Source organism: Hymenobacter actinosclerus (assembly GCF_900111515.1).
In the GTDB taxonomy this organism is placed as follows: domain Bacteria; phylum Bacteroidota; class Bacteroidia; order Cytophagales; family Hymenobacteraceae; genus Hymenobacter; species Hymenobacter actinosclerus.
In genome coordinates, this window is record NZ_FOHS01000001.1 from 819,866 (window position 1) to 877,293 (window position 57,428).

General features: G+C 62.1%; 50 protein-coding genes (2 of these 50 running past the window's edge). 26 read left to right on the forward strand and 24 right to left on the reverse strand.

The features are described from left to right. The 3 genes from BMY67_RS03550 to BMY67_RS03560 all read right to left on the reverse strand — a co-directional run. Positions 1–462 carry the 5' portion of a TIGR01777 family oxidoreductase gene (locus BMY67_RS03550; protein ID WP_092768322.1) on the reverse strand. Its footprint begins 453 nt before the window's first position, so only the first 462 of its 915 coding nucleotides appear in the window; its start codon is at positions 460–462; the stop codon falls past the left edge of the window. 325 nt (positions 463–787) lie between these two features. Beyond that, the gene (gene folE / locus BMY67_RS03555; RefSeq protein ID WP_245744861.1) at positions 788–1,465 is read right to left on the reverse strand and encodes a GTP cyclohydrolase I FolE; all 678 of its coding nucleotides are present in this window, start codon (positions 1,463–1,465) and stop codon (positions 788–790) included. Next, positions 1,458–1,865 carry a 6-pyruvoyl trahydropterin synthase family protein gene (locus BMY67_RS03560; RefSeq protein ID WP_092768324.1) on the reverse strand — a complete coding sequence of 136 codons (408 nt, stop codon included), beginning with the start codon at positions 1,863–1,865 and terminating at the stop codon, positions 1,458–1,460. Before BMY67_RS03560 ends, folE begins: the two co-directional genes overlap by 8 nt. A 238-nt stretch (positions 1,866–2,103) precedes the next feature. Between BMY67_RS03560 and BMY67_RS03565 the strand changes: the two genes are divergently transcribed. Continuing rightward, positions 2,104–2,814, forward strand: a complete 711-nt coding sequence (locus tag BMY67_RS03565) for a hypothetical protein (RefSeq protein WP_092768326.1) — start codon at positions 2,104–2,106, stop codon at positions 2,812–2,814. Between the two features lie 128 nt (positions 2,815–2,942). Here BMY67_RS03565 and BMY67_RS03570 read toward each other — a convergent pair whose 3' ends face one another. Continuing rightward, complete coding sequence (locus BMY67_RS03570; protein WP_092768328.1) at positions 2,943–3,527, reverse strand: inorganic diphosphatase; 585 nt, start codon at positions 3,525–3,527, stop codon at positions 2,943–2,945. A 158-nt stretch (positions 3,528–3,685) separates the two neighbouring features. On the opposite strand from BMY67_RS03570, the gene BMY67_RS03575 reads away from it, so the two are divergent. After that, on the forward strand, positions 3,686–4,111 hold the full coding sequence (locus BMY67_RS03575) for a hypothetical protein (RefSeq protein ID WP_092768330.1): 426 nt from the start codon (positions 3,686–3,688) through the stop codon (positions 4,109–4,111). A gap of 112 nt (positions 4,112–4,223) precedes the next feature. Here BMY67_RS03575 and rplS read toward each other — a convergent pair whose 3' ends face one another. The 8 genes from rplS to BMY67_RS03615 all read right to left on the reverse strand — a co-directional run bounded on the left by rplS (position 4,224) and on the right by BMY67_RS03615 (position 12,815). Beyond that, the gene (rplS, locus tag BMY67_RS03580) at positions 4,224–4,604 is read right to left on the reverse strand and encodes a 50S ribosomal protein L19 (RefSeq protein WP_092768332.1); all 381 of its coding nucleotides are present in this window, start codon (positions 4,602–4,604) and stop codon (positions 4,224–4,226) included. Positions 4,605–4,741: 137 nt separating this feature from the next. Beyond that, positions 4,742–5,416: a tRNA (guanosine(37)-N1)-methyltransferase TrmD gene (gene trmD / locus BMY67_RS03585; RefSeq protein ID WP_092768334.1), complete on the reverse strand. Its 675-nt coding sequence runs from the start codon at positions 5,414–5,416 to the stop codon at positions 4,742–4,744. A gap of 13 nt (positions 5,417–5,429) precedes the next feature. Continuing rightward, positions 5,430–6,017: a ribosome maturation factor RimM gene (rimM, locus tag BMY67_RS03590; RefSeq protein WP_092768336.1), complete on the reverse strand. Its 588-nt coding sequence runs from the start codon at positions 6,015–6,017 to the stop codon at positions 5,430–5,432. A gap of 96 nt (positions 6,018–6,113) precedes the next feature. Continuing rightward, the gene (locus tag BMY67_RS03595; RefSeq protein ID WP_092768338.1) at positions 6,114–6,689 is read right to left on the reverse strand and encodes a 30S ribosomal protein S16; all 576 of its coding nucleotides are present in this window, start codon (positions 6,687–6,689) and stop codon (positions 6,114–6,116) included. 265 nt (positions 6,690–6,954) lie between these two features. Then, positions 6,955–7,710: an acyl-CoA desaturase gene (locus tag BMY67_RS03600; RefSeq protein ID WP_092768340.1), complete on the reverse strand. Its 756-nt coding sequence runs from the start codon at positions 7,708–7,710 to the stop codon at positions 6,955–6,957. A 362-nt stretch (positions 7,711–8,072) separates the two neighbouring features. Continuing rightward, positions 8,073–8,780 (reverse strand): RluA family pseudouridine synthase, encoded by a 708-nt coding sequence (locus BMY67_RS03605; RefSeq protein ID WP_092768342.1) that lies wholly within the window; start codon positions 8,778–8,780, stop codon positions 8,073–8,075. 114 nt (positions 8,781–8,894) lie between these two features. Beyond that, positions 8,895–9,710, reverse strand: a complete 816-nt coding sequence (gene panB, locus BMY67_RS03610; protein WP_092768344.1) for a 3-methyl-2-oxobutanoate hydroxymethyltransferase — start codon at positions 9,708–9,710, stop codon at positions 8,895–8,897. 204 nt (positions 9,711–9,914) lie between these two features. Further along, complete coding sequence (locus BMY67_RS03615) at positions 9,915–12,815, reverse strand: putative LPS assembly protein LptD (RefSeq protein ID WP_092768346.1); 2,901 nt, start codon at positions 12,813–12,815, stop codon at positions 9,915–9,917. A gap of 136 nt (positions 12,816–12,951) precedes the next feature. Between BMY67_RS03615 and BMY67_RS03620 the strand changes: the two genes are divergently transcribed. The 10 genes from BMY67_RS03620 (at position 12,952) to BMY67_RS03665 (ending at position 22,986) form a co-directional block, all read left to right on the forward strand. Continuing rightward, on the forward strand, positions 12,952–13,764 hold the full coding sequence (locus tag BMY67_RS03620; RefSeq protein ID WP_394333349.1) for an N-acetylmuramoyl-L-alanine amidase family protein: 813 nt from the start codon (positions 12,952–12,954) through the stop codon (positions 13,762–13,764). A 61-nt stretch (positions 13,765–13,825) separates the two neighbouring features. Further along, the gene (locus BMY67_RS03625; protein ID WP_092768348.1) at positions 13,826–14,830 is read left to right on the forward strand and encodes an MlaD family protein; all 1,005 of its coding nucleotides are present in this window, start codon (positions 13,826–13,828) and stop codon (positions 14,828–14,830) included. 304 nt (positions 14,831–15,134) lie between these two features. After that, positions 15,135–16,763 (forward strand): acyl-CoA carboxylase subunit beta, encoded by a 1,629-nt coding sequence (locus tag BMY67_RS03630; RefSeq protein ID WP_092768350.1) that lies wholly within the window; start codon positions 15,135–15,137, stop codon positions 16,761–16,763. A 471-nt stretch (positions 16,764–17,234) separates the two neighbouring features. Then, positions 17,235–17,804, forward strand: coding sequence for an ATPase (locus tag BMY67_RS03635; protein ID WP_092768352.1), 570 nt, complete (start codon positions 17,235–17,237; stop codon positions 17,802–17,804). Beyond that, on the forward strand, positions 17,801–17,983 hold the full coding sequence (locus tag BMY67_RS19255) for a hypothetical protein (protein WP_092768354.1): 183 nt from the start codon (positions 17,801–17,803) through the stop codon (positions 17,981–17,983). Before BMY67_RS03635 ends, BMY67_RS19255 begins: the two co-directional genes overlap by 4 nt. 122 nt (positions 17,984–18,105) lie before the next feature. Next, complete coding sequence (locus BMY67_RS03645) at positions 18,106–18,387, forward strand: type II toxin-antitoxin system RelE/ParE family toxin (protein WP_092768356.1); 282 nt, start codon at positions 18,106–18,108, stop codon at positions 18,385–18,387. Positions 18,388–18,398: 11 nt separating this feature from the next. Further along, the gene (locus BMY67_RS03650) at positions 18,399–18,695 is read left to right on the forward strand and encodes a HigA family addiction module antitoxin (protein ID WP_092768358.1); all 297 of its coding nucleotides are present in this window, start codon (positions 18,399–18,401) and stop codon (positions 18,693–18,695) included. A 155-nt stretch (positions 18,696–18,850) separates the two neighbouring features. After that, positions 18,851–20,026 (forward strand): hypothetical protein, encoded by a 1,176-nt coding sequence (locus tag BMY67_RS03655; protein ID WP_092768360.1) that lies wholly within the window; start codon positions 18,851–18,853, stop codon positions 20,024–20,026. 39 nt (positions 20,027–20,065) lie between these two features. After that, the gene (gene poxB, locus BMY67_RS03660) at positions 20,066–21,874 is read left to right on the forward strand and encodes a ubiquinone-dependent pyruvate dehydrogenase (protein ID WP_245744863.1); all 1,809 of its coding nucleotides are present in this window, start codon (positions 20,066–20,068) and stop codon (positions 21,872–21,874) included. A gap of 245 nt (positions 21,875–22,119) precedes the next feature. After that, positions 22,120–22,986 (forward strand): transglutaminase-like domain-containing protein, encoded by an 867-nt coding sequence (locus tag BMY67_RS03665; RefSeq protein WP_092768364.1) that lies wholly within the window; start codon positions 22,120–22,122, stop codon positions 22,984–22,986. Positions 22,987–23,065: 79 nt separating this feature from the next. Here BMY67_RS03665 and BMY67_RS03670 read toward each other — a convergent pair whose 3' ends face one another. After that, positions 23,066–23,668, reverse strand: coding sequence for a redoxin family protein (locus BMY67_RS03670; RefSeq protein WP_092768366.1), 603 nt, complete (start codon positions 23,666–23,668; stop codon positions 23,066–23,068). A 128-nt stretch (positions 23,669–23,796) separates the two neighbouring features. Beyond that, on the reverse strand, positions 23,797–24,450 hold the full coding sequence (locus BMY67_RS03675; protein ID WP_092768368.1) for a 4'-phosphopantetheinyl transferase superfamily protein: 654 nt from the start codon (positions 24,448–24,450) through the stop codon (positions 23,797–23,799). Between the two features lie 182 nt (positions 24,451–24,632). On the opposite strand from BMY67_RS03675, the gene BMY67_RS03680 reads away from it, so the two are divergent. From BMY67_RS03680 to BMY67_RS03715, 8 genes are all read left to right on the forward strand, one after another. Beyond that, positions 24,633–25,550 (forward strand): WD40 repeat domain-containing protein, encoded by a 918-nt coding sequence (locus BMY67_RS03680; RefSeq protein WP_092768370.1) that lies wholly within the window; start codon positions 24,633–24,635, stop codon positions 25,548–25,550. Positions 25,551–25,768: 218 nt separating this feature from the next. Further along, the gene (locus BMY67_RS03685; protein ID WP_092768372.1) at positions 25,769–26,863 is read left to right on the forward strand and encodes a DivIVA domain-containing protein; all 1,095 of its coding nucleotides are present in this window, start codon (positions 25,769–25,771) and stop codon (positions 26,861–26,863) included. A gap of 198 nt (positions 26,864–27,061) precedes the next feature. After that, complete coding sequence (gene folB / locus BMY67_RS03690) at positions 27,062–27,421, forward strand: dihydroneopterin aldolase (RefSeq protein ID WP_092768374.1); 360 nt, start codon at positions 27,062–27,064, stop codon at positions 27,419–27,421. Positions 27,422–27,627: 206 nt separating this feature from the next. Further along, the gene (locus BMY67_RS03695) at positions 27,628–30,135 is read left to right on the forward strand and encodes a TonB-dependent receptor (RefSeq protein WP_143069683.1); all 2,508 of its coding nucleotides are present in this window, start codon (positions 27,628–27,630) and stop codon (positions 30,133–30,135) included. Positions 30,136–30,344: 209 nt separating this feature from the next. Beyond that, entirely contained in the window at positions 30,345–30,764 is a 420-nt protein-coding gene (locus BMY67_RS03700) for a BlaI/MecI/CopY family transcriptional regulator (protein ID WP_092768378.1), read from the forward strand. Beyond that, positions 30,761–33,355 carry a M56 family metallopeptidase gene (locus BMY67_RS03705; RefSeq protein ID WP_092768380.1) on the forward strand — a complete coding sequence of 865 codons (2,595 nt, stop codon included), beginning with the start codon at positions 30,761–30,763 and terminating at the stop codon, positions 33,353–33,355. Before BMY67_RS03700 ends, BMY67_RS03705 begins: the two co-directional genes overlap by 4 nt. A gap of 244 nt (positions 33,356–33,599) precedes the next feature. Then, entirely contained in the window at positions 33,600–36,188 is a 2,589-nt protein-coding gene (locus BMY67_RS03710; protein ID WP_177189671.1) for a DUF5916 domain-containing protein, read from the forward strand. A 163-nt stretch (positions 36,189–36,351) separates the two neighbouring features. Further along, on the forward strand, positions 36,352–37,809 hold the full coding sequence (locus BMY67_RS03715) for an alpha/beta hydrolase-fold protein (RefSeq protein WP_177189672.1): 1,458 nt from the start codon (positions 36,352–36,354) through the stop codon (positions 37,807–37,809). A gap of 55 nt (positions 37,810–37,864) precedes the next feature. On the opposite strand, the gene meaB is transcribed toward BMY67_RS03715, so the two are convergent. Beyond that, on the reverse strand, positions 37,865–38,842 hold the full coding sequence (gene meaB, locus BMY67_RS03720) for a methylmalonyl Co-A mutase-associated GTPase MeaB (protein ID WP_092768386.1): 978 nt from the start codon (positions 38,840–38,842) through the stop codon (positions 37,865–37,867). 135 nt (positions 38,843–38,977) lie between these two features. On the opposite strand from meaB, the gene BMY67_RS03725 reads away from it, so the two are divergent. Continuing rightward, positions 38,978–40,375 (forward strand): DUF5723 family protein, encoded by a 1,398-nt coding sequence (locus BMY67_RS03725; RefSeq protein WP_092768388.1) that lies wholly within the window; start codon positions 38,978–38,980, stop codon positions 40,373–40,375. A gap of 144 nt (positions 40,376–40,519) precedes the next feature. Here BMY67_RS03725 and BMY67_RS03730 read toward each other — a convergent pair whose 3' ends face one another. From BMY67_RS03730 to BMY67_RS03745, 4 genes are all read right to left on the reverse strand, one after another. Continuing rightward, the gene (locus tag BMY67_RS03730; RefSeq protein ID WP_245744867.1) at positions 40,520–41,614 is read right to left on the reverse strand and encodes a TolB family protein; all 1,095 of its coding nucleotides are present in this window, start codon (positions 41,612–41,614) and stop codon (positions 40,520–40,522) included. A 196-nt stretch (positions 41,615–41,810) separates the two neighbouring features. Continuing rightward, complete coding sequence (locus tag BMY67_RS03735) at positions 41,811–45,104, reverse strand: M12 family metallo-peptidase (protein WP_092768392.1); 3,294 nt, start codon at positions 45,102–45,104, stop codon at positions 41,811–41,813. Between the two features lie 283 nt (positions 45,105–45,387). Next, positions 45,388–45,966, reverse strand: a complete 579-nt coding sequence (locus BMY67_RS03740; protein ID WP_092768394.1) for an NUDIX hydrolase — start codon at positions 45,964–45,966, stop codon at positions 45,388–45,390. 36 nt (positions 45,967–46,002) lie between these two features. Further along, positions 46,003–46,761, reverse strand: coding sequence for a L,D-transpeptidase family protein (locus BMY67_RS03745; RefSeq protein WP_092768397.1), 759 nt, complete (start codon positions 46,759–46,761; stop codon positions 46,003–46,005). A 223-nt stretch (positions 46,762–46,984) separates the two neighbouring features. On the opposite strand from BMY67_RS03745, the gene BMY67_RS03750 reads away from it, so the two are divergent. The 5 genes from BMY67_RS03750 to BMY67_RS03770 all read left to right on the forward strand — a co-directional run bounded on the left by BMY67_RS03750 (position 46,985) and on the right by BMY67_RS03770 (position 51,364). Further along, positions 46,985–47,425 (forward strand): DUF4174 domain-containing protein, encoded by a 441-nt coding sequence (locus BMY67_RS03750; RefSeq protein ID WP_218144590.1) that lies wholly within the window; start codon positions 46,985–46,987, stop codon positions 47,423–47,425. 97 nt (positions 47,426–47,522) lie between these two features. After that, a complete protein-coding gene (locus tag BMY67_RS03755) occupies positions 47,523–48,185 on the forward strand; it encodes a DUF2461 domain-containing protein (protein WP_092768399.1) in 663 nt (220 codons plus the stop codon). Between the two features lie 234 nt (positions 48,186–48,419). Then, positions 48,420–49,571: an NAD(P)/FAD-dependent oxidoreductase gene (locus BMY67_RS03760; protein WP_177189673.1), complete on the forward strand. Its 1,152-nt coding sequence runs from the start codon at positions 48,420–48,422 to the stop codon at positions 49,569–49,571. Positions 49,572–49,916: 345 nt separating this feature from the next. After that, entirely contained in the window at positions 49,917–50,687 is a 771-nt protein-coding gene (locus BMY67_RS03765; protein WP_092768403.1) for a CPBP family intramembrane glutamic endopeptidase, read from the forward strand. Positions 50,688–50,878: 191 nt separating this feature from the next. After that, positions 50,879–51,364, forward strand: a complete 486-nt coding sequence (locus tag BMY67_RS03770; RefSeq protein ID WP_092768405.1) for an ankyrin repeat domain-containing protein — start codon at positions 50,879–50,881, stop codon at positions 51,362–51,364. Positions 51,365–51,459: 95 nt separating this feature from the next. Here BMY67_RS03770 and BMY67_RS03775 read toward each other — a convergent pair whose 3' ends face one another. The 5 genes in view from BMY67_RS03775 to BMY67_RS03790 are tightly spaced (at most 58 nt apart) and all read right to left on the reverse strand, a layout consistent with a single transcriptional unit that may run on beyond the window. Further along, positions 51,460–51,891, reverse strand: coding sequence for a hypothetical protein (locus BMY67_RS03775; RefSeq protein WP_092768406.1), 432 nt, complete (start codon positions 51,889–51,891; stop codon positions 51,460–51,462). 10 nt (positions 51,892–51,901) lie between these two features. Further along, positions 51,902–53,290, reverse strand: a complete 1,389-nt coding sequence (locus BMY67_RS03780) for a Fic family protein (protein WP_092768408.1) — start codon at positions 53,288–53,290, stop codon at positions 51,902–51,904. 27 nt (positions 53,291–53,317) lie between these two features. Further along, positions 53,318–55,450 (reverse strand): methylmalonyl-CoA mutase, encoded by a 2,133-nt coding sequence (gene scpA / locus BMY67_RS03785; protein WP_092768410.1) that lies wholly within the window; start codon positions 55,448–55,450, stop codon positions 53,318–53,320. A gap of 24 nt (positions 55,451–55,474) precedes the next feature. Next, entirely contained in the window at positions 55,475–55,954 is a 480-nt protein-coding gene (locus tag BMY67_RS18775; protein ID WP_143069684.1) for a hypothetical protein, read from the reverse strand. Between the two features lie 58 nt (positions 55,955–56,012). After that, a protein-coding gene (locus BMY67_RS03790) for a methylmalonyl-CoA mutase family protein (RefSeq protein ID WP_092768412.1) crosses the window boundary here: on the reverse strand, positions 56,013–57,428 show its 3' portion. It continues 375 nt past the right edge of the window; only the last 1,416 of its 1,791 coding nucleotides appear in the window; the start codon falls outside the window, past its right edge — the gene reads right to left on this strand; the stop codon is at positions 56,013–56,015.

Here is a 57,428-nt window from a genome sequence, read left to right on the forward strand (position 1 = left end):
CTCCACGTACTCGGCCGCTTCTTCCCACTGCCGGCACACGACAGCCAGAAAGTCGTCGGTGGCCGGCGGCGTTTCGGCCGTCAGCAGCTTGTCGCCCTGGTCGCCATAAATGCCAATGGCCGAGGCCGATACGAAGCCGCGCACGTGGTGGCCGCCCTTACGTAGCTCCTGGGCCAGCAGCTGCGTGCCCGCCACCCGGCTCGACAGAATCTGCTGCTTGCGCTCGGCCGTCCACTTGCCATCCGACACGCTGCTGCCGGCCAGGTTCACAATAAAGTCGGCGTAGGGCACGGCCGCCGGGTCGATGGTGCCGGCCAGCGGGTCCCAGCGGAAGCTGAAGTAGCGGTTGTCGCCGGGCGTGCGGCTGAGCAGCGCCACCTCGTAGCCGCCGTCAATCAGCATTTCGGCCAGCCGCGTGCCAATCATGCCGGTGCCCCCCGTAATCAGAACCTTACGCGACATATTTCTTGGGCTGTTAGCTGACAGCTATTAGCTGTTAGCTCATGTTCTTGAATAAAAGATGCAATTCGGCCCGCAAGCTACTACGGACTTTCCGTACCATCAGCTAACAGCTAACAGCTAACAGCTAACAGCTAACAGCTAACAGCTAACAGCTAACAGCTAACAGCTAACAGAACTGACAGGCTAATTTGGTGTACAGAACGTCATTCAGAGCGGAGCGAAGAATCTCGCTCGAACAGACGTTGGACGAATTCAGGCGAGATTCTTCGCTGCGCTCTGAATGACGTTCCGCATACCAATTTATCTTGTCAATTCAGCTAACAGCTCACTTGCCAATCAGGCGCAGGAACTCCTGGCGCAGGGTGGCGTCTTGGCCGAAGGCGCCGCCGTACTCGGCCGTGAGGGTGCTGCTGCTCGTGTCGTTCACGCCGCGGCTCATCACGCACAGGTGGTCGGCCTCGATGAGTACGGCCACGTCGTCGGTGCCCAGGCTGCGCTTGAGCTCCTCGGCAATCTGGCGCGTGAGGCGCTCCTGCACCTGGGGCCGGCGGGCGAAATACTGCACCACCCGGTTGAGCTTGCTCAGGCCCACCACGTGCTCTCCGGGCAGATAGGCCACGTGCGCCTTGCCGATAATGGGCACGAAATGGTGCTCGCAGCACGAAAACAGCGTGATGTCGCGCTCCACCAGCATCTGCTGGTACTGGTAGCGGTTCTCGAACAGGCGCACCTCGGGGTGGTAGGCCGGGTTGAGGCCCCGGAACCACTCCTGCACGTACATCTTGGCCACCCGCCGGGGCGTACCGGCCAGGCTGTCGTCGGTCAGGTCGAGGCCCAGCACCTGCATTATCTCGCGGAAATGGCCCGCAATGGCCTCAATCTTGGCTTCCTCACTTTGCTCGAAGGCATCGGGGCGCAGGGGGGTGCGCAGGTCGGGCGGAAGTTGGGCGTCGGCGGCGGCGGCAGGGCTGCCGGCCACGGCCGACAGGGGCAGGTTATCCATGGTATTCTACAAAATTGCGCTCCGTCTCGTACAGCGTGACCGACAAAGCCAGGTTATCGGCCAAATGAGGCCGTAGCCGGTTCCAGCTCACTACCGCAATATTTTCGGCCGTGGGATTGAGGTGCTGGAAATCGGCCACATCCAGGTTCAGATTCCGATGGTCAAAGGTATCGAGAATCTCGCGTTTGATGAGGTCGCTCAGCTTCTTCATGTCGTACACGTAGCCGGTTTCCGGGTCGATTTCCCCCGTCAGGCGCACAATGAGCTGGTAGTTGTGGCCGTGGTAATTGGCATTGTTGCACTTGTCGAACACCTCCTGGTTGCGCTCGTCGGACCAGGCGGGATTGTGCAGGCGGTGAGCGGCATTGAAGTGCTCCTGGCGGCAGATGGTTATGGGCATAGTGAGCAGGCAACCTCTCCCGCGGCCCTTTTGTTCAGGCCCCCCAGCCCGGAAATGAGTTTATCATATAAGTAAGTTAATATATAAAGTTTCCCCTAAAAGTCTAGTTTCCCGAAAAAAAACAATCGGTAGTGTAGCAACATGCAGGTAGGGTGGTTAAATTTGGTCAGTCGGAAAGCTATTATCCGGCCGTACCCCTGTTGCGCAAGCTTTTCTTTTTCAATCAATTGTTCTCCTTATGAAACGAAGCATACTTTTTCCGCTGCTGCTGGTGCTGGTATCGTCGGTAACCGGCTTCGCACAGAGTGCCCAGGTTGACGAAACCGAAATGGCCATTAAAGGTATTCCCCGCAAAGGCCAGCGGGTTTCCATGCAGCTCGACAGCAAAAGGGTAGAGGAATCGTGGAAGAAACAGCTCGACGAGCAGTTTGGCAACAAAGTGAAGTCCGATAAGGGCATCTACACGATGGATCAGGTCGTGATTGATGCTATTTCCAAAACACCGTTGCGCGTTATCAGCAAGGTCGATGCCGTGCCCACGGGTACCACCATCTGGTGGTCGATTGACCTGGGCAACGCCTACCTGAGCAAGGACGCTACGCCCGTGCAGTGGAAATCGGCCGAGGGTTACCTGAAGGATTTCTCCCTGAAGCTCTACCGCGAAGACATGGCCGTGCAGGTTATGGCCGCCGAAAAGTCGCTGCAGCAGGCGCAGGACCAGCACCTGGCCGTTATCAACAAAGCCGATGCCTACAAGAAGGACATCGACAGAAACAAGCAGAAGAAAATTGAGATTCAGCAGCAGCTGGCCCAGAACGCGGCCGAGTTGCAGCAGCTCAACAACCAGGTTGATATGAACCTCAAGGAGCAGGAAGGTGCCCGCGCCGACATCGTGAACATGCGCGTTGCGTTGGAAGCCGTAAAAGACCGTCTCAGCAAAATCCAGTAGGCCACTGGGCCCGGCAGCCGCTATGGTGGCACCCGGCAGACCAGTTAAACAGTAGCAAGCGCCCCGTCGGTACTACCGGCGGGGCGCTTTTTTAGGCTTCAACAGCTGCTGTAAGCTTACGGCCGCCGTTACTGCATCCACTGCCGGACCAGCTGGCTGGCGGCCTTCTCGTCCTTCCAGCCCACGATGCGGGTATTGGGCGCGCGATTGCGAAACCAGAGCTCCAGGAACGGCCGCACGCCGGGGTAGGCCTGCCTGAGGCTGGTCCAATCGGTGGCCTGGGGCAGGATGCGCTGGCTGGGCCGGGCCGGCACAACTACCACCAGCGGGCGAAGCAGGCCGTTTATATCGAGCGTGAGCAGGGCGATGGGTAGTACTTCGAGCACGGTGCCGGCGGGCTGGCTTTCGGCCAGCAGCAGGGCCGGCAGCGGCTGTCCCGGCTGGCCCTGGGCCGCCTCGGGCGGGCGGGTGCCGGGCACGAAGCCCAGGTTGCCGGGCGCCGGCAGAAACTCAACAATAGCTGCCAGCCCCGCCAGCCGCCGCGGCTCAAACGCATCGGTGGCAGGATTGTAGCGCTGCTCGTGGTTGGTGCCGGCCGGCGTTTCGACTACCACCTGCAGCAACTTGCGCTCGGCCGAAAAAGTGGGCAAATCGGCGTAGCGCGGGCCGCAGCCGGCCAGCAGCAGACAGAAAAGGTAGAGGCGTTGGCGCATGGCATAAAAGAAACCAGCTACTACCCGATCAATGGGAGGCAGCCTAGCGAAAGTAGCGTATCGGTTCCGAAAGTACTTATAACCTTTAGCGAAAGGGCCGCGTTTGCCAAGAACACACTCTCCAACCGGCTGCTCTGGCGGCCTCAATTACCTTTCGCATGGCCTTCCATAAGATTCCAAAAGACGATACCCAGCACCAGGTTCACCTCGATGGCGCTATTAACCTGCTCGGCAACAACCTACAGGACGAAGCTGAGCGTGCCGGCCTCGACAACCACTTCCAGCGCTGGATTGAAGACCTCAAGGACGTCGATAACCCCCAGCTGCACCAGATTGTAGTGGACCTACAGGACCTGAAAGCCCACTTCGGCGGTGGCGCCGTCAATGAGGAAACCGTTACCCGCCTGCTGTCCCGTTTGGGCGCCAACACGGTAGCGGCTGCCGTATTTGCCGAAAACCCCAATACGGCCGAGCGCGTCACCAAACTTGGTGAAGCCCTGAGCGCCGCTGCTCAGCAGCTTGGTGGCAGCAACGAAAACACACCTGCCCAGGACCTGAAGAAGGACTCGGCCCAGAACAAGTAAGGTTCCATGTCATCCTGAGCCCGGCTTAGCATGGCAATGTGAATCGTTAGAACAGAAAAAGCCGGCTTTCCGCAAGGGAAGCCGGCTTTTTCTGTGCTGGAAGCAGCGCTACTTACGCGGCCACTACTTTGGGGGCGTTCAAACGACGCTCCTTGATACGAGCTGCTTTGCCCGATAGGCCACGCAGGTAGTACAAACGGGCGCGACGCACCTTACCACGACGGATAACTTCGATCTTCTCGATGTTGGGCGAGAGCAGCGGGAAAATCCGCTCGGTACCAATCTGGTTCGAGATTTTACGCACGGTGAAGGTTTCGCCGTTGGTGCTGGTGTTCTTGCGCTGAAGCACAACGCCCTGGAACTGCTGCACGCGCTCCTTGTTGCCCTCGCGGATTTTCACGTGGACGTTGATGGTGTCGCCGGCGGCAAAACGGGGGAAGCTGGCGCGGCGCTCCTGGGACTCTTGCTCAATAAAATCGAGTAGTACGCTCATGGCTGAAAAAACTGTAAAGGACGGTCGCGCCGCCCCGGGGTTTCTGGTAAAGAGGCGCAAATATAGCGCTCTGTTTTTAGATTGTGAAATGGTGAGGTGGTGAAACGCTGACAGTTGCCGACGCTTTCCTTCACTCACTATTCCAATAAGTCGGGCCGGCGCTGTTGGGTGCGGGCCAAAGCTTGTTCGTGGCGCCAGACGTCGATTTTCGGAGTGTTGCCCGAAAGCAGAATCTCTGGTACCGGTTGGCCCCGCCATTCGGCGGGCCGGGTGTAAATGGGCGGCGAGAGCAGGTTATCCTGAAACGAGTCGCTCAGGGCCGATTCTTCGTTGCCCAGCACGCCGGGCAACAGCCGCACCACGGCATCAACCAACACCGCCGCGCCCAGCTCACCCCCGCTCAGTACGTAGTCGCCTACGCTGATTTCGTGGGTGATATAGGCCTGCCGAATCCGCTCATCGACGCCCTTGTAATGCCCGCACAGCAACAACAGGTTGCCACTGAGCGACAGACGGTTGACCAGCGGCTGGCGCAGGGTTTCGCCGTCGGGCGTGAGGTAGATGATGGCATCGTACGGGCGTTCGGCCAGCAGTTCGTCGAAACAAGCGGCAATCGGCTCCACGCGCAGCACCATGCCCGCCCCGCCCCCAAACACGTAATCGTCAATCTGGCCGTGCTTGTTGATGGCGTAGCGGCGCAAATCGTGCAGATGAACTTCGGCCAGCCCTTTTTCCTGGGCGCGCTTCACAATGGAATGCGCAAAGGGGCTGACCAGCAAATCCGGCTGGCACGTGACGATGTCAATCCGCATAAGGGCTGAACGGTTACGCGGCCGGCTCGTCGTCGTCTGATTCCTGCTCGTCGTTGGGCGAGGAAGGGCTCAGGTACACGTCGAGCAAACCGTCGGGCAGCTTCACCAGCAGGCGGCGGGCCGCCTGGTCGGCGCGCAGCACCAGCTCATCCACCACCGGAATCAGGACTTCCTGGCCCTGGTAGCGCATGCCCAGCACGTCCTGCCGGGGCAGTTCGTAGAAGGCCTCCACCGTGCCCAGCTCGCCCAGCACCTCATCCACCACCGTGTAGCCAACCACATCGTGGAAGTAAAACTGGTCGTCGGAAAGGGTGGGCAGCTCGGCCAGCGGGCGCCACAGCTTGGCGTTGCGCAGGGGCTCGGCGTCCTCAATCCGGTCGATGCCTTTCAGCTTGAACAAGACCTTGTTGTCGGTCTGGGGCTGAAATTTCTCGACTTCGTGAGCGACCAGCTTGCCGGGCGCGGCGGCCATTTCCAGCCAGACCGTTTGCAGCTTGCGGTAGTCGTTGAGGTCGTCCACGTCGAAGAAGGCCACCACAAACCCTTTCAGGCCGTGGGGCTTCCCGAGGGAGCCCAGCTGGTAGCAGTCGTCGATTTTCATGCGGATGGGGTGGAGCTTGGTGCGGCATGAATTGCGCAGTTGGAAAGCTGAAGGACCGTTACAGCGTCTTCGCTTTCCAACTGCTCAACTCCCAAACTATTCGGCGGCGGCTTCGGTGGTTTCCTCGGCTGGAGCAGCCGCTTCGGTGGTTTCGCCTTCGGCTTCAGCCGTAGCCTCCTCGGCTACGGGAGCCGGGGCGTTGGCGGCATCGATGGCGGCCTGCTTGGCGCGCTGAGCTTCCGAACGGGCTTCCTTCACCTTGGTTTCGGCGGCCAGACGCTGCTGACGAGCCTCATCCTTGGCGGTGCCCAGGGTGGTGCGCTTGCCTTCGATTTTGGCGTCCTTGTCTTCTTTCCAGGCCGTGTAGCGCTCATCGGCAGTTTCCTGCGAAATAGCGCCTTTGATAACACCCAGCTGCAGGTGCTTGCGGTAGAGCACGCCGCGGTACGAGAGCATGGCCCGTACGGTATCGGTGGGCTGGGCACCTTTCATGATCCAGTCGAACGCCTTGTCGCCATCGAAGTTGATGGTCGCGGGGTTGGTCTGGGGGTTATAGGTACCGATTTTCTCGATGAAGCGACCGTCACGCGGGGCGCGCGAGTCAGCAATAACGATGTCGAACATTGCGGCCTTCTTGCGGCCGCGGCGGGCGAGGCGGATTTTAACTGCCATAAACCGGTGGGGTTAAGCGACGCATCCCGTGCGTCTGGTTGAAAATGAGGTGCAAAGGTAATCACTGATTTATCGGATTACGTTGATTACGCTGATTAATTTAGCCGGAGTTGGCTTGCGGCCAAACCCAAGCCAATAAAAAAGGGTCTCTCCATGCGGAGAAACCCTTTTCACTACAATTCAGTAGCCAGCTAACAGCTAACAGCTAACAGCTAACAGCTAACAGCTAACAGCTAACAGCTAACAGCTAACAGCTAACAGCTAACTAAGCGGCCATCTGCACGTCTTCCTGCCACTTGCGCTTGATCTTCACCACTTTCACCTTGTCCAGCGCCCAGATGAAGGCGTAGGTGGGGTCGAGCTCCCACTTCTTCACGCCGAAGTTGACGCGCATGGGCAGCTTGTGGTGGTTGTTCTGGAACAGCTCGCCGAAGGCCAAAAAGTCGAAGGGCAGCGTGTTCTTGGAATGGTCGTGGTTGTCGAAGTTCTGGTAGCCGTACTTGTGGCCGCCCCAGTTCACGATGGCACCATGGATCGGGCCCATCAGAAAGTGCAGCGGCAACAGCAGGAACTGCCACCAGGCGGTAGCGAAGTTCACGTAGAACAGCACGTACATTGTGCCCCAGGCCAGGCGCGAATACCACTTGTCGCCCAGGTTCTCGATGAGGTCCCACTCGGGGTAGTCGCCCTCGAACCGCTCGGCGGCGGCGTAGTCGCGGTTAAGTACGGCGTTGTAGATGTTCTTGGTCTTCCACATCATCGTGAAAGCGTTCGACGAGTACAACGGCGAGTGCGGGTCCAGCTCGGTGTCGGAGTAGGCGTGGTGCATGCGGTGCAGCAGCGCGTAGGCCCGCGGCGACAAGAACGAGGAACCCTGGCAGATGTAGGTGAACAGGAAGAAGAACTTCTCCCAGAACTTGTTCATCGTAAACATCTTGTGCGCCGCGTAGCGGTGCAGGTAGAACGTTTGGGTGAACAGCGACAGGTAGTAGTGCGCGATGAAGAAAACGAGTATTGCCATGAAGAGGGCAGAAAAAGTGAGGGAGTCGGGGGGAGGGGCCGCCGGAGCGTACAGGCAGCAAAGCGCGGAAATGCTATATAAGTTCAGCAACCGTGGTGCAAAACTACGGCCACCCCTGCCCCCAGTGCAATTTCCCTGCCCAAAAGGCCATAATGTTGTTGGGAGCCGGTAGGGTTGGGAACCGAATACGTCGGAAAACCAGAACGTCATTCAGAGCGGAGCGAAGAATCTCGCGTGCCATGGTAACCCTTACGTCAGGAATTACTGTGGCACGCGAGATTATTCGCTTAGCTCAGAATGACGTTCCTTCAGCTAACAGCTAACAGCTAACAGCTAACAGCTAACAGCTAAACAGCTCAAAATTAATAATACGCCTCCGCCGCCTGCCAATGCGCTATGTCGGGCAACGGAGCCAAGATGCGCATGTCCTCTTTGGTAACGGGGTGCTTGAACTGCAACTCGCGGGCGTGCAGGGCGATGCTCACGTCGGGCAGCGGAGCCAGGAAACCGTACTTCACGTCGCCGACGATGGGCGTGCCCAGGCCGGTGCTCAGCTGCACCCGAATCTGGTGGGGGCGGCCCGTGATGGGGTTCACCTGCACCAGAAAGCGGTTGCCGGCCTCGCCCAGTACCCGGTAGTCGAGGTCCGACTTCTGGCCCTGCCCGTGGCGCTCCGAATACGCCTTCGTGACGTTGCGGATGGGGTCTTTCACCAGCCAGTGCGTGAGGTGGCCTTCGATGGGGGCGGGGCACTTGCCGGTAAGCGCCCAGTAGGTTTTGCTGATTTTGTTGTCGCGGAACAGCTCGTTCATGCGGCTCAGGGCCTTGCTGGTTTTGGCCAGCACCACCACGCCGCTCACGGGCCTATCGAGCCGGTGCACCACGCCGATGAAGGCCGCGCCGGGCTTCTTGTACTTGAAGCGCAGGTACTCCTCGGCCTTGTTGGACAGCGGCTCGTCGCCGGTGGCGTCGCCCTGCACGAGCAGGCCGGCGGGCTTGTTGATGATGAGCAGATGGTTGTCTTCGAACAGAATTTCCTTCTGCTCCGACCACAGGTTGGGACGGTTCACTTCGTGTTAATTATGAATTATGAGTTATGAATTGTGAATTCCGGCCAGGCGGGCAGCTACCAGCGTAGGGGCATCATTCAATTCATAATTCATAATTCAGCATTCATAATTCAACTAGTAGGCTTCGTCGGCGGTGGGGAAGTCGCGGGACTTTACGTCCTGGATGTAGCGCTGCACGGCGTCGTGCATGGCATCGCCGAGGTCGGCGTAGCGGCGCAAAAAGCGGGGCTTGAACTCCTTGGTGATGCCCAGCATATCGTGCACCACCAGCACCTGCCCATCCACGTCGGGGCCGGCGCCGATGCCGATGACGGGGATGGTAAGCTGCTCGGCTACGCGCTTGGCCAAGCCCGAGGGAATCTTCTCCAGCACCAGCGCGAAGCAGCCGATTTCCTGCAGCAGCAGCGCATCCTCGATGAGCTTCTGGGCCTCCACTTCCTCCTTGGCCCGCACCGAGTACGTGCCAAATTTATAAATACTTTGCGGAGTAAGCCCCAGATGGCCCATCACCGGAATGCCGGCCGTCAGAATGCGCGTGATGCTGTCCTTGATTTCGGCGCCGCCTTCGAGCTTGATACCGTGCCCGCCCGATTCCTTCATGATGCGGATGGCCGAGCGCAGCGCCTCCGACGAGTTGCCCTGGTAGGAGCCAAACGGCATATCGACCACCACGAAGGCGCGCTTCACGGCCCGCACCACGCTTTGGGCGTGGTAAATCATCTGGTCGAGGGTGATGGGCAACGTGGTTTCGTGGCCGGCCATCACGTTGGAGGCCGAGTCGCCGACGAGCAGCACGTCGATGCCGGCGCCGTCCAGAATCTGGGCCATCGAGAAGTCGTAGGCCGTGAGCATGGAGATTTTCTCGCCGCGCTCCTTCATGGCCAGCAGCTGGTGCGTGGTCACGAGTTTCACTTCCTTGTGTTGCGACATGGGGTAGGGCTTAGGAACTTAGAGGTTAGGTCTCAGACTTCGGTGGTTTAGCCCAGTCCTGTCGGGCGCGGGGCTTTCACTCACCACACCAGCACAGGTTCAGAATACTATGATTCAGCCCAAGCCTATGGATGACACAAAGCTGCGGCTTTTTTACAAAATCCGCGGTACCAAAGCCTAAGTCGCTGATTCCGGTGCCCTGTTTTACAGATTATTCAGGAAGGTGCGGTTGCGGCTCAGCTTGAGGCTTTGCAGCAGCGCCGACTTGGCGGCAATGGTCACGAAATAGCCACGGGCCGGGCCGAAGGGCGTCCAGGTGCCGTTGATTTGCCAGCAGTGCAGGTCCTTGGTCAGGTCGAGGCGGGTGTAGGCGGGCGTACGGTTGACGAAGTCGTAGTTGGTACCGAAGCCGAAGCGCAACGACTCCGTCAGCTTCACTGAACCGTTGAGGTTGAGCGAGGCGGCCGTGTAGGGCCCTTTGCGCACCCGTCCGGGCCGCGACGGCAAGGGACCCTGGTTGGTATAGGTGAGAGCAAACGCGGTATTCAGCTCCCAGGGAATCTCGAAGTTTACGTAATCCTCGTAGGGGTTGACGGGCGTAACAGCGCCAAGTTGCGGATCGTTGACGGGGGCCACGTCGCGCTTGATGGCCGACTTGCGGTTGCCCTGGCTGGGGTTGAACTGGTAGGCCAGGTTCATACTGGCCCCCGTCAGGCGCGCCAGCCGCACCTTCGACTGCTGCCACAGGTACTTGTCGCGCAGGCGCCCCAGCGAATCCTGCTGATAGGGGCTGAGCTGCCCGTTGATGTAGACCGTGAGCTTACGGGCTACTTCGGTATTGAACGAGACCGAAAGGGGGTCGAGGTTGAAGCCTCCCACTCGCTCAAAATCGTAGCCGCCCGAAAACGTGAGGTCCCGAATCAGGGCTACTTTAGTGAAGGGCGTCGTGCCGGTGGTGTCGTCGGAGTTGCGCACCTTCATTTCCACCGAGTTCTGCAGCTGGAACGAAAGCCGGTTGTTGGAGCTGTTGAGCGGGACGCCGTAAATGAAGTTGTTAAACTTCGGAAACGGCACGCCGTCTCCGTAAAGCGGGTTGGCAGAGTACAGCTGGCCGGTGGCGGGGTCGCGCAGGCCATCGAGCTGCAGGGTTTGGAACGCCTGCGCGCCCGGCAGGCTTTTGGGCGCGTAGCTGTAGCCGATGCTGGGTGTAACCTTGTGGCGCAGGGCCTGAATCTTGCGGTTGCCCTTACGAATGATGGTGCCGTAGAACGACGTGTTCAGGTTGAGGTTGGCCGAGCCCGTGGGCAGGCGGTTAAAGCTAACCACCGTATCGATGGCTACGGCCCGGGCCACGGAGTTGTATTTGTAGTCGAGATTCTTGAAATACCAGACCTCGTTGTAGGTGATGCCAGGGCTGATGTTGAGGTGGTTGAAGACGGTATAGCTGCCCAGCGTGATGTTGAAGTCGTGCTTCATGCCCGTCTGGGAGGTGCGCAGCAGCTGGCTTAGGTTGCCGAGCTTGATGGGCGTAATGTAAGGCTCGCGCGAGCCACCCACCAGCGGAATCGTGCCGTTGTTGAGCAGCCGGGCCGGTACATTGTTGGTGAGGCTGTTTCTGAACGTGAGGTTGTAGGAAAATGCCAGCTGCTCGTAGGCCTTGCGGGGGCGCAGCTTCAGAATATCATATACATATTGCCGGGCCACGCCCACACTCAGGTCGGGCAGGCTGGCCGTCATCGTGCCCAGCCGGGTGTCCTGGGTCTGGCTGAGTTGCAGCGAGTAGTTGATGGGCAGGTTGCGCAGCTGTTTGGAGTAGCTGATATTCGACTGGAAGGCCGCGCTCAGGTAGTTGCGCGTGTTGAACGTGGCACTGCGCTGGTACGAGCCATCGGCCGTTTGCAGGTTGACGCTGGCCGAAAACCGGCCGCCGCCCGGCCGGGGCACCGGCGTATGTCGCCAGCTAAGGGCAAACGAATTGGCCGATTTAGGCGGTTTATAAGCCGGGTTGGTGTTGGCGTCGGTGCTATTGAAAATCCGTTCAATAGGATTGTTATTAAAGCTGAACGTGAACAGGCCGTCGTACTTGTAGCGCGTGATGTACTGCATCTCGGCCGTGCCCCGCCAGCCCCCTAACCGGTCGCTGTTGCCGGCGTAAATGTCGCCCGTCAGGCGTACGCCAATATGGTCGTTGGCGGCCCAGTAGTAGCCGCCGTTGCGCAGGAAAAAGCCCCGGTCGGCGGCCTGCCCGAAAGTCGGGATGATGAGGCCCGAAGCCCGCTTGTTGGTTTTGGGCGTGGGGAAGTAGCCGAACAAAAAGCCCAGCGGCGTCGGAATATCGCCAATCACGAGGTTGAACGGCCCGGTGATGACCTGCTCGCCGGGGATGAGCTTCATCCTGGAAGCGTTGATGTAGAAGTGCGGGTGCTCGAGGTTGCAGGTGGTGTAGCTACCGTGCAGGCCGTTGATGTCGCCGTTGGGCTGGCGCTTGATTTTCTCGGCGTGGATGTAGCCTTCGCCCTGCTTGGTTACCACATCGGTAATGCGGCCGCGCTTGCTTTTGATGTTGTAGTCGATGCGGCCGGCCTGGTAGGTTTCGGCGCCCTGCGTGAACAGCGGCCGGTCCTGCACCTTGCCCGTCGAGTCGGCCGCGCCCTCAGCCGTTACCAGGTTGCGCTCATAATCGACCGTAATCAGGGCCGCTTTCAGGTTTACGTCGCCGTAGGTTACGTCGGCCTTGTCGTAGAGGATGGCGCGCTTGTTCTGCACCTCAAACCGGATGGAGTCCTGGGCCTTGTAGACCACGGTGGTTTCCACGGCGCCCTTGCGGCCGGTGGCCACGCCCAGCGAGTCGGGGGTGCCGCCCACCTGCAGGCCGGTAGTATCGGTGCGCACGCGGCCGTCGGGCTTGGGCGGGTTTACAATGGTGGGCAGCGGGCGCACATCGCCCGGCGCGTTGGTAGCGGGCGATACCCGGGTGCCGGGCGGGGGCGTAGGGTGGGGCACCTGCTGGGCCGGCAGCGGCTTCTGCCGGGTGGGTGCCGGCGTCTGCTGCGCCCGGGCCGGCACCGTCAGCAACCCCAGGCTCAGCAGCAGCGTAAGCACCACAACCGGCGCTGGCAGGTGCCCTAATAAGCGTGTTAAGAGATGAAACACAGGCGCGAATGGGGCCACGTAGTTATTTATCGTTTATTTTGTGGCGGTTTGCAAAGGTAGCCGGTAGCTACCTCAACTAACGAACTCCGTGCGGAATATTGTCGCTCTGGGCACGGCGGCCCTCCTTCTTTTCGCCGAATTCACGTCTCCCTTCACCCCGGCCCCGCGGTCGGCGGCTCCGGTGCCCGTGCGCTACAAGCTGCGCACCGTGGTGCTCGATGCGGGCCATGGTGGCAAAGACCGCGGCTGCGCCGGCGTTTCGGCCCGCGAAGCCGATGTGGCCCTGAAGCTGGTGCTGGCCCTGGGCAAGGAAATTGAGGGCAATATGCCCGATGTGAAAGTGGTGTACACCCGCAAAACCGACGTGTTCGTGGAGCTGGCCGACCGCGCCAACATCGCCAATAAGCACAACGCCGACCTGTTCATCTCCATCCACTGCAATGCCAGCGGCTCCTCGGCCCACGGCACCGAAGTTTGGACCATGGGCCCGCACAAAACCGACGCCAACTTGGCCGTGGCCAAGCGCGAAAACTCGGTTATTCTGCAAGAAGACAACTACAAGGAGCAGTACAACGGCTTCGATCCTACCTCGCCCCAGAGCCACATCCTGTTCAGCTTGTTCCAGAGCGCCTACATGGTCAACAGCCTGCGCTTTGCCCAGAAGGTCGACCGGCAGTTCCGCACCACGCTTAAGCGGCCCTCGCGGGGCGTGAAGCAGGCGGGTTTTCTGGTGCTCTGGAAATCGGCCATGCCCTCGGTGCTGATTGAGTCGGGCTTTCTGACCAACCGGCAGGAGGAGATCTATCTGAACGATAAAACCAATCAGGCGTATATGGCCTCGGGCATCTACCAGGCTTTCCGCGAATACAAGCAGGAGCTGGAAACCGGCTCGGGCGACTAAGCTGCCCGTGCAACTGCGGGCCCGCTTGCTGACTCTCTCCTCCATATAACTGTGACCTCCCGTGTCCAAAGAAATAAAAGTGGCCCTGCTGGGTATTGTGGCCGTAGGGCTGCTTATTTTTGGCTTCAACTTCCTGAAAGGCAGTAATATCCTGTCGTCGGACCGTACCTATTTTGCCAAATACGACAACGTGGACGGGCTGGCCATCGGCAACCCCGTGATTCTGAACGGCGTGAAGGTGGGCCAGGTAAAGCAAATGGAACTGCTGCCCGACGAGGCCAACCGCGTAAAAGTGGCCGTGGAACTCCAGAAGGGCATTGTGGTGGGCGACTCGACGGTGGCCAGCCTGAGCGGCTCGTTGCTGGGCTCGAAAACCATTACGCTGTTTCTGGGCCGCAACTCCAAGGTGTTTGATGGCGGCGAGGAGCTGAAGTCGTACACCGTGGCCAGCCTCACCGACGCCTTCCAGGCCAAGGCCCTGCCAGTGCTCGGCACCGTCGACTCGACGCTGACCAAGGTGAATGCCTTTTTGAGCAAGGATGCCCGCCTGAGCCTGCAGGCCACGCTGCTCAACAGCCAGGCCGCCACCGAGGGCCTCAAAAACCTGCTGCTGCTCAACCAGCGCAACATCAACCAGATTACCACCAACATGGCTACGCTGACAGCCGATTTGAACAAGACCAGCAAGAAGTTCGACCGCATTGCGTCCAACTTCGCGCAGCTCAGCGACTCGCTCAAGGACGCTCCCGTGGGCCCCGCCATGCGCAAGCTCAACAACACCATGACCGAGGCCCAGAGTGCCATCACCACTCTCAACCGCTCGCTCACCGATCAGCAGGGCTCGCTCGGCAAGCTGCTCAGCGACAGTACGCTCTACCGCAACCTCAACGCCACCGCGGCCAGCTCCAACGCACTGATTACCGACCTGCAGGCCAACCCCAAAAAATACGTGCATTTCTCGGTGTTCGGTGGTGGCAAGAAATCGAAGAAGGAAGTGGAAACCACCGTGACCAAGCCCAACGGCACGGTTATCGAAACCGAAGTGGAAACCAAAACCGTGAAGTAGCCCGGCCGGCTTCCGCCAATCTGCTTACCTTTGAAATCCGCCCCACCCAGGCGGATTTCTTTGGTTTTAAAGCGGTCTGAACTGAGTAGTAAGAACGGTCATGCTGAGCGAAGCGAAGCGGAGTCGAAGCATCTCTACCGCAATGCTAATTCTGTCAACTGGTTTACTTTGGCAACGCCAGCACGCGAGATGCTTCGACTACGCTCCGCTTCGCTCAGCATGACACGGTTCTTTTAGTCAGTTCAGCCAAACATCACCCAACTCACCACCCCATCCCACCCATCCCATTCCCACCCACCTTCCAATGGACCTCGAATTCAACAAGAACGAAGACAGCCTCAAGCAACTCATTTTTCAACTCAACCAGCGGTACAAGCGCGTGGCGCTGGGCGGCGGCGAGAAAAGCATGGCCAAGCACAAAGCCAAAGGCAAGCTCACGGCCCGCGAGCGAATTGAGTACCTGCTTGACAAGGATGCCGACACCGTGGAAATCGGGGCCTTTGCCGGCGACGGGATGTACGAGGCCGAAGGGGGCTGCCCCGGTGGTGGCGTGGTGGTGATGATTGGCTGGGTGCAGGGCCGGCAGTGCGTGGTGGTGGCCAACGACGCCACCGTGAAGGCGGGCGCCTGGTTTCCGATTACGGCCAAAAAGAACCTGCGGGCCCAGGAAATCAGCATCGAAAACAAGCTGCCCATCATCTACCTCGTCGATTCGGCGGGCGTGTACCTGCCCATGCAGGACGAGATTTTCCCCGACAAGGAGCACTTCGGCCGCATCTTCCGCAACAACGCCGTGATGAGCAGCATGGGCATCGTGCAGATGGCCGCCATTATGGGCCCCTGCGTGGCCGGCGGCGCCTACCTGCCCATCATGTCCGATGAGGCCATGATTGTGGACGGCACCGGCTCGGTATTCCTGGCCGGCTCCTACCTGGTGAAATCGGCCATCGGCGAGAGCATCGACAACGAAACCCTGGGCGGCGCCTCCACGCACTCCGAAATTTCGGGCGTCACGGATTACAAGTTTGAAAACGACGAGCAGTGCCTCGACCACCTGCGCAACATCTTCGATAAACTTGGCGGTCAGGCCACGGCCGGCTTCTCGCGCAAGGAGCCCGCGCTGCCCAAGGAAAACCTCGAGGAAATCCTGGGTTTGCTGCCCGCCGACCGCGCCAAGCCCTACGACATGATGGACATCATCAACCGGCTGGTCGATAACTCGGAGTTCGAGCCCTACAAGGACCTCTACGGCCAGACCCTGCTCTGCGGGCTGGCCCGCATTGATGGCTGGGCCGTGGGCATCGTGGCCAACCAGCGCAAAATCGTGAAAACCAAGAAGGGCGCCATGCAGATGGGCGGCGTCATCTACTCCGACTCGGCCGACAAGGCCGCGCGGTTCATCATGAACTGCAACCAGAAGAAGATTCCGCTGCTGTTCCTGCACGACGTGTCGGGCTTCATGGTGGGCTCGCAGAGTGAGCAGGGCGGCATCATCAAGGACGGGGCGAAGATGGTGAATGCCATGGCCAACTCGGTGGTGCCCAAGTTCTCGGTAATCGTGGGCAACAGCTACGGCGCCGGCAACTACGCCATGTGCGGCAAGGCCTACGACCCCCGCCTGATAGTGGCCTGGCCCACGGCCCAACTGGCCGTAATGAGCGGGGCGGCGGCGGCCAACACGCTGCTCCAGATTCAGGTGGCCTCGCTCAAGGCCAAAGGCCAGGAAATCACGCCCGAAGCCGAGAAGGAGCTGCTCGACACCATCAAGGCCCGCTACGAGGAGCAACTCTCGCCCTACTACGCCGCGGCCCGCCTCTGGGTCGACGCCATCATCGACCCCCGCGAAACCCGCACGGTTATTTCCCAGGGCATCAGCATGGCGAATCATGCGCCGATTGAGAAGGCGTATAATGTGGGCGTGATTCAGGTGTGAGGTTGAACGGCGGTAGCCTAAACCTCAAAACATTAAATGCTTTCCTATATGAAGATATTATGCCTTGGAATAGGATTCGGTTATATATTTTACATGTGCAACGGCTTTTTAATATTGACACCAAGAAAAAAGCCATATAATGCATTGTTTGACACGAAAACGTATTTAGCACATTTGGGTCTTGCTACTGTATTGGCTGCCCTCGGTTTTTGGTATTTCCCCAATGCCAGTTTGCAGACAACTTCGTGCTTTGTGCCGATAGTATTTCTGATTACCTTTCTTATTGTTGACAAGTTTGTTAAGCTGATAACCGGGCGGCATCTAATTATTGCTGACCGCTGGGATAGGAAGTCTACTAACTATAAGTGGTACGTTGATGGATTATTAAGCATTTTATTAATAAGTCTTTCACTGTGCTCACCATTTGTATTAGCAGGCTGCCTTCAGCCTAGGATTTAGTAAATATTAATTTTGAAAAATCTCTACATTCTGGCAGGCTGCAACGGTGCGGGCAAAACCACGACCGCCTATGCGCTGCTGCCGAATCTGCTGGGTTGTCGGGAGTTCGTGAATGCGGATGAAATTGCACGAGGTCTTTCGCCGTTTCAGCCCGAAACCGTGAGTGTGCAGGCCGGTCGGCTGATGCTCACGCGGCTGCGGGAGTTACTGGCGGCTGGCGAAACTTTCGCGCTGGAAACCACGCTGGCCACGCGGCACTACCTGGGCTTTATCCAAGAGGCCCGGCAGCGGGGCTACGTGGTGCATCTGTTGTTTTTCTGGCTGAGCTCCGTGGAGGCCGCCGTCGAACGGGTCCGGGTGCGGGTGCTGGAAGGCGGCCACAACATCCCGGAGGAAGTAATCCGACGGCGCTATGAGTTGGGGCTGCAGTATTTCTTTGGCCGCTATCAGAACGCTGTTGACAGCTGGACGTTTGTAGATAATACCAAGGGAAATCCAAAGAAAATAGCGGAATTCAATTCCGGACAACTTGTTACCTTAGACCCGGTAACATGGCAACTCCTAACAACCCGATACGCATGAATACGTCAGAGCAACCTACAGCTATGAGTCAGCGCATTCAGGAGGGCTTGGATGCAGCTTATGAAAATATGCTGGCCTTTAAACGCTACAAGAAAACGCCGGTCGTGATTGTGCGGGAAGGTAAAGTCGTAGAAGTATCACCGGACGAACTGCCATCCTCAAGGTCGAAAGCAGCCTGATTGCCTCATGGCTATTTAATTTACCCGGCCCGCCAGCTCCACCCGGAGCGGCGGGCCGCTGGCGTTTTGGCAGAATAAGAACGAATTGCTAACTTTAGGCGTTAGTAACGCAAGGCGAAAGTATGATTGTATCTTTTGGCTCGAAAGACACGGAGCGAATCTGGCTGGGTGAGCGGGTGGCAAAACTGCCGATAGAAGTGCAAACTGTTGGCCGTCGGAAACTGCGGATGCTGAATAACTCGCAAAGCCTGGCCGATTTGCGCATTCCGCCCGCCAACCGCCTCGAAAAGCTGGCAGGCAAGCTGAAGGAGTTCTACAGCATCCGCATCAACGACCAGTGGCGTATCATCTTTCAATGGCAGGACGGGCAAGCCGCCCAGGTAGAAATTCTGGATTATCATTAAGTATCAACCATATGGAAAAGCTACCCAACATCCACCCCGGCGAGGTGTTGCAGGCCGAATTTCTGGTGCCGCTGGGTGTCACGGCGTACCGGCTGGCGCGGGCCATTGGCATCCCGCAAACCCGCGTATCAGAAATCGTGCGGGGCAACCGGCGCATCACGGCCGACACGGCGTTGCGCCTGAGTCGCTTCTTCGGTACCACCCCGCAATTCTGGCTGGGTCTGCAAAACGACTTCGATCTGGAAGCCGAGCAGGAAGCCAAAGGCGCCGAACTGGCACGCATCGAAGCCTTTGCCCAGGCAGCCTAACCATTGCCGGGCGTTGTTTCTGCCGGCCCGCCAGCTCTACTCGTAGCGGCGGGCCGCAGGCGAGCCACCAGAATGCGGGGCTGTTGCGAGGGGGGCAGAGTCCCAAAAATCAAAAACGGCTGTAATTTGCTCGCCTTCCTCAATTCCTTTTTCTCATGGCCAAGAAAACCCCAGCGGCCCAGCCAGCCCTCGTGCATATTCCCACCGTGGGCAAGGGCACCGACTCGCTTTCCAAGGAGCAAAAGGCTTTCAACCGGCTCACCAAGCGCATTGGTAAGCTCGAAACGGAGGTAACCGAGTTTCGGGCCGCCGCCGACAAGCTGCGCCAGCGGGTGCAGAACGAGTACCGGCCCCTGCAAACCCAGCACCACGACCAGCGGGCCGCTATGGTACGGGCCCTGGGCCACGCCTACGAACACCAGAAGCTCACCAAAACCGAGCGCAAGAAAATAGTGGACCTAGTGGTGGACAAATGCGCCGACCTGCTCGACAGGGGCTACGACGACTTGGCCCCCATTTTCGACCTGCTCGACCCACCGCCCACGCCCGAAGAAGCAGCGGCCTTCGAGGCCGAAGAGGCCGACCTGGAAACTCAGACGGCCGAAATGATGAAGGAGATGTACCGCCAGCAGTTCGGCATCGAGTTCGAGGAAGGGGTGGACGTGAGTACGCCCGCCAAGTTCCAGGCCTACGTGGCCCAGCAGATGGCCGCTCAGCAGGAAGCCTATAATCAGCAGGAAGCCGAAGCGGAGGAACGCCGCGCCAAGCGCAAAAAGAGCCCCAAGCAGCAGGCCGCCGCCGACAAGAAAAAGGCTGAGGAGCAGAACATCACCCAGGCCGTGCGCACACTCTACATGGACCTGGTAAAGCACCTGCACCCCGACCGGGAGCCCGACGAGGCCGAGAAAATCCGCAAAACCGAGCTGCTGGCCCGCGTAACTACCGCCTACAAGGCCAACGAGCTGCTCACGCTGCTGCGCTTGCAACTGGAGCTCAACCGCATCGACCAGGCCCACCTCGAAAACCTGGCCGAAGACCAGCTGCGCTATTTCAACAAGCTGCTGCGCGAGCAGGTCCGGGAGCTGGACCAGCAACTGTTCGATGAGCAGATGGGGCTGCAAAGCTTCACTGGCAAGCCCTACTACTACACCTCCAGCCCCGCATCTATGGAGCTGGATTTCCTGCAAATGAAGGCCAGTCTGGAGCAGCGTATTCGGCAGTTGGAGGCCGAGGTAACCGCCTTTGGCCACGACCCCAAGGCCCTCAAGGCGTTCCTCAGGGACTACAAAATTCCCAAGGCCGGCTCGGCCCCCCGGTTCATTCAACTCTAGAAACTGGCCGGGGCGAAACGCTCGTCTGCCCGGGCAGCTATGGTTTCCGGTACTGGCCTCTGGCATATCCTGGCCCGCCGCCGGCCCGTAGAGGTAGGTGAACCTTCAGGAAGCAAGACGATGGGCAAGAAATCAGTAGCAGAAATTTTGGTGGATACCTTGCAGGCGGCCGGCGTGAAGCGGGTGTACGGCCTGGTCGGCGACTCGCTCAACGGCATCACCGACGTCATCCGGCAGCGCGACGATATCGAGTGGGTGCACGTGCGCAACGAGGAAGTGGCGGCCTTCGCGGCCGGGGCCGAGGCCCACCTCACGGGCGACCTGGTGGTGTGCGCCGGCTCCTGCGGACCAGGCAACACCCACCTCATCAACGGCCTCTACGACTGCCACCGCAGCCGCGTGCCGGTGCTGGCCATTGCCTCCCAGATTCCGAGCTTCGAGCTGGGCACCCAGTATTTCCAGGAAACCCACCCCGAGCGGCTGTTTCAGGAATGCAGCCACTACTGCCAGCTGATTGGCAGCGCCAACCAGGCCGTGCGCACCATCGAAATAGCCATCCAGACGGCCCTCACCAAGCGCGGCGTGGCCGTGATTGTGCTGCCCGGCGACGTGAGCTACGAGGAAACCGAAGCCCCCGAACCCCGGCTGCCGGTGCTGCACCGCCGGAGCGCCCTGGTGCCCGACATGGCCGACATCCGGGCCGCCGCCGACCTGCTCAACACCGCCGACCGGGTAACGATTATGGCCGGCGCGGGCTGCGCCGAGGCCCACGCCGAGCTGCTGGCGGCCGCCGAGGCCCTGGGCGCGCCGGTGGTGCACGCGTTGCGCGGCAAGGAGTTCGTGGAGCCCAACAACCCCTACGACGTGGGTCTGAGCGGGCTGCTGGGCTTCACCTCGGCCTATAAGGCGCTCATGGACACCGACGCGCTGCTCATGCTCGGCACCGACTTTCCGTACCAGCAGTTTTTGCCCCAGGAGGCCCGCACGGTGCAGGTGGATGTGCGGGGCGAAAACATCGGCCGCCGCACCCGCGTGGAAGTGGGCCTGGTGGGCGACGTCGGGGCCACGCTGCGCGCGCTGCTGCCGCTGCTCAACCACAAGCGCGACCGGGACCACCTTACGAAGGCCCAGGAAAACTACCGTGAGGCCCGCCAGGACCTCGATGAACTGGCCACCGGCAAGCCCGGCGACACCAGCATGCACCCCCAGTACGTGGCCCGCCTGCTGAACGAGCACGCCGCTGAGGATGCCATTTTCACCTGCGACGTGGGCACGCCTACCATCTGGGCCGCCCGCTATCTGCAAATGAACGGGCAGCGCCGGCTGCTGGGCTCCTTCAACCACGGCAGCATGGCCAACGCCGTGCCCCAGGCCATCGGCGCCCAGCTCACCTACCCCGGCCGCCAGGTAATTGCCATGGCCGGCGACGGAGGCTTTGCCATGCTGCTGGGCGAGCTGCTCACACTCAAGCAGCTCAACGTGCCCGTGAAAGTGGTGGTGTTCAACAACCACAGCCTGGCCTTCGTGGAGCTGGAAATGAAGGCCGCCGGCCTGCTCGAATTCGGCACCGGGCTGGAAAACCCCAACTTCGGGGCCCTGGCCGAAGCCGCCGGCGTGCGCGGCATCCGCGTAACCGACCCCGCCGGTTTGCCCGCCGCCATTGCCGAAATGCTGGCCCACCCCGGCCCGGTTATCCTCGATGCCGTGGTGAAGCGCTCGGAGCTGTCGATGCCGCCCACCATCGAGGCCGCCCAGGTGAAAGGCTTCAGCCTCTACGCCCTCAAAGCCATCATGAGCGGCCGGGGCGACGAAATTTTGGAGTTGGCCAAAACGAATCTGCTACGCTGAACTGGTAGCGCGAAAATCTGTTTCGCGACGAGCGAAGCGAGTTCCTACGCGTAAGCTGACGTTGCAAACGCGTAGGAACTCGCTTCGCTCGTCGCGAAACAGATTTTCGCGCTACAGCTATTGTCAACCGAACAATCTTCCCTGACCAAGCTGTTACCTATCGGCAACCTGCGCCGGCAAAACCGCGTCGGTTGTCTGTATTCGCTTTCTTTGCCCGTTCCAGCTGCCGCCCGCTCTTTCCTTCCATGACCAACCGCGAAATCAAAGCCCTCATTTCTCTGCTCGACGACCCGGAAGTTGCCCCCCAGGTGGAGGACAAAATCCAGACGCTGGGCGAAACCATCATTCCGTTTCTGGAGGAAAGCTGGGAAGAAAGCCTCGACCCGCGCCAGCAGCAACGCCTCGAAGACCTGATTCATCACCTACAATTCGAGGGCCTGCAACAGCGCTTCCGGGTGTGGCGCGAATCGGGGGCCGAAAACCTGCTGGAGGGCATGTGGCTACTGAATTCCTACCAGTACCCCGATGCCGACTTCCAGAGCCTCAACCGCGCCATCGAACAGCTGCGCTTTGAAGTCTGGACGCTGCTGCAACCCGAAATGCACCCCGCCGACCAGGTGCAGACGCTCAACCACGTGTTTTTCCGGGCGCATAAGTTCGCGGCCAACACCCAGAACTTCCACTCGCCGGCCAACTCCATGCTGCACCGGGTGCTGGAAACCAAGCGGGGCAATCCGCTCACGCTCTGCGTAATTTACCTGTTGGTGGCCCAGCGCCTCAAGCTGCCGGTGTTCGGCGTGAACCTGCCCAACCTGTTCGTGCTCACCTACCAGCTGGAGCCGCCCCTGGAGCCCTTCTACATCAACTGCTACAACCGCGGCCTGGTACTCTCGCGCACCGACATCGAGCACTACGTGCAGCAGCTCAACCTCACGCCCAACGACATCTTCTTCGAGCCCTGCAGCCACCTCGACATCGTGCGCCGCGCCCTGCGCAACCTGCAGGTCAGCTTCGAGAAACTGCAGGAACCCGCCAAAGCCGTGGAAGTGGGCCAGCTGCTGGCCCTGCTCACCGACGACCCGCAACTCTCCGACGCTGACCCCAACGAGTAAGGAGCAAAGCTTCAAACGGCCACGGCCGGCCTGCGCACTGGCGCAGGCCGGCCGTGGCCGTTTGAAGGGAAACAGCTAGTTAAAACCGCTTGATCAGGCAGCCGGCGGCACGTTTGTCGGCTACGCCGGCGGCGCGGCCGGCCAGCAGGTTGTCGAGCACCTGGGCCACGTACTTTTCCTTCACGTAGTTTTCCACCTGCGGATTATCGTCGATGGCGCCCTTGTAGCGCACCGCAAAACCACCGCCAACGGGCTGCAGCACGATAACCTCGGGCGTTTTGGTGGCACCGAGCAGTGTGCTCACGGCCTGGCCCTCGTCGGTGAGCAGCGCGAGGGTACCGCCGCCGGAAGCCTTCACTTTCACCTTCTCGGTGGCATCAGTGGCGGCCTCCACGTTGATGGGCGTATCGATGAAGAGGAACTGTACGCCCTTGCCGCTGTAATCGGCGTTCAGGGCAGCCAGGCGGTTCTGGTAAAGTGTGGAGAAGGGGCAGACCTGGCTCACGAACACCACCACTATGGCCTTGCTGCCGGCGTAGCTTTTCAGGCTGACTTCGGTGTTATCCTGCTTGAGGTTGAAATCAGCCACCGAGCGGCTGCCCTGGGCGCGGGCCGACGTAACGGCGAAGACACCGAACAGCAGCGCGGCGGCGGCAAGCAGGGAAATGCGGCGGAAAGACATAGGACAGTTGGTGAGGTAATGGGCAGTGGGATGGTGAGCGTACGTTCGGGGCCTCTGGGGGCAGTAAGGTGAAAGATGAGCAAGTTGCGCCAGTGCAGCGTCAGCTCCCTGTTTCGCTACTCGCTGTTTTATCTTTCCTCTACGCAATACGTGAGCACATACTCGGGGGTGGGCTGAAAATAATGAATCTGGTGTTGGCGGCGGGAGTTTTCAAGTAGCAGGTGTCCCGTCAACACACCGGCCTCCCGTCGCTCAAACGGATTGAGCAGTAGCTGCTCTTTGAACACCAGCCCCCGGCGACTATGCAGCTTATAAAGCGTTTCCTTGGCACTCCAGTACAGGCAGTGCTTGGTGGCATCGTCGCCGGCGTCGGCCTGTTCGGTTTCCGATAGAAACCGCCGGGCCAGCCGTTGGGCTTTGGGGCGGATCAGTTCAATATCTGTGCCAACGGCCTCGCTGCCCCTTGCTACCAGCGCCGCCACCCACTCGCCCGAGTGCGACAACGACACGCCCAAGGCCGGCAAACCGGCAAAATAGGGCCGGCCGTTGGTGTCGTTTTCGAGCGGCGTGGGCGCGTCGGTCAGCTCGCGCAACAGCTGCTGGGCCAGCACGCGGGCCGCCAGCCATTGCCGGGCCCGCAACTCGTCGCGGCCCTCGGGGAAACGGGCCAGGTAGTGCGCCGGGGTGGGCAGCTGCTCCCAGAGCGCAGCCGCCGGCTCCGTCAGGTGCCACAGCCCCAGCAGGGCCGTGGCGGAAACAGGAGACAGGGAGTGCAGCGGCATAGATGGTGATTCGGTGGTTTGGTGGGCAAAGATACTCTCATCCTGAGCGGAGCGAAGGACCTGCTTGATGGTAGCACCACCGCAGCAACGACTGGTTCCTGCTTTACAAGCTCCTTCGCTCCGCTCAGGATGAGAGTATCTTTGCCCACCAAATCACCAAATCACCAAATCACCAAACCGCCGTGCGCCCGACTGTTCAGAAACTCGCCGCCCTCACCGGCCACCGCGACTGCGTGTATGCCCTCACTGGTACGGTGGGGGAGGACGTGGTGTATTCTTCCGGGGCCGATGGGTTGGTGGTGGCCTGGAATGCGGCCGCGCCCGAGCAGGACGGCGAGCTGGTGGCCAAGGTGGAAAACTCGGTGTACGCGCTGTGCCGGCTGCCGGAGCGCGACTTGCTGGTGCTGGGCCACAACTTTCAGGGCGTGCAGGTGATTGATTTAGCCGATAAGAAGCTGGCCTTCGCCACCGCCCTGCCGCCGGTGGCCATCTTCGATATCTGCTACTCTGAACCCCGGCAGCGCCTGTATGTGGCCCTGGCCGACGGCACGCTGGCCGTTTTAAATACCACCGATTTCCGGCTCGAAACCCTGCAGCGCGTTTCCGACAAAAGCCTACGCTGCCTGGCCCTGCACGAGGGCCGCAACGAGCTGGCCGTGGGCGGCTCCGACTGGCAGCTGCGCATCCTCGACGCCGATTCGCTGGCCGTGAAGCACACCATCAGCGAGGCCACCAACTCGGTATTCACCTGCGCCTACTCGCCCGATGGCGCCCACCTGCTGGCCGCCGGCCGCGACGCCCACCTGCGCACCTATGATGTGGCCGCCAGCTACGCGCCGCTGCGCACCGTGGTAGCCCACATGTTCACCATCAACCACCTCATCTTCTCGCCCGATGCCCGCCTGCTGGCCACCTGCAGCATGGACAAGAGCATCAAGCTCTGGGATGCCGCCACCGGCCAGCTGCTGCGCGTGGTAGATAAGGCCCGTAACGCCGGCCACGGCACCTCCGTGAACAAGTTATTTTGGCCGGGGAGCCAGAATAGGCTAGTTTCGTGTAGCGACGACCGTAGTCTGGCGGTCTGGCAGGTGGGTTTTTAGGGAGGAGCTAGGAGTTAGAAGCTAGGAGCTGGAATTAATAGTCTGGCTGATTGAAATAGGGGCCAGTTGAGAGGCCTCCGACCTGCTTTCTGACTTTGCCATTAACTTCATTTGCCTTCTGCTTCTATCTGCTGACTTCTCACTCCTAGCTCCTCAAAATAGCTGCCTCACTGCTCACCCGCTTCTATCTCCTGGCTTCTAACTCCTAGCTCCTCAGAATGAAAATCACCGCCCTCGATATCCGGCAGCAAACCTTTGGAAAAGCCCTTCGCGGCCTGGATAAGGACGAAGTGCAGGCCTTTTTGCAAACCGTTTCGCAGCAGTGGGAGCGGATGGGCGACGAAAACCGGGAGCTGCGCCTCAAGCTGGAGCACGCCACCCAGGACGTGAGCAAGATGCGCGAGGTGGAAACCAGCCTCTACCGCACCCTCAAAACGGCCGAAGACACCGGCAAGAGCATTGCCGAGCAGGCCCAGCGCGACGCTGAGCTGCGCATCCGTGAAGCCCAGTTGCAGGCCGAGGAGCTGCTGGCCGCCGCCCGCCAGAAGGCCCGCGCCGTGGTGGAGGATGCCTACCAGCAGGCCGAGCGCACGGTGGCCGATATGAAAAAGGAGGCCAATGCCCTGGGCCAGGAGTGCCAGCGGCTCGAAAACCTGCTCGACGGCCTCACCCGCGACCTGCACCACCTCGCCTCCGATGCGCTGGATAAAGTGGAAAAAGCCCGCGCCCGGCCCAAAAGCGGCGCGGCGGCCATCCTTTCGCGGGCCGCCAGCGTAAAGGTGAGCCGGCCCCCTGCGGCCGATGAACCTTCTACGCCTGACGCCTCACCTGCCATGCACGTTTCCACTGCCGCCACCGCCTCGGCCGCCGCTATTGCGGCCCCGGCCGCGGCCCGCCTCGACTCATCGGCCACCGCGCCGGCCGAAAGCCGCGCTGCCCAGCCCGCCACCACCGGCTACAACCCCAAGCCCGGCCAGCAGCCCGACCCAAGCCAGGAGCCCGAGCGCCCCACCGGCCCCAGCAACCCCGACCAGCAGCCCGGCCCCGAAATCGAGCGGCCCGGCGCGCCGGCCGAAAACCCCGGCATCTCGCCCGCACCCCACATCGACCCGCCCGGCCCTATGCGCGTGCCCGACCCCGCGCCGCCGCGCGTAGAGCCCCCGGCCCCCGACATCCGGCCAGTAGGTCCTAGCCAGCCCGAAATTCCGCAGCCCGCGCCGCCCATGCACCCCGGCCAGCCGGGCATGGCGGCCGCGGCCCCGGCTGCCGCCCCGGCCGCGCTGGGCGAACGGTCGTTCTTCGACGACATTTAAGCGCTGATTTTCGCTGCTCAGGTTGATTCCGCTGATTTCTGACGTGATTCGGCCTGATTGCTTTTCAAACGACGAAGCCTGCCTTTTGGGGCGGGCTTCGTTGTGTTAGCACCGCGAGACTTCCCGCAGCAACTCACGCATTCACCGAGTCACTCACTCGCTCAAACTCACCACCTCACTATTTCACCACCTCACCTTATGGGCCAGATTGCACTTGAAGGCATGGAGTTTTTCGCCTTCCACGGATATTATGATGAGGAGCAGAAAATCGGCAATAAGTATGGCATCGACCTGTTCATCGACACCGACCTGCACGCGGCCGGCGCCTCCGACCAGCTGCGCGAAACCGTGAACTACGAGGTGCTCTATCGGGTGGTGACGGAGGAAATGCAGGCGCCGGCCCGCCTGCTCGAACACCTCGGCCACCGCGTGCTCGACCGGGTGCTGGCCGAGTTTCCCTACGTGAACGGCGTGCGCGTCAGCGTTTCGAAGTTCAACCCGCCGCTGGGCGGCATCTGCCACCGGGCCCGCGTTACGCTGGAGCGCCGCCGGGAATAGGGTATAAGGGCACGGATATATAGGTGTGGTATAGTTTATTGCCGCCAGAATCGTTAGCTGAGCGCTTGCGCCGGCATTATGGTGCCCGGGCTATGCCGGTGGCAGCCGCCTGGCAGGGCCATATTTTTTTGTGATGCCAGGCAACCCCGGTTCGGGGTACGGCCTCTAGGCTTCATCTTTTCGTTTCTTTATTTCGGGTTTTGATTATGCGTTACTTCTATGTGTGGGGATTGACGGGGCTGCTGAGTGGTCTGGTTTCCGCCGCGGCCCACGCCCAACAGGCTCCGGCAACTGCTGCCGGCGTGGCCGGGCCCGGCCGCCTCACGGGCGCGGTGCTCGACTCGCTCAAGGGCCAGCCGGTGCCCTACGCCACGGTGGTGCTGCTGCCCCCCGATGCCACTGACAGCAAGCCCGTAACCGGCGCGGCCACCGACGAGCAGGGCCGCTTCGTGCTCGATAAGCTGACGCCCGGTGCCTACCGCCTGCAGGCCAGCTTTGTGGGCTACGCGACCCGCACGCGGCCCGTAACCGTGGCGGCCGGCACCACCGAGGCGGGCAGCTTCCGGCTGCCGGCCGCCGGCACCACGCTGGGCGAAGTAGTGGTAACGGCCACCAAACCGGTGGTGGAAGTGCGCCCCGACCGCCTCGTGTACAACGCCGACCAGGACCTAAGCAACGCCGGCGGCACGGCCGCCGACGTGCTGCGCAAGGCCCCGCTGCTGGCCGTAGATGGCGACGGTAACGTGAAAATGCGCGGTTCAGGCAATTTCCGGGTGCTTATCAACAACAAGCCCTCGCCCACGCTGGCCAAAAACCTGGCCGAGGCCCTCAAAAGCATTCCGGCCGAGCAAATTCAGAGTGTGGAGCTGATTACGACCCCACCCGCCAAGTACGACGGCGAGGGTACGGCCGGCATCATCAACATCGTGCTTAAAAAAGGCGTGCAGCAGAAAGCCAATGGCCGGGTGAGTGCCAGTACCGGCAACCGCAACACCAGCCTCAACTCCTCGCTCAACTTCCGCACCGGCAAGCTGGGCTTCACCTCCTCATTGGGCGGCGGACTGTGGTACAACCCTGGCTGGAGCAACCGCGAGCGAACGAGCTTCGACGAAAGCGGCACGGCCACCAGCCTGCTGGAGCAGAACAGCGACGTGCAGAACAACGGTGGCTGGTACTACGGCTCGGTGGGCCTCGATTTCGACCCCGCCGAATATCACAGCTTCTCGCTAGCCGGCTCGCTCAACGGCTGGGGCGGCACTTCCGACCAACTGCTCTACAGCCGGACCACGCCGCTGGTAGGGGCGTTGGGCGAGCAGTTATTCGTGCGCGACAACAGCAACCGTTTCTCGGGCCTCAACACCGAGCTTACAGGCACCTACACCCGCACCTTCGCGCAGAAGGGCCGCGAGTGGAGCGTGCTGGGCCAGTACGCGGGCAACCCCAGCACCAGCGGCTACGATTTCGAGCAGTATGCCGGCCATTTGGGGCCGCTGAATCCGGGGCAGACCAGCTACCGCGAGCGAAGCCGCGGCCGCCAGCCCGGCTCCGAAAGCACCATCCAGACCGATTTTGTGCAGCCGCTGGGCAAGAAGGAGCAGAAGCTTGAAACCGGCCTCAAGGCCATCTGGCGCACTACCGGCTCGGTGGTGAGCGTGGACAGCCTGCGGCGCGGCACCGGCGAGGCCATCCGGCTGCCGGCCCGCGGCACCGACTTCGACTACCAGCAGAACGTGCAGGCTGCCTACGCCACTTACTCCTTCGGCCTAGGCAAGAAAGTGAGCATGAGCCTGGGTGCCCGCTTGGAGCGCACGGCCCTGGAGGCCGATTTCCGCACGACCGATACGGGTTTCAAGCGCAGCTACTACACGCCCCTGCCCAACGGCAACGCCCAACTCAAACTCAGCGAGGAAAGCAGCCTGCGCCTGGCCTACAGCCGCCGCATCACCCGGCCCTACATCTACTACCTCAACCCGTTCCGCGATGTATCGGACCCCAACGTGGTCAGCTTTGGCAACCCCGACCTGGACGCCGAGCTGACCGATTCCTACGAACTGAGCTACAATACGAGCATTAAAACGGCCTCGCTGAGCGTGTCGGGCTCGGTGCGCCGCACGGGCAACGCCATCGAGCAGGTGAGCCGGCTGCTGGACCCCACCCGTAGCCTGACCGAGCAGACCTACCGCAACGTGGCGGCCAATACGTTTTACGAGCTGAACGTGTATGGCTCGGTGAAGCCGGCCAAAGGCTGGGACTTGAGCGGCGGGCCCAACGTGCGCTACGTTACGCGCCGGAGTACCGCCCTGAACCTGCGCCGCCAGGGTGTCACGGCCGGCCTTAACCTGAACACGTCGTACAAACTACCTAAGGAGTTCACAGTGCAGGCCTTCCTGTACGGTTCATTGCGCGAGCCCGAAATCCAGGGTACCGGCTCGGCCAACCTGTTTTACTCGCTGGGGGCCAAGAAAACGTTCTGGAAGGAGCGAGCCGACCTCACGCTCAACGTCACCAACCCCTTCAACCAGTACTGGGCCTACCGCAATAGCCTGCGCACACCCTTTTTCGAGGAAGCCAGCGAGTATCAGGCGGCCAACCGGGCTGTTCGCCTGAGCTTCGGCTACCGCTTCGGCGACGCCAGCGCGGGCGGCCCCAAGCGCCGCAAAACCATCAGCAACGACGACGTGAAGGGCGGCAGCCAGCAGGGCGGGCAGCAGTAGAGGTTGCGAAGCCACAAGCTCCAAGCTCCAAGCTTCAAGCGACAAGCTTTCACGGTGTTTCTACCGACAGAACGAAGCTTGCTACTTGAGGCTTGGACCTTGCAGCTTAATAAATACGATTTATTTCGTACTATATATTTGGTTATACGACAGGTTTCGTATATGTTTGAAGTACGAATAATGTCGTACCTTTTATTGGTTGATTTCTAATGGCTAAGAAGATGATACCCAAGCCCACCGAATCGGAGCTGGAGATTTTGCAGGTGCTCTGGCAGCACGGCCCCAGCACGGTGCGCTTCGTGAACGACGAGTTGAGCCAGCGCCGCGAAGTCGGCTACACCACCACCCTTAAGCTGCTGCAGCTGATGCTGGAGAAGGGCCTGGCCCTGCGCGACGACGACGCCCGCACCCACGTGTACCGGGCGGCAGTGCGCGAGGAGGAAACCCAGGGCCTGCTGCTCGACAAGTTCGTGGATGCCGCCTTCGGAGGCTCGGCCATGAAGCTGGTAATGCAGGCGCTGGGCAACCGCCGCACCTCGCGCGAGGAGCTGGCCCAGATCCGCCGCCTGCTCAACGACATCGAGATTCAAAACGACTCCAACCCACCCGCTAACGACCCTGCGCTATGACCTGGCTCGATCAACTGCTGCCTCCGGCCCTGGTGCGGGCCCTGGGCTGGACGCTCATTCATTCGCTCTGGCAGGGGGCCGTAGTGGCGCTGGCGCTGGCCGGCCTGCTGCTGGTGTTGCGCCGCCACGCCGCCCAGGTGCGCTACCGCACGGCGGCGGCCGCGCTGCTCACGCTACTGCTGCTGTGCGGCTTCACCTTTGGGCGCTACTATTATCAGGCGCCCCCGGCGATGGTGGCGGCCGCTGCACTAAGTCAGGCCGATGAAGCCGGCACGACGCCACCGACAGCGGCCGCAACCGCCCTGGCAGCCAGTCCGGCCGTTGGTCTGGCCGCGCCGGGCTGGCTGGCTTCGTGGCAGGCGTATTTCGATGCCAACCTGCCGCTGCTCGTAACCGTGTGGCTGATGGGCCTGCTGGTGATGCTGCTGCGCCTGCTGGGCAGCCTGGCCTACGTGCAGCGCCTGCGCCGCTACCGGGTGCAGCCGCTGGCCGCCGAGTGGCAGCAGCGGCTGGCCGCCCTGGCCGACCGCGCCGGCCTGAAACAGCGGATCGAGCTGCTCGAATCGGCGCTGGTGAAGGTGCCGGTGGTGGTGGGCCACCTGCGGCCGGTGGTGCTGTTGCCGCTGGGTACCGTTACGGGCCTGGGCACGGCGTACCTCGAAGCGGTGCTGGCCCACGAGCTGGCCCACGTGCAGCGCCGCGACTACCTGCTGAATCTGCTGCAGGCCGTGGCCGAAACCGTACTGTTTTACCATCCGGGCGTGTGGTTTATGGCGGCCTGCCTGCGCACCGAGCGCGAAAACTGCTGCGACGACGTGGCCACGGCCCTGATTGGCGGCAACCCCCTCACGGTAGCCCGCGCCCTGGCCGCGCTGGCCGAGTTAACGGCCGCCCCCGCACCCGCCGGGGCCGGGCTGGCACTGTCGGCGCTGGGGCCCGATGGCTCGGTACTGGGCCGTATCCGGCGGCTGGTGCAGGGCCGGCAGCGCCCCACGTTTGCTGAGGGCTTTATGGCCGCCTGCGTGGTGCTGGTAGGGTTGGTGGTGCTGAGCACCGCCGTGGCCCTGGCCCGCCCGGCGGCCACTTCGCTGGCTACTGCGCTGGCCAAACCGGCCGCCGCGCTGCGCCGCGCCACTACGCCGGCCCCGCTGCAATCGGGCGCGGCGCTGGCGGCTGCTCCGGCCGCTGTACCAGGAGCCGCAACGGCCCCCAGGGAGGCGCTGCGCATTCTCAGCGTGTCGGCCGCCGGGCAGGCGCGGGCCCGTCTGGGCAACACCGAAGTGAGCTTCGACACCACCCGCAACCCGCGGCTCATGCGCTGGTCGCGGGCCGGCCGCCGGGCCGGACCCGACGAGGGCACGGTGATTATCAAGCGCGACAAGAAGGGCCGCCTCACGGAGCTGCTAGTGGATGGACAGCCGGTTGACATTGCGCCCGCCCGCAAAAAAGGCGACCAGGTGGACATCGTGCAGCTCAACAGCCGCCCGAACCAAGCCACCGGCGCCGCGCCAGGCAGTAGCCAGCAGCGCATGGAAGAGCTGGCCTCGCGCCTGAACCGCGCGGCCCTGAGCGGCAGCTCGCCCAGTGCCGCCGACGCGCAGGAACTGTCGGCCCTGGCGCTGGCTGAGGGGCAGAAGGCGCTGAGTGAAACCAATGTCGATGCAATAACCCGCGACGCGCTTAGTCGGGTTGATTTTGAGGGGATTACCCGCGACGCTTTCGCCCAGGCAGAAAAGGAACTACAGGCGGCCGCTAAAAGAGCCCGCACCGACGAGGAGCGGGAGGCAATTGAGAATCAGCTGGAAGAGCTGCGCGACCGGCAGCAGGACCGGCTACAGGAACTGCGTGAACGGCAGCAGGACCGCCAGGACGACGCCCAGGACCGCCGCGACAGAGAGCAGCACCGCCGCGACCTGGACCAGCAGATGCGGGACCGGCAGCAGGCTTTCCGCGACGCCGACCAGGCCCGCCGCGACGTTGACCAGGCGAAACGGGACGCCGAGCAGGCCAAGCGCGACGAAGCCACCAATGCCCTCTTGCGGGAACTGCGCAAGGATAACATCATCCAGAACACCAACAACCTGCAGTTCAGCCTTTCGGCCAGCGCGCTGACGGTGAACGGGAAAAAGCAGCCCGCCGCCGTGCAGCAGAAGTATCTGCGGCTGGTGGAGCAACTCCAGGGCCGGCCGCTGCGGGGCAACTACAACCTGAACTACCAGACCTCGGGCTCAACGACCAGCACTGTTACCGGGTCGGCAAATGGGCGTCGGACTCCGCCCGCCCCACCCGCACCCCGCGCGGCGCCCACTGCCGTGCCCGCGGCGCCACCGGCCCCGCCCCAGGCGCTACCCGCTCCACCACCGCCACCGCCGGTGCTCACGACCGATGAAATCCGGGCCGAACTGCGCCGCGACGGACTGATTGGGGCGAGCGATAAGGGCTTCCAGTTCCAGCTCAACAACAAAACCATGACCGTAAACGGCCAGCAGCAGCCCGCCGCCGTGGCCGACCGCTACCGCCGCCTGCTGGGCGTGGAGCCCGGCACCGCTGGCAAAAGCAGCCGCAACATTCAGATTTCGGTGAGTGAGTGAACAAATGAATCTGCGCCGGCCGCCGCTGCAACGGCGGCCGGTTTTTATTGTGAAGTTTCTGTGAAAACAGGCAACGGTTAGCCCACCCATTCCATCTATGGCGGCAGACCGCCGGTCCGGTAGCTAGGGTGCTCTTTTACCCCGGTCCGGGATTTTAGGAGCGGGCCGGTTCATTGTTTTTCTGCTGTTTGGTTTAATTTTTTTACTCTCTCGTCGTCTCGTCGTGAAGCTTTATCGTGCCCTGTTGGGCCTATTTTTATTGCTGCTGCTGGCCGGGCCGGCGCACGCCCAGAAGTCGGCGGCCAGCGCCAAAGCCGCCGCGGCCGACAGTGCCGCGCGGCCAGCCGCCAAACGCCAGCTGCAGGCCACCCGTATTTCGGAGGCTATTAAAATCGATGGTGACCTGGACGAGGCCGGGTGGCGGGAAGCCCCGGTAGCTACCAACTTCGTTGAGACCCGGCCCACGCCCGGCCGGCCCGAAAAGCATGCCACCGAAGTGCGCCTGCTCTACGACGATGCCGCCCTCTACATCGGGGCCGTGATGCACGATGTGAGTCCCGATTCCATCTTCCGCGAATTAACCCAGCGCGACGATCTGGGCAACACCGACTACATCGGCGTTTTCCTCGACACCTACCACGACAAGCTCAACGGCTACGGCTTCTTCCTGACGCCCGGCGGCGTGCAGCTCGATGCCCGCTACTCGCCCGCCGGGGGCGAAGATTTCAACTGGAACGCGGTGTGGGAAAGCCGCACCCAGCTGCGGGGCAACGACTGGATTGCCGAAATCCGGATTCCGTACTCCGCCATCCGCTTCAGCGACGCGGCCGAGCAGGTCTGGGGCATCAACTTCGCCCGGCAGCGCCAGAGCACCCGCCAGCAGTTTTTCTGGAACGAGGTGAAGCCCCAGGTAGACGGCCTCATCAACCAGTTTGGCGAGCTGCGGGGCCTGCGCGACATCAAGCCGCCGCTGCGCCTTTCGCTCACGCCCTACGTTTCCACTTACTTCAACCACTTTCCCTACAACGAGCAGGGCAAGCGCAACAGCAGCACCAGCTTCAACGGCGGGGCCGATGTGAAGTGGGGAATCAACGAAAGCTTCACGCTCGATGCTACGCTGGTGCCCGATTTCGGGCAGGTGCAGAGCGACAACCAGGTGCTCAACCTCTCGCCCTTCGAGGTGCAATACAACGAGAACCGGGCCTTTTTTACCGAGGGCACCGAGCTGTTTAACAAGGGCGGGCTGTTTTACTCGCGCCGGGTGGGCGGCCAGCCATTGGGCTTCGACGACCTGGACGGGCGGCTGCGGAAGCGGACAACCGACTCCGATGGGCAAATCCGGCAGGGCGAATACGTGGTAAGCAACCCCGGCATCACGCGGCTGCTGAACGCCACCAAAATATCGGGCCGCACCAAAAACGGGCTGGGCGTGGGCCTGTTCAATGCCCTGAGCAACGATGTGTACGCCACCGTGCAGGACAGCACCACCGGCCAGCGGCGCGAGGTGCTGACCCAGCCGTTTTCCAACTACAGCATTTTTGTGCTCGACCAGAGCCTCAAAAACAACTCCTACGTTTCGCTCATCAATACCAACGTAACGCGCCAGGGCAGCACCTACGACGCCAACGTAACCGGCGGCCTGTTCCGGTTCGCCGATAAAAGCAACCGCTACGCCCTCAAGGGCCAGGCCAATTACTCGCGCCGCCGGGGCCAGGTGTTTGGCTCCACGGAGCAAGTTGACAACCGCGACGGATACAAGTATTCGCTCGAACTGGCCAAAATCAGTGGCAACTGGAACTGGAGCGTCAACCACGGTATCGAGTCGGACACCTACGACCCGAACGATTTGGGCATTCTGTTTTCCAACAACTCCATCAGTCAGGAGGCATCAGTCAGCTACAACAAATACGAGCCGTTCTGGAAGGTAAATAACTTGCGCACCAACATTGGCCTCTATCAGACCCTGCTCTATAAGCCGACGCGCCGCCAGGATGTGGGCTTCTACTCCAGTTTCAACACCACTTTCACCAAGAATTTTTTCTCGTTGGGCGGTAACCTGGATGGTAGCCTGGTCCAGCACGACTACTTTGAGCCCCGCCGCCAGCCCCTGGGGGAATACTACGTGCGCGTTCCGGCCAACATTGGCCTGAATGGCTACGGCAGCTCCGACTACCGGAAAAAATTCGCCTACGATATCAGCCTAGCCGGCCGTTGGTACGCCGCCGACGGGGCCCGCACCGGCCGCAATGGCTACGATGTGGGCCTTAGCCCGCGCTACCGTGCCACCAACCAACTCTCGTTTCGCTACAACTTCAATTTTTCCCAGCGCCACAACGAAATAGGCTACGCCGGCAGCCTGAGCGACCAGCAGGTGGCTGATCGGCCCTTCATTCAAAACGGAGTGGCCGACGTGATTCTGGGCCGCCGCCGCCGCACCACCACTACCAACACGGTGTCGGCCAGCTACACGTTCACCAACCGCATGTCGTTTACCGTCCGCACCCGCCACTACGTGAGTGTGGCGCACTACCGCGACTTCTCGCGCCTGAACCCCGGCGGCGAGGAGGAAACCGTGGACTACCGCCGCAACCGCGACAACAGCTTCAACGCTTTCAATGTGGATGCCGTGTTCTCGTGGTGGTTCGCGCCCGGCTCGCAGATAACGGTGGTCTGGAAGAACGCCAATGCCAGCTACCTGGCCGGCGACGAAACCCTGCCGCAGTACTTTACCAACTTCAACAACACGCTCAACACGCCGCACAACAACTCGGTATCGGTGAAGGTGCTCTACTACCTCGACTACCTGACGCTGCGCCCGAAAAAGCGGGGGTAGGAGCCGTGGAGAAACGGGCCTGTTGCTGCCTAGTAGGAATAAATACCTGGCTATTCTGGATGTAATATAGCTCTTGCACATGGAGCACTGGCCGAGGCTTGCTTCAATTTTAAGGCCCGCGTTGGACCAGTGCGCTACTTTCTGCCCTGTTGATTCCCCACTTATGAGACGTACGATTCTCCTGCTGTTGCTGCTGCTGAGTTGGTCGGAGGCGCGCGCCCAGCAATTTGCCGTCAGCTACACGCCGGGCGCTTATAGCGGGCCGTTCACCGGTAATGTCATTCTATACCTCTCGCGCCGCAATGCGCAGCCGAAAGACCAGCCGGGCTGGCCCTGCTACCGGCTGGCCGTGCGCAACGTGCGACCGGGGCAGATCATTACGTTCTCCGATTCGGCCCTTTCGTATCCTACGCTGCTTTCGCGGCTGGAGCGCGGCAGCTATTACGTGCAGGCCGTCTGGGATTTAAACCGCGAAGGCCGCATCATCGGGCAGAGTACCGGCAACCCCTACAGCCTGGCGCGCCAGGTAATGCTGGGAGCGGCCGACGAAACGTTCCGGCTGGTGTGCGACCGGGCGGTGCCAGCGCCGGTGTTCGTGGAAAGCACCTTTTGCAAGGAATTCAGGTCGCCTTCGGTCCTGCTGACCCGCTCTCAGGGTAAGCCCGTGTCGTTGAATGCGGCCGTTATTCTGCCCGTTGATTACCACCGGCACCCGCGCCGCCGCTATCCGGTGCTATTCACGGTGGGCGGTTTCGGGGGCGACTACCATCACTATTCGCGTGCGGTGAGCACCGACACGCTGCCCGCCACCCCAATTGATACAATGGCCTGCATCCGGGTGTATCTGGATGGGGCCTGTTCGTTGGGCCACAGCGTGTATGCCAACAGCGCCAACAACGGTCCGGTCGGCGACGCCTTCACCACCGAGTTCCTGCCCCTGCTCGACCAGCACTACCGCACCAACGGCGCCCGGCTGTTGCGTGGACACAGCAGCGGTGGTTACACCGTGGTGTATCTGCTCACGCACTACCCGCGCCTGTTTGCCGGCGGCAACGCCAGCGCCCCCGACCCGGTCGATTTTCACCGCTTCGAGCTCACCAACCTCTATACCGCCACTAAACGCGTGGAAACGGTGGACTCCGTGACTTACGGCGAGCTGCTGCCGGTGGCGGCCGCTTACGACCGGCCCAACATCATGCACCGGCTGGAAGACATTATCTACCGGGGCGAGCAGGAGGTATCATTTGATGCGGTGTTCAGCCCCAAAGGCCGCAGCGGGCTGCCCCGGCCGCTGTTCAATTCCACTACCAACGTGCTCGACCGGCGGATTTTTGCGCACTGGCAGCAGTATGATTTAACGCGCTACGTGCGCCGGAACTGGCCCCGGCTCCGGCCCGACCTCAACGGTAAACTGCGGATTTCGGCCGGCAACGAGGACAGTTACTATCTCAACTTCTCAGCCATGCTCATGGAGCAGGAAATGAAGAAGCTGGGCGCCGATATGCCGTTTGCCTACTATCCCGGCGACCATTTCAGCGTGATGACCCCGGAGTACAAGGGGGCAGAAATCAGGTGGCTGAAAAAGACTTATCTCAACTGGCTGACCCAGCACCCGCAGTGACGCTGCTGGCCGCGAAGTAGGGGGCGGGGCTTGCCTCCGTAGACCAAATCCTCCTTTACAGCCCCAGCAACTCCCCGGCCGCGCCGAAGGCCGATTTGCGGCCGTCGCGCACGGCCTGCTCGATGGCGGCCAGCTGCTCGCGCACGGCGGGGCGCTGGTAGAACTGGGTTTCGAGGCTTTGGCGGATGGTTTCGTGCAGCCAGTGCAGGTTCTGCTCCTGGCGGCGCTGCCCGAAATAGCCGCTTTCCTGCGTTTGCGCCACGTAGCGCGTGATGATTTCCCACACCGTGGGCACGCCCTGGCCGGTGAGGGCCGAACTGACCGTTACCTCGGGAACCCAGCCGCTGGGCGACAAGGGGTACAGGTGCAGCGCGTTCTGGTACTCGCGGCGGGCCCGGCGGGCGGCCAGCTCGTTGCCCTGGTCGGCCTTGGTGATGCTGATGGCGTCGGCCATTTCCATGATGCCCTTTTTGATGCCCTGCAGCTCGTCGCCGGCGCCGGCCAGCATCAGCAGCAGGAAGAAATCGACCATGCCGTGGACGGCGGTTTCGCTCTGGCCCACGCCCACGGTTTCCACGAAAATAACGTCGTGGCCGGCCGCCTCGCACAGCAGCAGGGCCTCGCGGGTGCTGCGCGTGACGCCGCCCAGGCTGCGGCCAGCCGGCGAAGGCCGGATGAAAGCGGCCGGGTGGGCCGCCAGCTCGTTCATGCGGGTTTTGTCGCCCAGAATGCTGCCGCCGCTGCGCTGGCTGGTGGGGTCGACGGCCAGCACGGCCAGCCGGTGGCCTTTCTCGCGCACCAGGTGCAGGCCCAGGGCCTCGATAAACGTGCTTTTGCCCACGCCCGGCACGCCCGTAATGCCCACCCGCACCGAGCGGCCGGCGTGGGGCAGCACGGCGTCGAGCACCTGCTGGGCCAGGGCCTGATCAGAGGGTAAGGTGCTTTCCACCAGCGTAATGGCCTGGCTGAGACGCACGCGGTTGCCGGCCAGAATGCCCTCACTATACTCGGAAGCGGAAAAACGTTTAGGCACGAGGAAAGCAGGGTAGAGCGTTATCTTTGAAGCTAATCGGGGCTCGTAAAGAACGGCCATGCTGAGCATGACGGTGTTGAGTCTAAACAGCACAACCACCCCCGCAAGCTACTTCCCCCGCTTCAATTTTCGCCCATGAACCGCTTTTTACTCCTGACTGCCGCCGGCCTGCTGGCCCTGCCCGGGGCTGGGTGGGCCCAAAACGAGCTGAGCAACTTCACGGCCACCGGCCGCGGCGGGGTAGCCACCACGTTTGCGTCCGATTTCCAGGCCATCGGCATCAACCCGGCCAACCTGGGCCGCCGGGGCGGGGCGCTGGTGGCGTTTACGATCGGGGAGGTGGGGGCCGGCGTCAGCTCCCAGTCGCTGACGCGTCAGCAGCTGCGCAAGTTCGTTTACGATACCAACGAGCCCCTCACGCCGGCCCGCAAGCAGGAATTCGCCCGCGCCTTCACGTCCGATAACGTGGCCAACTTCAGCGCCGATGCCACCACGCTGGGGCTGTCGGTGCAGCTGCCCGTGATTGGGGGCGTGGCCATCAGCCACCGGCTGCGCACTTCCGGCCACGTGGGCCTGAACCAGACCGCGGCCGAAATTGCCTTTCTGGGCCGCGACGCCCCCATTTACCAGGCCACGGCGGCCGGCAACGTGCCGCTGGTGTCGGAGGCGCTGGCCGGCACCAGTCTGCAGCTGGCGTCGCTGAGCGAGTTCAACGTGGCCTGGGGCACGCGGGTGCTCGATTTGCCGCTGTTCCAGCTTTCGGCCGGCGCGGGTTACCGCTACATCCAGGGCGTGGGCATTATCGATATCCGGGTGGAGCCGGGCAACCTGCGGGCCTACAATTCCCTTTCGCCGCTGTTCGACGTCAACTACGGCAGCGTCACCACCAACCCCGGCTTCAACCTGAAAACCGGCGCCGGCCTGAAGCCCGTGGGTCAGGGCCACGGCTTCGACCTGGGGCTGGCCGCCGAAGTGGGCAAAGCCGTGCGCCTGGGCCTGGCCGTTACCGACCTGGGGCAGATGACCTGGACCGGCAACCTGCTCACGGCCACCGACCAGAAGCTCAAGAAGCTTAAATCCGAAGGCATCGGCTCCTACAACTTCATCAAGGAAGCCGCCGAAATCTTCGCCACCGGCACCGACAGCCTGTTTGAGTACCAGGCCGGCCAGGAGCGCCGGGCCCACCTGCCCACCAAGCTGCGGGCCGGGGCCGGGGTGCGCCTGAGCGAGTATTTTGAAGTGGGCCTCGACGTTACGCTGCCCCTCAACAACGTGGCCGGCAACCTCACCACGCCCTTCGTGGGCGCGGGCCTCGATTTCAAGCCCGTGCGCTGGCTGCGCCTGAGCAGCGGCCTGAGCGGCGGCGCGGGCTACGGCCGTCTGAGCGTACCGCTGGGCCTCACCCTCAGCACCTCGTTCTACGAAGCCGGCCTCAGCACCCGCGACGTGGTAGGGCTGGTGGCCTCCGAAAACCCCTACCTCTCAGCCGCCGCCGGTTTCCTACGGTTTCGGCTGGGCGGTAGGAGTGAGTAAGTAAGTGAGATAGAACGGTCATTCAGAGCGGAGCGAAGAATCTCGCGTGCAATGGTAGCCCTGACGTCAGGTTTACCATTGCACGCGAGATTCTTCGCTCCGCTCTGAATGACCGTTCTATTTCACCAACTTACTGAAAGCCGCTTACTTCGGCTCCGTGATAAAGTTCGGGAGCCCCAGCTTGCCCCGGCGGCCGCCGAGCTTGAGGCCGTCATCCAGGTAAGTGGCCTCGGCGGCGTTGGGGTTCTTTATGATGCCTAAAAAGGGGTTGTCTTCGCGCGAGACGTAGATGTTGCCGTCGGGGGCGCGCTGCAGGGAGCCTACTTTGCGGTTGGCCGACTTGCCAATGACGGTGGCCTGCCCGGTTTTCAGGTCGATCTGGTAAATCTGAGCCTGGCCGCCGCCCTCGCCGTTGCTGGAGCCGTAGAGCTTAGAGCCGTCGGGCGAAAACTCGACGCCGTAGGCCTCGGGGTAGGGGCCGTAGGAGCGCGGGTTGCGCACCTGGCCGGTCGTGCGGTCGAAGTCGAAGACCTCGTACTTGTTGGCCTCGCGCCACAGGGCCAGGGCCAGCTTGGTGCCGTCGGGGGAGAACTTCATGGCCCCGATGGCGTTGCGCCCGGGGCCCGCGTGCATGCTGCCCACGTTGCTCATAACCGGCTTGCTCTGCACGCCGTCGGGCGTAACGAGGTAGCTCACGAAGGCATTGGAATTCCAGCGGTGGGCCACCACCCACACGTCGCGGCCGTTCTGGTGGCGCACGGCGGCCAGCTTCTCGGCCACCGGGGCCACGAGCAGGGCGTTGAGGCGCACCAGGTCGCCCAGGCCGTTGTCGCGGGTCATGTCGAGGGTGGAGTAGCGCAGGCCGTTGGGGCCGCCCTGGGCGCTGGTGGTGAAGATGTAGAAGATGTTGCCGCTGCCCGGGTCGGGCACAATCAGGGCGCTCTGGGTGCTGGAGCCGGAGCCCATCAGCTTGCGGCCGTTGGGCATCACCTGGTGCTGGCGGTTGAAGACGTTTTCGCCGTTGGTGTAGAACAGCAGCTGGCCCTGCTTGTTGGTGGCCACCGCCGAGCCCTCGTAGGTGGTCATTTTGTTGGTGAGCAGCGGCGTGGGTGCGCCGCCCTCGGCTGGAAACTGCAGGCCCGCCTGCTGCCCGAACAGCCACACGGACTGCTCGCGTTGGGCCAGGGCCGCGCCCGGCAGCAGCACCAGCAACAGGGCCCAGAAAGAAAGTCGGTTCATCATCGCAGAAACAAGCATACAGCATTCCTAAACGTAATACCGTGCCAGAATAGTGCGCCAGCGCGTTTCAGCAGCATCCGGCAGGCCTAAAAGCCACAGGGCGGGCCTTCTTCTTACAGTAGAAGAGAGCCCGCCCTGTGATACCCGGTTGCCCGGCCCCTTGCCCGCGGCCAGGCAACCGGGTAGTCAATCAGGTTTACTCCAGCGCCACTTTCTGCTGCCAGCTATGGCCGGCGGCCGTGCGCACCTGCACAATGCACAGGCCCTGCCACTGCCGGGCTTCGGGCAGGTCGAGCCGGGTGAGGCCGGCCGGCAGCTGCAACGACCGACGCAGCAGCTGTCGGCCCAGCATATCGGTTACCAGCAGCTCGGCCGGCTGGGCCGTAGCCAGCTGCAGCTTCAGCTGCAGGCGTGCCCCGGCGGGTACGGGGTTCGGGAAAGCTTCCCCGTGCAGCATAGCCGGGTTGCTCGCCGCGCTGGTGCCCGTAACAACGCTAACCGTAACCACTGCCGAATACGTCTGCTTGCCGTTGAGCTCCCGCATCAGCAGCCGGTAGTAGCTTAGGCCGGCGCCGGGGGTGGGGTCGGTGAAGGTGTAGTTATGGACGCTGTTGGTGTTGGTAGCTGCTACCCGGCCCAGGGCCGCGAAAGTGCTGCCATCGGAACTGCGCTCGACCTCAAAGTAGGCCATGCTGCTCTCCGAGGCCGTGCGCCAGCTTAGCAGCGTGGTTGCGCCCGCGCGCCGGGCCGTAAAATCGGTGAGCGTGACGGGCAGCGGATTATCTCCCGTGATGACGATGCGCCGGACGTTGGTGCTGAGCTGGCCGCAGGGAGCCAGACTGCTCAGGGCCGTGCTCAGGGCACTCAGGGGCTGGTTCAGCAGGCTTTCCAGGGCAAACCCGCGCTGAAACAGCAGCCCGTATACATCGTAGGTGCCACCGGGCAGCTGGCGCAGGTCGGCGGTAGGGGCCAGGCGGACCACCTGGCTGCTGGCCGTATTCACCACCGCGTACTGGTAGTCGTAGCCCAGGCGCTGCAATGGCGCATACACCGCGCCGCCGGTGGGGGCCGTGAAACCGATGCTGTAGGGACTGTCGCCGTCGGGCGTGCCGCCAAAGTTTGAGACGACCAGCGTGTAGGGCTGCCCGGCCGTGAGCGAGGCGCTGATGCTGCGGGGCAGGTAACCGTCAACCACATTATCGGCCATGCGGTTGCTGCATGGGTCAGAGGCCGAAAAGCCTGCGGGCGAGTAAAGCCGCAGCACCATGTTGCCAAAGCCCGTGGGCGTGCCAATCGTGTAGGCTCCCGTTACCGATGGCACGAATACGTAGGCATCGTAGTAGGTTACGTTGCTATAGCGGATGCAGGAACCCGTTTTGAAGGTGGTGAGGTTGGTGGTGGGGTCGGTGGCGCTGATGGAGCCCTTCAACTGACTGGTCCCAATTAGCTCGGTCAGGCTGAAGCCGTTTTGGGTCAGGTTGAGCGCCTCGCTGCCGGCCTCGGCCGTCAGGGCCGTAGCGGGCAGCACCTGCGAGGCCACGGGCCGGCAGGTGGCTATCGGGAAGTCGGCGTCGTTGATGTCGAAGAAGATATTGCCCACTGCCTCCACCCGTACCCGGGCCCGGGTAGTAGCGGCATCGGGGACCCGGATGCTGGCCGTGCCGGTGTTGGGCACGGCGGCCGCCAGCACCCGGTCAAACGTCTGCCCGCCATCGGTGGAAAGCGTAATGCGCACCTGCCCGACGTTGATGGGCGCCTTGTCGGTACCGGCCACCGACCAGCTGATGGTGGCCATCTGGCCGATAATCCAGAGGCTGGGGTCCTGGTTCTGGGTGGTGAGGGCGAATGGTTCGCCACCGGGCGCCACCGTAACCGTCACGTTGTCGGTGGCGAAAGTGCCGCCGCCCGCGCGTTGGTCGCGGGCCGTTACCACGAAGTGAATGTCGCGCTCCACGTTGGAAAGGGCCTCGCCGATGAGGTTGGGCGGGCGGTTGCTGTTGGCCAGCACGTAGCGCAGATCGGGGAAGGTGCGGCTGTTGGCCAGGCGCGGCGGCCGGGGCCGGAACAGCGGCGAGGCCGGGTCGTCGATGGCCGCCAGGCCGGCCGTGCCCTTAATGGTGCCCAGCGCGGCCGTGTTGGTCGAATAGTCGAACTGATTCCAGGTGTAGTAGACCATGTCGCCGGCATCGGGGTCGGTGCCGGTAGCCGTTAGGGTGAAGGGCGTGTTGGGGGGAATCACGTAGTCGGGCCCGGCGCTGATGGTGGGTGGGCGGTTGGTGTTGGTCGTGGGCGTCAGGCAGCTGGCACCGATCAGCTTCTGGCTCATCTCCTGCAACGACCGCAGGCTGAAATGGTCGGCTTCGTCGCCTGGCACGCTCTGCAGGGTCTGGCTGCCGCACACGTCGGTGTAGGCCATAATGCTGGCCCCGCCGCCCGGCTCCAGGTTGCTGCCCGTGGAGGCGCTGCCGCAGGGGCCGTTAAAAGCGTGTCCGGCGCCGTGCTGATGCCCCATTTCGTGGGCCAGAATGCCCTGGAAGCCGCTCTTTCCCACGCCCGACCAGGCCTTGGCCTTGTAGGTATTGTTGCACACAATGCCCACGTAAGCCACGCCCCCGCCGCCGTTATGAAAGCAGTGCCCCAAATCGTAGGTGCTGGCCACGAAGCGGCTGTCAATAAAGCCGCCCACATCTTCCAGGCTCTGGGTGCGCAGGCGGTTGGGCGTGGCCGGGTCGGAGTCGGGCAGCGTGGGCGTGGTTACGGCCGAGAAGTAGTAGCTGCCGCCAGTGGGCTTCACCAGCTCGAAGCTTACCGACAGCTCGCGCGAGTACAGCTCCGTCATCTGGTTCAGGGCCGCCGTTACGGCCAGCTCCACGGCCGCGTCGGTGTTGCCGTTGGCGGCGTAGTACTCCTGCGTTACCAGCACGGCCATCCGAATGCGCCGCAGCTGCGTGCCGAAGCTGAAGGGGGCGGGCTGGGTGTTGAAGCTGCCGGGCCGCAGCGCTTCGGCGGCCGGCGCCAGTACGCCGCAGGGGCCCTGCGCAGGGGCTTCGGCCCGGAGCTGGTAACGGCCGGCACCGGCCGGGGTGGCCGGGCGCAACGCCACCGTTTCGGAACCGGTGCGAAGCTGGGCCTGGAGCTGGCCGGGGGTAAGCACGAGCGCAATACGCTGCTCCGCTGCGCCTTCGGCCGCGCCTACAAAGGTGCGCAGCCGCTGCCGGGCGGCCGCATCGGCGGCGGGCAGCACGAAGGTTTCGGTGAGCAAAAACGCCTGCGGGCCATGTAGCGTGGGCAGCACGATTCGGTAAGTGGGCGGCTCGGCCGGCGCGCCGCTACGGCGGGCCGGCGGGGCCAGCTGCTGGCGAATCTGGGCAAAGTCGAGGGCAACGGGGCTGGGGGCCGGTAACTGCTGCGCCCGCAGCGCCCCTGCTACCCCAAGCTGCGCCATCACCAGGACCAGTAAAATGGCCAGGTAGCGAGAGTTGGATTTCATGTGTATTGGAAGGAAGGTAGAACGAGGCCGCAAGATGCCTAATCGGTTGCTCAATATCTTCCTGCCGGCATATTTTGCTTCCCTCGGGATGCCCCGATATCGGGCACTTATATAACGATTACGAGTTCAATTTATATTAGTAATTCACTATAATTGATTTCCTGCCGTTGAGGGGCGGTGTCAGTCAAACCATATTTTTTCTGTCGGAGCCCCAAAAGGAAGCTAGCGTTGAGCACCCGGCCCCGGCTCTCCCGGCCCTTGGTTCCTGGCTGCCCCAAAAGCATTAGTCGCCCAGCGCCCACTCGCCGGCCAGCAGGCGCGGCAGCAATGGCTGCAGAATGCGGTAGCTTGCGCCCCACAGCGGGTAGCGTCCCTCGGGGCCCACGCGGTAAAAGGGCACCTGCCGCGGCCCCGGCCAGCCGGGCTGCTCCCAGATTTCCTCCGTGTGCGTGTCCGGATCGGCGAGGTGGCGCAGCGGAATTTCCAGCACCTCATCAACCTCCGAAACCTGCCGCTGCCACACCGCCGGCCGCTCGATGCGCCCCAGAAACGGGCTGATGCGGAAGCCCGAAGGCACCGGCACGGTGGGCAGCGCCGCCAGCAGCCGCACGCTGGCGGGCGGCAGGCCGATTTCCTCGTGGGCCTCGCGTTGGGCCGTGGCCCAGAGGTCGGCGCCGTCTTCGGGCTCGGGCTTGCCGCCCGGAAAGGCCAGCTGCCCGCCGTGCACCCCGAAAGCCGTGCGGCGCACCATCACCAGCTGCAGCTCGCCGGCCGCATCGCGGAAAATCGGCACCAGCACGGCCGCGGCCCGCAGGTTGGGCGGAATCGGAAAATCATGAACAGAAAGCGTGGGCGTAGGCATAGCGGCAAGGTACGGCCATTGATGGGGCGGGTTGCCTCAGCGGGCTACGTAGGCTCCGTTGGTGGCCACAATTACCGTGGGCAGCGTGCGGTGGGTTTCGAAGTAGGCGTAAGCCGGCGCCAGCTCCTGCCAGAAGGCGTAGTGGGGGCTTTGCTGGCGGCGGGCCAGCTGGTTGGCGGTGAGCCCGAACGGGAAAATATGCACCGGAATGTTGCGCTGCCCGGCCGCCCGCGCCTCCACGGCCAGCACGTACAGCTCCTGAATGCCCGCGTCGGTGATGGGCAGGCAGCCGATGGTTTCGTGCGAGCCGTGCACAAAAATGTTGTCGCCCGGGTCGAGGCCGGAAGGCGTATGCTGCTGGTCGGCGGCGTTGGGGTAGTCGAGGCCCAGCGAAAGCAGGAATTCGCTGTTGGGGTTGAAGCGGTTGATGGTGTAGAAGCCCTCCGGAATCTGCCGGTCGCCGGCCCGGCGCTTGGGTCCCAGCCGGCCCGATACGCCGGCCAGCGCAAACGTGCGCAGCAATATAAACGGCCCCCCGTCCTGGTTGCGGCCCCATACTTCCACCCGCCGCTCCATTTTGAAAGCCCGCACGAACAGCTCCAGCCGCTCGGGGGCTATCTGCTGGCGTCGCAACCGGGCCCGCACCGCCTCCTGGTACTGCGCGTACGCCTCCCTGACCCGGGGGTAGCGCAATTGCTCGGTACGGAAAGCCGGGTCGGGAGCTGGGGGCCGGGCGGCCGGGCGGGCCAGCAGAGCCGCCGCCAGACCCAGCGTGAGGAGTACGAAAATCCGCATTGGGTAAGCGTGAAGAGAAGTCGGAGCTGGTTTGTCCGTTCGGTGAGGCCCTAACGCCGCCGGCTGCCGCGGTAGTATAGCAGCCTGGGCCAGCTTGCCCGTGGTGGGTAGAATTGCGCTTGTAAAGGGATTTTCGGCTGAGTGAAAAGGCGTTCCTGCATGCCGGTTCGCGCTTTCAGAGGCTGCCGGGGCACCATGCCCGCAAGGCTTGCGTTGGCACTTCATGACAATTCGATTCTCCTGCCTGCTGCTGGGCGGCCTGGTTCTCGCCGCCAGCAGTGTTTGGGCCCAGGCTGCCAGTCGCAAGTCGCTCGAAACCACGCTGCGGGCGGCCCGTTGGCAACAGCGGGTGCTGCTGGTGTGCGCCCCCACCGCCACCGATGCGCAGCTGCTCCGGCAGCGCGCCCTGCTGGCCGCCGCCCGTCCCGGCCTCACCGAGCGCGACCTGCTGGTGCGCGAGCTGCTGCTGCCCAACCTGCCGGCCGCCGACCGCCAGCATCTGCATCGGCTGGGCCTGCGCTCCGACGATGCGTTCCAGGTGCTGCTCATCGGCAAAGACGGTGGCGTAAAGCGGCGCGACAATCGGCCCGTGAAGCCCGAAACCCTGTTCGGCACCGTTGACCAGATGCCCATGCGCCGGCAGGAAATGAAAGGGGAGCGGTAGGCAGGGGAGGTAACCGACGTGTCAGGTTGAACGAAGCCGAAGCACGACACCGCATAACACCCCTCAATCCTACCTTTGCCCTCGCTAACACTTCCGTATGAACCAGGCCGCCCTCTTCGATTTCCTGTCTGACCTCGCCCTTCACAACGAGCGGGAGTGGTTCCAGGCCCGCAAGCCCACCTACGACCAGTTGCGGCGCGAATTTGAGGTTCTAGTAGGCCAGATACTGGCGACGCTGGCCGCTGAGGAGCCGGCGCTGGCCACGCTGGAGGCCAAAAAGTGCATCTTCCGCATCTACCGCGACGTGCGGTTTTCCAAGCGCAAGGACCCGTACAAAACCCATTTCAGCGCCTACTTCGCCGCGGGTGGCAAGCAGAGCGCCGGGCCGGGCTACTACTTTCAGCTCGGCCCCAATGGCCAGACGCTGATGGCCGGCGGTATCTACCAGCCCGAAAAGGAGCAGCTGGCCCGCATCCGCCAGGAAATCGACTACAACGGCGAGGCCCTGCACCGCATCCTGGCGGCCCCCACCTTCCAAAAGCTCTACGCCGGCCTCGACGGCGAGCAGCTCAAGCGCCCGCCCGCCGGCTACCCCGCCAACCACCCCGACCTGGCCCTGCTGCGCCACAAGAGCTTCGTCGTGTCGCACTCGGTGCCCGACGCCACCGCCCGCCGCCTCGATTTAGCCGAGTACGTGCCCGCCGCCTTCCGCACGATGCGCCCGTTTACCGATTTCTTGCGGGAGGCCATAGAGGGATGATTTGGGTGATGAGGTGAGGAGGTGAGGAGGTGATGGGGTTATGAGGTGAAAGGAGCGTGTCATGCTGAGCGAAGGCGCAGCCGCAGCCGAAGCATCTCTACCGCCAAGGTAATCCTGCCGTTTGGTTAGCATTGCGGTAGAGATGCTTCGACTGCGGCTGCGCCTTCGCTCAGCATGACCGTTCTTTGTTTCTCCTCCTCACCTCATCACCCAAATTCACCCCATCACCAAGAAATGCCCTACGATTACGACGTGCTGATAGTGGGGGCGGGGCCGGCGGGCACGGCCTGCGCGCTGGGGCTGGCCGGCAGCGGCCTGCGGGTGGGGCTGCTCGATAAGGCCCGATTCCCGCGCGACAAAGTGTGCGGCGACGCCATTCCGAGCCCGGCCCTCAAGGCCCTCACGCGCCTCAACCCCGCCTGGGCCGCCGAGCTGCGCGAGCTTACCGCCGGCCACCGCACCGATATGCGCACCAGCCGCCTGGTGTCGCCGGCCGGCACCGGCGTGAGCGTGCATTGGCAGGCGCCGGCCTTCAACTCGCCCCGGCTGCATTTCGATGATGCCCTGCTCACGCTCGTGCGCCGCCACACCGCCACCGATATCCACGAAAACAGCCCCGTGAAAACCGTGGCGGCTGATGCCCACGGCGCTACGGTGCAGCTCGCCGACGGTACCCGCCTCACGGCCCGGCTGCTGGTGGGCTGCGACGGGGCGCACTCGGCCGTGGCCCGCGCCCTGGCGCCGGCGCCGCTCGACCGGACCCGGCACTGCGCCGCCGTGCGGGCCTACTTTGAGGAGGTGCAGGACGTGCCCGCCACCACCAGCGACTTTCTGTTTCTGGGCCGCTACCGGGCCGGCTACTGCTGGGTGTTTCCGGTAGGCGCGGGCCGCTTCAACGTGGGCTTCGGCATGCTCTCCTCGGATGTGGCCCGCCAGAAGCTCGACCTGAAACTCGTGCTGCAAGAGCTGCTCGAAACCCACCCCCACCTGGTGCCCCGCTTCGCCCAGGCCCGCCAGCTGACGCCCATCCAAGGGTTCGGCCTGCCACTGGGTGGCTCGCAGCGGCCCCTCACCGGCCCCCGCGCCCTGCTCTGCGGCGACGCGGCCGCCCTCATCGACCCGCTCCAGGGCCACGGCATCGACACGGCCGTTATCAGCGGGCTGCTGGCCGCCGAACACGCCGCCCGCTGCTGCGCCGCCGACGCTTTCGGCCCCGAAAGCCTCGCGCCCTACGCCGCTGCCGTGCAGCGCCGCCTGGGCCGCGATCTGGCCCGCCGCTACCGCCTCATGCGCCTGCTGGCCCGCGCGCCCTGGCTGGTTGAGGGCGCCTTCCGCGCCGCCCAGTGGCCCCCGCTACGCCGGTTGCTGGTGCGGGCGATGGGGTAGGTGAGGCCAGCGAGAGCCCGCGGCTTTGTATACCCGTCATGAGGTAGAGTGTAGGAACGGGGTAGAAACACAGCATTTTGTGTCTCACCGTTGAACGGCTACGCTGGAACCGTTGCGTGATGTCGTTCAACGATGAGACACAAAATATTGGGTCTCTACAACCGCCTGCTTTTCGCCAAGCAATTCGCGGAGAGTACAACTCGGGTTAAAGGGAGGGACCCCAAAGTAATTCAACCCTGATTTCGGGGACTTCATCGGGTTTTTGCCCTGATTACCGCTTTTCTCATTTCCGGGCGGGCGGTGGCGGCGCACTTTTGAGGCATGTTCACCAACGCCCCAACTGTTATGAAAAAGCGCCTTTCGCTCGCGGCCGTTACGCTTTCGGCCTTTCTGCTGGCTTGTTATGGGCCGCGCTACCTGCTGCTGCTGCCGGGGCTGAAACTGCCGCAGCTGTCTGGCCTGAGTCACGCGCTTTACCTGACCAGCCTGTGGATAATAATCCCGCTGCTGACGCTGGCGGCCTGGTACGGCCCGCGCCGGGCATTGCGGGAGCTGGGCTGGCAGGCGCCCATAGCCACGGGGTTGCTGATGGGGCTGGTTTGCACGCTGCCCATGCTGCTGGGCTACGCGGTGCTGTTTCCGCTGACTACCACCACGGGCCCGGCCTTGCGCTCGGCGCTGCTGAGCGGTGCGGTGTTGGCCGCGCTGCGGGAGGAAACGCTCTTCCGGGGCTTCCTGTTCGGGCAGCTCTACCGCCGCGTGCGGCTGCCCTGGCTGCTGGTGGTTCTGGTCGAGTCCGGCATTTTCGCCACGGGCCACCTCTACCAGAGCCACGACTTGGTTTCCGCCGTGAGCGTGCTGGCCATCACGTTTGCGGGCGGCGTGTGGTTTGGCTGGCTCTACAAAAGCTGGCAGAATCTGTGGATGCCCGTCTTTCTGCATCTGTTTATGAATGGCTGGTGGATGTTGTTTGAAGTGGACCACTCGGCCGTGGGCAGCGTGGGGGCCAACGTGTTTCGGGTGCTCACCATCGGGCTTTCCGTGGTGCTCACGCGCCGGCAGCTGCGCCAACGGGCCCAGCCGCCGGTGCCGGCACCCGGGTTGGCCGTGGGGTAGAACCCGACAGCCCGGGGGCGGGCCGAACTTCCCGGCCCGGAATCCATTGCGCCGAACAGCCGTATGACTGTTGCGGCTGTAACCACCAGGATAAGCCGCACAGTCAGTATTTGACCTGCTTACGACTCCATGATAAGGAGTTTAGTAGCCGCTTTTGCCCGGTTTCGCGTTCAACCATTCTATTCCCGTTCATGGATTTCACCTCCTCCCGCCCCGAAGACCTGCTGTTTCAGGCTGCCCGCCAGGGCGACACGGCCACCATCAGCCAGCTGCTGGCCGAAGACGTTGATGTAAACGCCCGCGACGGCCGCGGCTTCACGGCCCTCATCCTGGCCGCCTACGACAACCACCTGGAGGCTACCCGCACCCTGCTGCAAGCCGGCGCCGACCCCAACGTGCACGACGCCAGCGGCAACACCGCCCTGATGGGCGTGGCCTTCAAGGGCTACCCCGAGGTGGCTCAGCTGCTCATCGAGCACGGTGCCGACCTCAACGCCCGCAACGGCAACGAGGGCACGGCCCTCATGTTCGCCACCCTGTTCGGCCGCCACAACATGCTGCCCATCCTGCTGCAGGCCGGCGCCGATGCCACCCTGCGCGACGTGCGCGGCCTCTCGGCCCGCGACCTGGCCCTGCAGCAGGGCAACGACCACGCCCTGACCGTGCTGCCCGAGTAGCTCCCGCCTGCCGCGCCCCAAACGCTCAACGCCCCGCCCTCCGGTTTGCCGGGAGGCGGGGCGTTGGTATGTACTAGCCGGCCGTAGCTTGGCAATCAGGCAATATCCGCCGCGTCGAGCTGGTCGAGAGCTGCTACCGAGCCGGGCAGTTGCGTGCGGTGCAGCAGCGGCGCCAGCTCCGGGGGCAGTTCGGCCAGCCGTAACGGCAGCGACGGGCGGGCCAGCAGTTGGTAGCGCGTATCGGCGCGGTCGTGCAGGTTGGTTTTGGCGAACGAGAACAGCCCGCGCCGGGCGTAGCGGGCCGCGCCCGAGGCTTCGGCCGTATCGACGCCTTCCGCCAGCTGCGCCGCCCCGGTTTCCAGCCGCGTCAGGAAATGCTGGTGGAGCGCCAGCAAATCGGCCTGCGAGGCGGCTACCGAGGCCGGCAGCACCCCGCCGCCCGAAGCCATGTGCAGCACATGGCCCGCCGCATCGGTAGCAAACCAGTCGATGTCAGCGTCTAGTTGGTCGTGGTCGGGGATGGACATATAAGGCATTTTATCCAACTACCTCACTAGAGATAAAATCAAATAGTTCATTGGCAATCTGATTGTTTTTCTGTTTGAAATTAACAATGTTAACATTTGTATCATATTCAATATTTTGAATGTATATTTTACCGAAATGCTCGGATAAAATATATTCTGGCAGATTAGAAGATATTTTGTAAGATACAGAGAAATTGTGTGTTTTAAATATAAATTCGATCAAGATATTTGCATTAAAATGATTTTTTCCATGAAAATGATTCCAATTAATAATAAATTGAATATTGCTGTATATCGAAGAATTAGTATTTCTGTTCAAAGACGTTAATATGCTTTCTATGCTTTTGTCTTTAACTGATAATTGTCTTTGTTTCTCTCTTTGATAATTTTTAAAAGTCTGGATATAAAAATATTTATTTTCAAAGAAAGAGTCAAACCTATTAGTTTCAGAGGTTAAGTCAGATATAATTGTTGATAAAAATGAATTTACAAATGCCTCTTGTGTTTTTATATTCCAATTTGATTCTATCTCGGGATGTGGTGCTGATATCTCCTTTCTAAACAAAGCCAGCTTTTTATCTAAATCATCAATTTCATCAATAGATTCTCCTTTCGCTGCCCGAATCATGAGTTGCATCGACGCTGCTACACTTTCGCCTACAAAGGAAAAGAATGGTTCTATTTCCCCAGCATCAGCTTCTGAGAGAGCCGCTAAGTAACGGTTACGGTCAGAGGCTCTGATAACTGTCATGGGGTAGCCGCCACGCATGAGAATCAGATTCATGAGTAGGCGTGACATACGACCATTACCGTCATCGAAGGGGTGGATACTGACGAAGCGGTAATGAAATTCGGCGGCCAACGCCACGGGGTGAAGCGTTGGGTATTCGGCTTCCTTATTGTACCAATCTACAAGGTCCGTCATCCTGGCGGGTGTCTCTTCGGGGCTGGCGAAGTAGAACATTTCGCCGGTAGCCGTCAGCACGTTGTTGGGGCTGGATTTGTAGCGGCCCGGGTAAATCGTTTTGGCCATTGGCTGGCCGTCGGGTGTCTGGGCACGCACCTCGTAGGGTTCGCCAAGTAATACCTCGTGCATTTCTCGAATGAAATGCCCGGACAGGGGTTGCTCATTGCGCACTACTTCTTCCAGCCAGACCACAGCATCATTATGCCCGCGAATATCCAAATGGTCGCGGATAGGCTTGCCTGCAGCGGTGAGGCCATGCAGCAGTAAAGAACGAGTTTCGCCCAGTGTCAGCGAATTGCCTTCAATAGCATTCGAGTTGTAATTCCAGTCCAGACGAAACTTCTGTAGTATCCGGGCTTCCTGTTCAGCAGAGAGGGGGCGCAATGCATCCAATTCTTCTTTCAGCTGATCAACTTCTGCGAATAGCGACATGGGTTTTTGTCTTTACTGGTAAACAACCTATTCTTCCCCCAACTTCCCCAGAATCTCCTGGGCCGCCACGGCAATGACGGTACCGGGGCCGTACACGCCGGCCACGCCCGCGTCGTAGAGAAACTGGTAGTCCTGGGCCGGGATGACGCCGCCGGCAATGACGAGGATATCTTCGCGGTCGAGCTGCTTGAGCTCCGCGAGCAGCTGCGGAATCAGGGTTTTGTGGCCGGCGGCGAGGCTGCTCACGCCTACTACGTGCACGTCGTTCTCGGCCGCCTGGCGGGCCACCTCGTCGGGGGTCTGGAACAGGGGCGCAATGTCCACGTCGAAGCCCACGTCGGCGAAGGAAGTGGCAATGATTTTGGAGCCCCGGTCGTGGCCGTCCTGGCCCATTTTGGCCACCAGCATGCGGGGGCGGCGGCCTTCGCGCTCGGCAAAGGCATCGGCGGCCGCGCGGGCCTTGGCAAACTGCTCGTCGTAGCTCATCTCCTGCGAATACACCCCCGAAATAGCCCGGATAGTGGCTTGGTGGCGTCCGTAGACTTTCTCTAGCGCATCCGAAATCTCGCCCAGCGTGGCGCGCAATCGGGCCGCATCCACGGCCAGGGCCAGCAGGTTGCCGTTCTCGTCGCGGGCCGCCTCCGTGAGGGCCGTTAGGGCTGCCTGCACGGCCGCTTCGTCGCGGTTGGCTTTGGTATGCTGCAGGCGGGCAATCTGCGACTCGCGCACGGCGGCGTTGTCGATGTCGAGCACGTCGATTTGCTGCTCCTCGCTGGGGCGGTAGCGGTTCACGCCCACCACAATGTCCTTGTTCGAGTCGATGCGGGCCTGCTTGCGGGCGGCGGCCTCCTCGATGCGCATTTTGGGCAGGCCGGTTTCGATGGCCTTGGCCATGCCGCCCAGCTCCTCCACTTCGGCCATCAGGGCCCAGGCTTTGTCGGCCAGTTCGTGGGTGAGGGTTTCCACGTAGTAGGAGCCGCCCCAGGGGTCTACCACGCGGGTTACGTCGGTTTCGTGCTGCAGATACAGCTGGGTGTTGCGGGCAATGCGGGCCGAGAAGTCGGTGGGTAGGGCAATGGCCTCGTCGAGGGCGTTGGTGTGCAGGCTCTGGGTGCCGCCGAGTACAGCAGCCAGCGCCTCCACGGCCGTGCGGGCCACGTTATTGAACGGGTCCTGCTCGGTGAGCGAGTAACCCGACGTCTGGCAGTGCGTGCGTAGGGCCAGGCTTTTCTGGTTCTGGGGGTTGAACTGCTGGATGAGCTTGGCCCACAGCAGCCGGCCGGCCCGGAGCTTGGCAATTTCCATGAAGTGGTTCATACCAATGGCCCAGAAAAACGACAGCCGGGGCGCGAAATCGTCAATCTTGAGGCCCGCCGCCATGCCGGCCCGCACGTACTCCAGGCCGTCGGCGAGGGTGTAGGCCAGCTCGATATCGGCCGTGGCACCGGCTTCCTGCATGTGGTAGCCCGAGATGCTGATGGAGTTGAACTTGGGCATGCGCTCCGCCGTGTAGGCGAAGATGTCGGCAATGATGCGCATGCTCGGCAACGGCGGGTAGATGTAGGTGTTGCGCACCATAAACTCCTTCAGAATATCGTTCTGAATGGTGCCCGCCAACTTTTCCGGCCCCACGCCCTGCTCCTCGGCCGCCACGATATAAAAGGCCATAATCGGCAGCACGGCCCCGTTCATTGTCATGCTCACCGACATCTGGTCGAGCGGAATCTGGTCGAACAGCAGCTTCATGTCCTCCACCGAGTCGATGGCCACGCCGGCCTTGCCCACGTCGCCCTGCACCCGCGGGTGGTCGGAGTCGTAGCCCCGGTGGGTGGCCAGGTCGAAGGCCACGCTCAGGCCCTTCTGCCCGCCGGCCAGGTTGCGGCGGTAAAAGGCGTTGCTTTCCTCGGCCGTGCTAAAGCCCGCGTACTGGCGCACAGTCCAGGGTTTTTGCACGTACATCGAGCTGTAGGGCCCCCGCAGGTACGGCGCCACGCCCGCCCCAAACCCCAGGTGGTCGAGGTGGGCCACATCGGCGGCGGTGTAGTAAGGCTTGAGCGTGATGCCCTCGGGCGTAACATTAGGTTCGGCAACAGCAGCGGGAGCGGCCGGCGTGGGCAGCAGGGCAGCGTCGTAGGGTATCTGGGAGAAGTCGGGGTGCATGTGGGAAGGGTATTTAGTAGCGAGCTACTCACTAATACTTGGACTGTAATCCTGGAAGAAGATTTCCTTCGCCCAAGGAAGCTGTCTGGTTTCTCGCCAGCACTTATGCACAGCTTCGGCGCAATACAGGGTTCGGCTTATGCCAACAGAATCAGAAAAATTTACAAACTGTGAAAAGCTATTTGATTGATAAAGTTTCTTTTTCACAGTGCTATAAAAGCCATAATGATGCTTGAAACTGTCATGGAAAACAATAAATCCTTGCTCGTAGTTGATAGAGTCGGCACTAAAATTTACGTTGTACTGAAAATTCCATTCGCGGCAACAGTCAGCTGTAACTAACTTATACGGTGCAATAATTGGAATTTCCCAGACATCATCTGGTAAATCATTATCTATATAAAAGCGCGATGATGCGGGTTCTTGACGGAGATAAAGAACTGCTGCCGCTGCTATTATTGCCAATGAGAGTAATCCGACTAATAACTTGCTGGTAACCCTCATAGGCTTTTAGTCTACAGATAATTTTGTGAACTAAAATTTAGCTAATGATTATTCACTTCTAACTCTTAATAGGTTTCCCCTGCAAACGGGCCAGCACGTCCTCGGTACTGTAGCCTTCCACCGTGAATTCCTTGAGCCCGAACACCTGCACGGCTTCCTGCATGGTGGCCAGATCGGCGGTGAGCAGGGTGGGGGGCACGTAGCCCTCTTCGTCGAGCGGCACGCCGCTCACGGTGCGGGCCAGCCGGCCGAACTGCGTGGGTGTGGCGTACATGAGCGTAGCCTGCTCGGCCGAGGAAAACAGCACCGACAGCGTGCCCTCGGGGTGGGCATGGTGCAGTTCGGGCCGCTCCAGCGCCGGCAGGGTCTGCAGAAACGATTCGAGGATAATTTCGTTTGTGTGGGCGCCCAGCAGCACCAGCGCCGCCCGCTTCTTTTTCAGCTCGCGCCGCTCGAAGTGCAGGGCCGTGGCCAGCCGCAGCACCTCGGTGGGGTAGGTGGCCCGGGTGCTATCGAAACCGGGGCTGCGCAGCAGGCGCTTGGGGTTGAAGTCGAACTGTTCCTGGGCGTTCTGGTAGCGGTTGGTGCCGATTACCACCTGTTCGCCGGTGGCAATGCGCCGGAACTGCGCCTGCGCCGCCTCGTGCAGCAGGGCCAGCACCCGGCCGGTGGCGGCGGGCAGCCCCCCGGCCGCTTCGAGCTGCTGAAACAGGGCCCAGGCTTCGCGGGCCAGCGTGTCGGTGAGGGTTTCGAGGTAGTAGGAACCCGCGGCCGGGTCCTGCACCTGGCCCAGGTGGGCCTCCTCGCGCAGCAGCACCGGCAGGTTGCGGGCCAGGCGCTCGGCAAACTCGTTGGGCTCATTAAACAGGCCATCGAAGGTGCCCACACTCACGGCGTCGGCCCCGCCCAGCACCGCGCTCATGGCCTCGGTAGCGTGGCGCAGCAGGTTGGTGTGCGGGTCGAGGGTGGTCTGGCTCCAGGTGGCAGTGCTGGCGAAAATCGTGAGCCGCCCGGCCGCCTCATTCGGCAGCCCGTAGGCGTGCAGCAGCGTGGCCCAGAGCCGGCGCAACGCCCGCAGCTTGGCAATTTCGAAGAAGTAGTTGGGCGCCACCGCCACATGCAGGTGCAGCGCGGCGGCCACGTCGGCCACCGACAGCTCGTCGGAAGGCAGCGTATTCAGGTAAGCGGCAGCCGTGCTCAGCGCAAAGGCAATCTGCTGGGAAGTGGTGGCGCCGCGGTTGCCGTAGTAGGCCACATCCAAACCGAGGGCCCGGAACTCGGGCCAGTTGCGGCTGGCGGCCAGCACCTCGCGCAGCTCCTGCTGCTGGGTCACCAGATCGGGCACATGGTGGGTGATGGGGTCGAGCACCAGAAAGCCGCGCAGCGGCCCCGCTCCGGTGTCCGTCAGTCGTGCCAGCAGCCCGGCCGCCCCGCGCCGCAGCGAGTAGCCCACGTAGATGTCGGCCAGCGGCAG

Bases quoted from the DNA above. Each gene is read 5' to 3' on its own strand.
- BMY67_RS19255 (WP_092768354.1), top strand. From the start codon at position 17,801: ATGAATACGTCAGAGCAACCTACAGCTATGAGTCAGCGCATTCAGGAG.
- rimM (WP_092768336.1), bottom strand. From the start codon at position 6,017: ATGAAAATCGACGACTGCTACCAGCTGGGCTCCCTCGGGAAGCCCCAC.
- trmD (WP_092768334.1), bottom strand. From the start codon at position 5,416: ATGCGGATTGACATCGTCACGTGCCAGCCGGATTTGCTGGTCAGCCCC.
- BMY67_RS03575 (WP_092768330.1), top strand. From the start codon at position 3,686: ATGGCCTTCCATAAGATTCCAAAAGACGATACCCAGCACCAGGTTCAC.
- scpA (WP_092768410.1), bottom strand. From the start codon at position 55,450: ATGCACCCCGACTTCTCCCAGATACCCTACGACGCTGCCCTGCTGCCC.
- BMY67_RS03750 (WP_218144590.1), top strand. From the start codon at position 46,985: ATGACAATTCGATTCTCCTGCCTGCTGCTGGGCGGCCTGGTTCTCGCC.
- BMY67_RS03670 (WP_092768366.1), bottom strand. From the start codon at position 23,668: ATGTCTTTCCGCCGCATTTCCCTGCTTGCCGCCGCCGCGCTGCTGTTC.
- BMY67_RS03745 (WP_092768397.1), bottom strand. From the start codon at position 46,761: ATGCGGATTTTCGTACTCCTCACGCTGGGTCTGGCGGCGGCTCTGCTG.
- BMY67_RS03570 (WP_092768328.1), bottom strand. From the start codon at position 3,527: ATGCGCCAACGCCTCTACCTTTTCTGTCTGCTGCTGGCCGGCTGCGGC.
- BMY67_RS03780 (WP_092768408.1), bottom strand. From the start codon at position 53,290: ATGTCGCTATTCGCAGAAGTTGATCAGCTGAAAGAAGAATTGGATGCA.
- BMY67_RS03705 (WP_092768380.1), top strand. From the start codon at position 30,761: ATGACCTGGCTCGATCAACTGCTGCCTCCGGCCCTGGTGCGGGCCCTG.
- BMY67_RS03630 (WP_092768350.1), top strand. From the start codon at position 15,135: ATGGACCTCGAATTCAACAAGAACGAAGACAGCCTCAAGCAACTCATT.
- BMY67_RS03700 (WP_092768378.1), top strand. From the start codon at position 30,345: ATGGCTAAGAAGATGATACCCAAGCCCACCGAATCGGAGCTGGAGATT.
- poxB (WP_245744863.1), top strand. From the start codon at position 20,066: ATGGTTTCCGGTACTGGCCTCTGGCATATCCTGGCCCGCCGCCGGCCC.
- BMY67_RS03655 (WP_092768360.1), top strand. From the start codon at position 18,851: ATGGCCAAGAAAACCCCAGCGGCCCAGCCAGCCCTCGTGCATATTCCC.
- BMY67_RS03560 (WP_092768324.1), bottom strand. From the start codon at position 1,865: ATGCCCATAACCATCTGCCGCCAGGAGCACTTCAATGCCGCTCACCGC.
- BMY67_RS03565 (WP_092768326.1), top strand. From the start codon at position 2,104: ATGAAACGAAGCATACTTTTTCCGCTGCTGCTGGTGCTGGTATCGTCG.
- BMY67_RS03725 (WP_092768388.1), top strand. From the start codon at position 38,978: ATGAACCGCTTTTTACTCCTGACTGCCGCCGGCCTGCTGGCCCTGCCC.
- BMY67_RS03770 (WP_092768405.1), top strand. From the start codon at position 50,879: ATGGATTTCACCTCCTCCCGCCCCGAAGACCTGCTGTTTCAGGCTGCC.
- BMY67_RS03650 (WP_092768358.1), top strand. From the start codon at position 18,399: ATGGAAAAGCTACCCAACATCCACCCCGGCGAGGTGTTGCAGGCCGAA.
- BMY67_RS03765 (WP_092768403.1), top strand. From the start codon at position 49,917: ATGAAAAAGCGCCTTTCGCTCGCGGCCGTTACGCTTTCGGCCTTTCTG.
- BMY67_RS03755 (WP_092768399.1), top strand. From the start codon at position 47,523: ATGAACCAGGCCGCCCTCTTCGATTTCCTGTCTGACCTCGCCCTTCAC.
- BMY67_RS18775 (WP_143069684.1), bottom strand. From the start codon at position 55,954: ATGAGGGTTACCAGCAAGTTATTAGTCGGATTACTCTCATTGGCAATA.
- folB (WP_092768374.1), top strand. From the start codon at position 27,062: ATGGGCCAGATTGCACTTGAAGGCATGGAGTTTTTCGCCTTCCACGGA.
- BMY67_RS03645 (WP_092768356.1), top strand. From the start codon at position 18,106: ATGATTGTATCTTTTGGCTCGAAAGACACGGAGCGAATCTGGCTGGGT.
- rplS (WP_092768332.1), bottom strand. From the start codon at position 4,604: ATGAGCGTACTACTCGATTTTATTGAGCAAGAGTCCCAGGAGCGCCGC.
- BMY67_RS03685 (WP_092768372.1), top strand. From the start codon at position 25,769: ATGAAAATCACCGCCCTCGATATCCGGCAGCAAACCTTTGGAAAAGCC.
- BMY67_RS03735 (WP_092768392.1), bottom strand. From the start codon at position 45,104: ATGAAATCCAACTCTCGCTACCTGGCCATTTTACTGGTCCTGGTGATG.
- BMY67_RS03675 (WP_092768368.1), bottom strand. From the start codon at position 24,450: ATGCCGCTGCACTCCCTGTCTCCTGTTTCCGCCACGGCCCTGCTGGGG.
- folE (WP_245744861.1), bottom strand. From the start codon at position 1,465: ATGGATAACCTGCCCCTGTCGGCCGTGGCCGGCAGCCCTGCCGCCGCC.
- BMY67_RS03600 (WP_092768340.1), bottom strand. From the start codon at position 7,710: ATGGCAATACTCGTTTTCTTCATCGCGCACTACTACCTGTCGCTGTTC.
- BMY67_RS03730 (WP_245744867.1), bottom strand. From the start codon at position 41,614: ATGAACCGACTTTCTTTCTGGGCCCTGTTGCTGGTGCTGCTGCCGGGC.
- BMY67_RS03740 (WP_092768394.1), bottom strand. From the start codon at position 45,966: ATGCCTACGCCCACGCTTTCTGTTCATGATTTTCCGATTCCGCCCAAC.
- panB (WP_092768344.1), bottom strand. From the start codon at position 9,710: ATGTCGCAACACAAGGAAGTGAAACTCGTGACCACGCACCAGCTGCTG.
- BMY67_RS03715 (WP_177189672.1), top strand. From the start codon at position 36,352: ATGAGACGTACGATTCTCCTGCTGTTGCTGCTGCTGAGTTGGTCGGAG.
- BMY67_RS03695 (WP_143069683.1), top strand. From the start codon at position 27,628: ATGCGTTACTTCTATGTGTGGGGATTGACGGGGCTGCTGAGTGGTCTG.
- BMY67_RS03775 (WP_092768406.1), bottom strand. From the start codon at position 51,891: ATGTCCATCCCCGACCACGACCAACTAGACGCTGACATCGACTGGTTT.
- BMY67_RS03760 (WP_177189673.1), top strand. From the start codon at position 48,420: ATGCCCTACGATTACGACGTGCTGATAGTGGGGGCGGGGCCGGCGGGC.
- BMY67_RS03665 (WP_092768364.1), top strand. From the start codon at position 22,120: ATGACCAACCGCGAAATCAAAGCCCTCATTTCTCTGCTCGACGACCCG.
- BMY67_RS03595 (WP_092768338.1), bottom strand. From the start codon at position 6,689: ATGGCAGTTAAAATCCGCCTCGCCCGCCGCGGCCGCAAGAAGGCCGCA.